At 37.8% G+C, this 57671-nt stretch carries 54 protein-coding genes, 1 pseudogene and 1 CRISPR repeat array (1 of these 56 running past the window's edge); of the genes and pseudogenes, 35 read left to right on the top strand and 20 right to left on the bottom strand.

From position 1 onward, the window contains the following. From AC2JBO_RS07360 to AC2JBO_RS07310, 11 genes are all read left to right on the top strand, one after another. Positions 1-593, top strand: partial view of a hypothetical protein gene (locus AC2JBO_RS07360; protein WP_496952977.1) — the 3' portion only. 949 nt of this gene lie to the left of the window's left edge; 593 of the gene's 1542 nt are visible here — the last part of the coding sequence; its start codon lies beyond the left edge, outside the window; the stop codon is at positions 591-593. Between the two features lie 204 nt (positions 594-797). Continuing rightward, entirely contained in the window at positions 798-2591 is a 1794-nt protein-coding gene (locus tag AC2JBO_RS07355; protein ID WP_496952976.1) for an ABC transporter ATP-binding protein, read from the top strand. A 38-nt stretch (positions 2592-2629) separates the two neighbouring features. Beyond that, on the top strand, positions 2630-3442 hold the full coding sequence (locus tag AC2JBO_RS07350) for an FkbM family methyltransferase (RefSeq protein ID WP_496952975.1): 813 nt from the start codon (positions 2630-2632) through the stop codon (positions 3440-3442). Positions 3443-3476: 34 nt separating this feature from the next. Then, positions 3477-4409: a glycosyltransferase gene (locus AC2JBO_RS07345; RefSeq protein ID WP_496952974.1), complete on the top strand. Its 933-nt coding sequence runs from the start codon at positions 3477-3479 to the stop codon at positions 4407-4409. Next, on the top strand, positions 4409-5596 hold the full coding sequence (locus AC2JBO_RS07340) for a glycosyltransferase family 4 protein (RefSeq protein ID WP_496952973.1): 1188 nt from the start codon (positions 4409-4411) through the stop codon (positions 5594-5596). Before AC2JBO_RS07345 ends, AC2JBO_RS07340 begins: the two co-directional genes overlap by 1 nt. A gap of 41 nt (positions 5597-5637) precedes the next feature. Then, positions 5638-6762 (top strand): glycosyltransferase, encoded by a 1125-nt coding sequence (locus AC2JBO_RS07335; RefSeq protein WP_496952972.1) that lies wholly within the window; start codon positions 5638-5640, stop codon positions 6760-6762. Positions 6763-6786: 24 nt separating this feature from the next. Further along, complete coding sequence (locus AC2JBO_RS07330; protein ID WP_496952971.1) at positions 6787-7992, top strand: glycosyltransferase family 4 protein; 1206 nt, start codon at positions 6787-6789, stop codon at positions 7990-7992. A gap of 17 nt (positions 7993-8009) precedes the next feature. Next, positions 8010-9293: a hypothetical protein gene (locus AC2JBO_RS07325; protein ID WP_496952970.1), complete on the top strand. Its 1284-nt coding sequence runs from the start codon at positions 8010-8012 to the stop codon at positions 9291-9293. A gap of 6 nt (positions 9294-9299) precedes the next feature. Next, positions 9300-10457 carry a glycosyltransferase gene (locus AC2JBO_RS07320; protein ID WP_496952969.1) on the top strand — a complete coding sequence of 386 codons (1158 nt, stop codon included), beginning with the start codon at positions 9300-9302 and terminating at the stop codon, positions 10455-10457. Positions 10458-10492: 35 nt separating this feature from the next. After that, entirely contained in the window at positions 10493-11680 is a 1188-nt protein-coding gene (locus AC2JBO_RS07315) for a glycosyltransferase (protein WP_496952968.1), read from the top strand. A 3-nt stretch (positions 11681-11683) separates the two neighbouring features. Beyond that, the gene (locus AC2JBO_RS07310) at positions 11684-12451 is read left to right on the top strand and encodes a glycosyltransferase family 2 protein (RefSeq protein WP_496952967.1); all 768 of its coding nucleotides are present in this window, start codon (positions 11684-11686) and stop codon (positions 12449-12451) included. Positions 12452-12479: 28 nt separating this feature from the next. Here the strand turns inward: AC2JBO_RS07310 and AC2JBO_RS07305 are convergent, their stop codons facing one another. Beyond that, on the bottom strand, positions 12480-13376 hold the full coding sequence (locus AC2JBO_RS07305; protein WP_496952966.1) for a class I SAM-dependent methyltransferase: 897 nt from the start codon (positions 13374-13376) through the stop codon (positions 12480-12482). 472 nt (positions 13377-13848) lie between these two features. Between AC2JBO_RS07305 and AC2JBO_RS07300 the strand changes: the two genes are divergently transcribed. From AC2JBO_RS07300 to AC2JBO_RS07235, 14 genes are all read left to right on the top strand, one after another. Continuing rightward, positions 13849-14679, top strand: coding sequence for a 2OG-Fe(II) oxygenase (locus AC2JBO_RS07300; RefSeq protein ID WP_496952965.1), 831 nt, complete (start codon positions 13849-13851; stop codon positions 14677-14679). Beyond that, positions 14676-15242 carry a YdcF family protein gene (locus AC2JBO_RS07295; RefSeq protein ID WP_496952964.1) on the top strand — a complete coding sequence of 189 codons (567 nt, stop codon included), beginning with the start codon at positions 14676-14678 and terminating at the stop codon, positions 15240-15242. The genes AC2JBO_RS07300 and AC2JBO_RS07295 overlap by 4 nt, the downstream gene beginning before the upstream one ends. Before the next feature lie 23 nt (positions 15243-15265). Beyond that, complete coding sequence (locus tag AC2JBO_RS07290) at positions 15266-15838, top strand: WcaF family extracellular polysaccharide biosynthesis acetyltransferase (protein WP_496952963.1); 573 nt, start codon at positions 15266-15268, stop codon at positions 15836-15838. Positions 15839-16164: 326 nt separating this feature from the next. After that, the gene (locus AC2JBO_RS07285; RefSeq protein WP_496952962.1) at positions 16165-16605 is read left to right on the top strand and encodes a hypothetical protein; all 441 of its coding nucleotides are present in this window, start codon (positions 16165-16167) and stop codon (positions 16603-16605) included. Next, on the top strand, positions 16605-16973 hold the full coding sequence (locus tag AC2JBO_RS07280; protein WP_496952961.1) for a hypothetical protein: 369 nt from the start codon (positions 16605-16607) through the stop codon (positions 16971-16973). Before AC2JBO_RS07285 ends, AC2JBO_RS07280 begins: the two co-directional genes overlap by 1 nt. After that, on the top strand, positions 16927-19668 hold the full coding sequence (locus AC2JBO_RS07275) for a putative type IV secretion/conjugal transfer ATPase (RefSeq protein ID WP_496952960.1): 2742 nt from the start codon (positions 16927-16929) through the stop codon (positions 19666-19668). Before AC2JBO_RS07280 ends, AC2JBO_RS07275 begins: the two co-directional genes overlap by 47 nt. Positions 19669-19754: 86 nt before the next feature. Continuing rightward, positions 19755-20549, top strand: coding sequence for a hypothetical protein (locus AC2JBO_RS07270; protein WP_496952959.1), 795 nt, complete (start codon positions 19755-19757; stop codon positions 20547-20549). Positions 20550-20556: 7 nt separating this feature from the next. Next, positions 20557-21588, top strand: coding sequence for a hypothetical protein (locus tag AC2JBO_RS07265; protein WP_496952986.1), 1032 nt, complete (start codon positions 20557-20559; stop codon positions 21586-21588). Between the two features lie 14 nt (positions 21589-21602). Continuing rightward, complete coding sequence (locus tag AC2JBO_RS07260; RefSeq protein WP_496952958.1) at positions 21603-22412, top strand: hypothetical protein; 810 nt, start codon at positions 21603-21605, stop codon at positions 22410-22412. 47 nt (positions 22413-22459) lie between these two features. After that, positions 22460-23116 (top strand): hypothetical protein, encoded by a 657-nt coding sequence (locus tag AC2JBO_RS07255; RefSeq protein ID WP_496952985.1) that lies wholly within the window; start codon positions 22460-22462, stop codon positions 23114-23116. 117 nt (positions 23117-23233) lie between these two features. Then, a complete protein-coding gene (locus AC2JBO_RS07250; RefSeq protein ID WP_496952957.1) occupies positions 23234-24793 on the top strand; it encodes a TrbI/VirB10 family protein in 1560 nt (519 codons plus the stop codon). Positions 24794-25282: 489 nt separating this feature from the next. Continuing rightward, the gene (locus AC2JBO_RS07245) at positions 25283-27421 is read left to right on the top strand and encodes a GumC family protein (protein ID WP_496952956.1); all 2139 of its coding nucleotides are present in this window, start codon (positions 25283-25285) and stop codon (positions 27419-27421) included. Positions 27422-27737: 316 nt separating this feature from the next. Then, complete coding sequence (locus AC2JBO_RS07240; protein ID WP_496952984.1) at positions 27738-28145, top strand: TMEM165/GDT1 family protein; 408 nt, start codon at positions 27738-27740, stop codon at positions 28143-28145. A gap of 24 nt (positions 28146-28169) precedes the next feature. Further along, on the top strand, positions 28170-28475 hold the full coding sequence (locus tag AC2JBO_RS07235) for a TMEM165/GDT1 family protein (RefSeq protein WP_496952955.1): 306 nt from the start codon (positions 28170-28172) through the stop codon (positions 28473-28475). 12 nt (positions 28476-28487) lie between these two features. On the opposite strand, the gene AC2JBO_RS07230 is transcribed toward AC2JBO_RS07235, so the two are convergent. The 10 genes from AC2JBO_RS07230 to ureE form a co-directional block, all read right to left on the bottom strand. Further along, a complete protein-coding gene (locus AC2JBO_RS07230) occupies positions 28488-28688 on the bottom strand; it encodes a hypothetical protein (protein WP_496952954.1) in 201 nt (66 codons plus the stop codon). Between the two features lie 244 nt (positions 28689-28932). Next, entirely contained in the window at positions 28933-29430 is a 498-nt protein-coding gene (locus tag AC2JBO_RS07225) for a hypothetical protein (protein ID WP_496952953.1), read from the bottom strand. 367 nt (positions 29431-29797) lie between these two features. Further along, the gene (locus tag AC2JBO_RS07220; RefSeq protein WP_496952952.1) at positions 29798-30937 is read right to left on the bottom strand and encodes a BMP family ABC transporter substrate-binding protein; all 1140 of its coding nucleotides are present in this window, start codon (positions 30935-30937) and stop codon (positions 29798-29800) included. Between the two features lie 60 nt (positions 30938-30997). After that, a complete protein-coding gene (locus AC2JBO_RS07215) occupies positions 30998-31774 on the bottom strand; it encodes a sulfite exporter TauE/SafE family protein (RefSeq protein WP_496952951.1) in 777 nt (258 codons plus the stop codon). A 21-nt stretch (positions 31775-31795) separates the two neighbouring features. Beyond that, the gene (locus AC2JBO_RS07210; protein WP_496952950.1) at positions 31796-32758 is read right to left on the bottom strand and encodes an acetamidase/formamidase family protein; all 963 of its coding nucleotides are present in this window, start codon (positions 32756-32758) and stop codon (positions 31796-31798) included. Between the two features lie 149 nt (positions 32759-32907). Next, positions 32908-33534 carry a DUF5678 domain-containing protein gene (locus AC2JBO_RS07205; RefSeq protein ID WP_496952949.1) on the bottom strand — a complete coding sequence of 209 codons (627 nt, stop codon included), beginning with the start codon at positions 33532-33534 and terminating at the stop codon, positions 32908-32910. Between the two features lie 95 nt (positions 33535-33629). Beyond that, the gene (locus AC2JBO_RS07200; RefSeq protein ID WP_496952948.1) at positions 33630-33752 is read right to left on the bottom strand and encodes a hypothetical protein; all 123 of its coding nucleotides are present in this window, start codon (positions 33750-33752) and stop codon (positions 33630-33632) included. A gap of 167 nt (positions 33753-33919) precedes the next feature. Further along, positions 33920-34522, bottom strand: a complete 603-nt coding sequence (ureG, locus tag AC2JBO_RS07195) for an urease accessory protein UreG (protein ID WP_496952947.1) — start codon at positions 34520-34522, stop codon at positions 33920-33922. 6 nt (positions 34523-34528) lie between these two features. Then, positions 34529-35215 (bottom strand): urease accessory protein UreF, encoded by a 687-nt coding sequence (locus AC2JBO_RS07190; RefSeq protein ID WP_496952946.1) that lies wholly within the window; start codon positions 35213-35215, stop codon positions 34529-34531. Next, entirely contained in the window at positions 35193-35636 is a 444-nt protein-coding gene (ureE, locus tag AC2JBO_RS07185) for an urease accessory protein UreE (RefSeq protein ID WP_496952945.1), read from the bottom strand. The genes AC2JBO_RS07190 and ureE overlap by 23 nt, the downstream gene beginning before the upstream one ends. 27 nt (positions 35637-35663) lie before the next feature. Here ureE and AC2JBO_RS07180 point away from each other — a divergent pair, with 27 nt between their 5' ends. Together AC2JBO_RS07180 and AC2JBO_RS07175 are read left to right on the top strand one after the other, a co-directional pair. Then, positions 35664-36458: a DUF3598 family protein gene (locus AC2JBO_RS07180; RefSeq protein WP_496952944.1), complete on the top strand. Its 795-nt coding sequence runs from the start codon at positions 35664-35666 to the stop codon at positions 36456-36458. Positions 36459-36744: 286 nt separating this feature from the next. Then, entirely contained in the window at positions 36745-37842 is a 1098-nt protein-coding gene (locus AC2JBO_RS07175; protein ID WP_496952943.1) for an FAD-dependent monooxygenase, read from the top strand. A 5-nt stretch (positions 37843-37847) separates the two neighbouring features. Here the strand turns inward: AC2JBO_RS07175 and AC2JBO_RS07170 are convergent. Beyond that, a pseudogene (locus AC2JBO_RS07170) lies at positions 37848-38099 on the bottom strand (GNAT family N-acetyltransferase); the annotation flags it as partial. A 15-nt stretch (positions 38100-38114) separates the two neighbouring features. Then, entirely contained in the window at positions 38115-38405 is a 291-nt protein-coding gene (locus AC2JBO_RS07165; RefSeq protein WP_496952942.1) for a hypothetical protein, read from the bottom strand. A gap of 291 nt (positions 38406-38696) precedes the next feature. Here AC2JBO_RS07165 and AC2JBO_RS07160 point away from each other — a divergent pair, with 291 nt between their 5' ends. The 3 genes from AC2JBO_RS07160 to AC2JBO_RS07150 all read left to right on the top strand — a co-directional run bounded on the left by AC2JBO_RS07160 (position 38697) and on the right by AC2JBO_RS07150 (position 41549). Next, complete coding sequence (locus AC2JBO_RS07160; protein ID WP_496952941.1) at positions 38697-38834, top strand: hypothetical protein; 138 nt, start codon at positions 38697-38699, stop codon at positions 38832-38834. Between the two features lie 544 nt (positions 38835-39378). Further along, on the top strand, positions 39379-39822 hold the full coding sequence (locus AC2JBO_RS07155) for a tellurite resistance TerB family protein (protein WP_496952940.1): 444 nt from the start codon (positions 39379-39381) through the stop codon (positions 39820-39822). Positions 39823-40193: 371 nt separating this feature from the next. Next, entirely contained in the window at positions 40194-41549 is a 1356-nt protein-coding gene (locus tag AC2JBO_RS07150) for a UDP-N-acetylmuramoyl-tripeptide--D-alanyl-D-alanine ligase (RefSeq protein WP_496952939.1), read from the top strand. 464 nt (positions 41550-42013) lie between these two features. On the opposite strand, the gene AC2JBO_RS07145 is transcribed toward AC2JBO_RS07150, so the two are convergent. After that, on the bottom strand, positions 42014-42298 hold the full coding sequence (locus tag AC2JBO_RS07145; protein ID WP_496952938.1) for an aspartyl protease: 285 nt from the start codon (positions 42296-42298) through the stop codon (positions 42014-42016). 98 nt (positions 42299-42396) lie between these two features. Here AC2JBO_RS07145 and AC2JBO_RS07140 point away from each other — a divergent pair, with 98 nt between their 5' ends. Beyond that, entirely contained in the window at positions 42397-43452 is a 1056-nt protein-coding gene (locus AC2JBO_RS07140) for an IS630 family transposase (RefSeq protein WP_496952937.1), read from the top strand. Here the strand turns inward: AC2JBO_RS07140 and AC2JBO_RS07135 are convergent. After that, the gene (locus tag AC2JBO_RS07135; RefSeq protein ID WP_496952936.1) at positions 43449-43769 is read right to left on the bottom strand and encodes a hypothetical protein; all 321 of its coding nucleotides are present in this window, start codon (positions 43767-43769) and stop codon (positions 43449-43451) included. The genes AC2JBO_RS07140 and AC2JBO_RS07135 overlap by 4 nt on opposite strands. A gap of 291 nt (positions 43770-44060) precedes the next feature. On the opposite strand from AC2JBO_RS07135, the gene AC2JBO_RS07130 reads away from it, so the two are divergent. The 4 genes from AC2JBO_RS07130 (at position 44061) to AC2JBO_RS07115 (ending at position 49084) form a co-directional block, all read left to right on the top strand. After that, positions 44061-44204: a hypothetical protein gene (locus AC2JBO_RS07130; protein WP_496952935.1), complete on the top strand. Its 144-nt coding sequence runs from the start codon at positions 44061-44063 to the stop codon at positions 44202-44204. Between the two features lie 179 nt (positions 44205-44383). Beyond that, positions 44384-46531, top strand: coding sequence for a glycine--tRNA ligase subunit beta (glyS, locus tag AC2JBO_RS07125; protein ID WP_496952934.1), 2148 nt, complete (start codon positions 44384-44386; stop codon positions 46529-46531). 81 nt (positions 46532-46612) lie between these two features. Beyond that, a complete protein-coding gene (gene murD / locus AC2JBO_RS07120; RefSeq protein ID WP_496952933.1) occupies positions 46613-47989 on the top strand; it encodes a UDP-N-acetylmuramoyl-L-alanine--D-glutamate ligase in 1377 nt (458 codons plus the stop codon). 654 nt (positions 47990-48643) lie between these two features. Further along, positions 48644-49084 carry a DUF5615 family PIN-like protein gene (locus AC2JBO_RS07115; RefSeq protein WP_496952932.1) on the top strand — a complete coding sequence of 147 codons (441 nt, stop codon included), beginning with the start codon at positions 48644-48646 and terminating at the stop codon, positions 49082-49084. Positions 49085-49324: 240 nt separating this feature from the next. Here AC2JBO_RS07115 and cas5 read toward each other — a convergent pair whose 3' ends face one another. The 5 genes from cas5 to cas6 form a co-directional block, all read right to left on the bottom strand. Further along, positions 49325-49921, bottom strand: coding sequence for a type I-MYXAN CRISPR-associated protein Cas5/Cmx5/DevS (cas5, locus tag AC2JBO_RS07110; protein WP_496952931.1), 597 nt, complete (start codon positions 49919-49921; stop codon positions 49325-49327). 70 nt (positions 49922-49991) lie between these two features. After that, positions 49992-50927 carry a type I-B CRISPR-associated protein Cas7/Cst2/DevR gene (gene cas7i / locus AC2JBO_RS07105; protein ID WP_496952930.1) on the bottom strand — a complete coding sequence of 312 codons (936 nt, stop codon included), beginning with the start codon at positions 50925-50927 and terminating at the stop codon, positions 49992-49994. Between the two features lie 3 nt (positions 50928-50930). Continuing rightward, positions 50931-52619 carry a type I-MYXAN CRISPR-associated Cas8a1/Cmx1 gene (cas8a1, locus tag AC2JBO_RS07100; protein ID WP_496952929.1) on the bottom strand — a complete coding sequence of 563 codons (1689 nt, stop codon included), beginning with the start codon at positions 52617-52619 and terminating at the stop codon, positions 50931-50933. Further along, positions 52603-55038, bottom strand: coding sequence for a CRISPR-associated helicase Cas3' (gene cas3 / locus AC2JBO_RS07095; protein ID WP_496952928.1), 2436 nt, complete (start codon positions 55036-55038; stop codon positions 52603-52605). Before cas3 ends, cas8a1 begins: the two co-directional genes overlap by 17 nt. Positions 55039-55099: 61 nt before the next feature. Continuing rightward, positions 55100-55750 carry a type I-MYXAN CRISPR-associated protein Cas6/Cmx6 gene (gene cas6, locus AC2JBO_RS07090; protein ID WP_496952927.1) on the bottom strand — a complete coding sequence of 217 codons (651 nt, stop codon included), beginning with the start codon at positions 55748-55750 and terminating at the stop codon, positions 55100-55102. A gap of 434 nt (positions 55751-56184) precedes the next feature. Beyond that, positions 56185-57660: direct repeats of the CRISPR family, unit length 36 nt; unit sequence GTGTTTTTAACCTCTGACTCCATAGGAGTTGTACAC. Positions 57661-57671: the final 11 nt, after the last annotated feature.

Raw genomic sequence — 57671 nt, 5'->3', positions numbered from 1 at the left:
TACAATTATCCACGACTAAGTTAGACTATAAATTACTTTTCTATATCGTTGGTTTATTGCTTGGAGCTTCTTTTATATACGCGCTTGCTGGCGGATATACAATAGATACTCGTAAAAAGTATGCTTTAATTCCACTGATGTTATTAATGTTTGGTTGGATTTGGCGTAATTTTTTTGAGCCTCGATTTCAAATTTCGCGAAGATTTATAGCAATCTTAATGACTTTAGCTTTGTTTGGTATTAGCACTACTTGGTTAGTAGTAGGGGTATATCGTTATGAGGTGATGCGTCAAGATGCTTTAGCCACATTTTTAGCTGCAAACAATATTAGTGGTAGCATTAAAATAGACTTTAACCCTGATATTAGGTCAGCTTGGCCTACAATGCCAGCGACATTAGGGTTTGATATGTGGGAGGACTGGTCTCTTACTAATTCCTTAAAAGCTAAGAGTGGTAGGTTGTGTTGTAAAATATTAATTAATTTTAATTGGCTTCGACAAGATCCCTATGCCGTTTACCCCACCAACAATCCTGATGCTCTGAAATTACGTTTTGAACCAAATGACTTTCATTGGCAAATTGTGCGTCTTTAGGTTATTAGTGTCATTGGTTTGTAGAACGATAAACTATTTGCTAATATAAATTTGTTTCGACATGAATGTAAGCGATTTGTCAATGTTACTCAAAAAACAAACGCCATCTAATTACACTTCAAATCTAATAAATCGTATTGGAAATTTACAAAAAAATAGCGCATGATAAAAAGTATTATAACAAATGTTCTAAGAAGTATATTTTTGTCTCACAGTAGTACCTTTTTATCGCTATATGAATTTGTTAAACCTCATCAGTATTTAGCAATAATATCTTTGGTTCTAGCTACTATTTTGTCTGTTTTAGAGGTTCTTAGCACTGCGCTCATATTACCTCTAACTCAGGCATTAAGCGGAAATCAAAATCATAGCAGTATTGAATCTAGCTTTTTAAAACCGATACTGACTTTTCATACTAACTTTCCTCATAAGTGGCAATTGTTGGCTATTGTCATAGCATTATTATGCTTAACAATCACCAAAAATATATTTGCCTACTTATCGAGCATCAGTATATATGACTTTATGCTCCGTAGCGGCACATTGCTACGAAGAAAGTGCGTTGTCCGTATCTTAGAGTTAGAAATACCATTTTATACCAGAAAAAACTTAGGTGAGTTATTAAGCCACATTAACGAACAGTCACAACGCAGTGAGCTACTATTTTCTCTATATCTAGAAGTGATTCGTAATGTATTAATCATTGGTTTTTTGTTATGTTTTTTAATTGTCCTTTCCCCGTTTCTAACTATTTTTGCCCTAGTTACTTTATCGATAGTTTTCCTTCCACTACGAGCATTAAACCGAAATTTACAAGTTTATAGTCGTAAAGCTGCGATTGCAATCGAAGCTTTCTCGACGTTAGTTACTGAGATAATAACTGGGATTCGAGTCGTAAAATCATTTCATGCAGAAGCGCGCGAGTTAAAGCGTGCAGAAGAGTCGTTACAAAATAGATATGATGCTGATTTAAAAGGATTAAAGTATTATAGTGCTAGCGCTCCTGTAACGGAGACAATCGGAATATCAATTTTACTTATAATAATATTAATTGGTGCAAACTTGCTTTTAACCCCTACAAATTCAACTTTGCCAATATTATTAACTTTTACAGTAACTTTAATGCGAATTCTACCAAAAGTTACGGTTTTAAATAGTTTACGCTCACAAATATATTTGTTTAAAGGTTACTATGAAGCAATTCAAGGTTTTTTATATAATACCGAGAATTTAAAATTGCCCGATGGTCAAAAGCGTTACCAAAAATTAAACTCACAGCTAGCCTTTCAAAGTGTAACATTTACTTACCCAAATCAAGCTGAAGCGACTCTGCATAATATTAACTTTGAAATAGTTAAAGGTAAAACAACTGCGATTGTTGGGTCATCAGGAAGTGGCAAATCAACATTAGTTGATTTAATCATGCGGTTTTATGATCCCCAAAATGGAAGTATTTGCGTTGACGAAATTAATATAAGAGATTTACAAATAGGTTCTTTCAGAAGTGCAATTGCAATGGTGAGTCAAGACACATTTTTATTCGATGTCTCAGTTCGTGAGAATATTGCATATGGTTGTCCTGATGCAACAGATGCAGAAATTATTGCAGCAGCAAAACAAGCGTATGCTTACGAGTTTATTCAAGATTTACCTCAAGGGTTTAACACGATAGTTGGCAATCGTGGGACAAGACTTTCAGGTGGTCAACGACAGCGTATTGCAATAGCAAGGGCAATTTTATGCAATCCTGATATCTTAATTCTTGATGAAGCAACAAGTGCATTAGACTCTAATTCCGAAAGAATAGTGCAACAGGCAATCGAAGCTGTTAGTAGAGATCGTACTGTAATTGTTATAGCTCATCGTCTCTCAACAATTGAAAAAGCTGATAAAATTGTGGTTATTAAAGATGGTAAATTAGTAGAGCAAGGTACACATCAAGAACTTATGGCAATTCAAGGAATGTATTATTCCTTATATAAATATAAATATCAATAACTTTTAGATATTTCATTTCAGTAGTTTCACAATTCACTATGATTTACCCTTCTTTTCTTCCTCCACTTTATAATTTTTTACTAACGTTGACGCAAAGACATGGAACTCAAACTTTATCTCGTTTAGATAGCAAACTATTTCCCTATAATCGTTCTATTCATATTAGCTCAGATGTTGTGATGGATATTTCATTCGACCCTCATCTGTTTGGCTATCTTCTTCAGTCTCATGAAATGCATATTAAAAATTGGATTATTGCGAATGCTCCGTCAAGTAAAAGCTTTGTAGATATCGGCGCCAATATTGGTTATTTTTCAGGAATTGCCATAGCTTATTTACCACCAGATTCATCTTTATTATTAATCGAACCAGACCCAACAAATTTTCAATCTTCTTCATGGACTGAAGAAGCATCTATAAAGCGTAATATCAATTTAAAGAGACTAAACTATGCAGTCAGCGAAAATCCCAAAAAAATATTTTTAAATCGACATCCTAAGTATTGTACATATCATACTGTGAGTAACCATCCTCAAAGTGATGATGATTTAATAGTAGAGTCTATTACATTAGCTGAAATTGCAGCTTTAACGGACACAGGAGAGATAGATTGTTTAAAAATTGATGTTGAAGGTCATGAAGAGGAGGTACTTCGTGGAGGTCTTAATTTATTTGAGCAAAGAAGAGTTAGAACTTCTATCATAGAAATTTCTCCCAAATCTGCCGAAATGGTCTTTGAAGTAGCACAAATGGGAAATTACAAAAAATATGTATGGAAAGATAACATCTGGCAAGAATGGGCATTACCTAATGATATTAATGACCGTGCAGATGTTTTATTAGTTAGATAAAGAACACATAGGTACTTATTTCAAATATTAATTTATGAAGCAAATTTCAGTTTTGCTGAAAACACTCCAAACTGGACAGTTTTGGTATTTGTTTCCACACTACTACTATTCATGGAGACGTGCTATAGATATTGAGAAAACAGCACCAGTTATTACAGCAAGCTACGGTACAACTGATGTCATTGAGGTTCACATGCTCACGGGAGCAAAACACTATGTAGATTTATTATATGCAGCTAAATCGTTTACTTATAATTACCAAGCCCCTATTAGTTTGATTATTCACGCTGATACGAGCGTCACAGACGATGTAATTCAAAAAATGCACAAGCACTTACCCCAAGCTAAAATATTTACCAGGCAACAACGTGATGAAATAGTGGTGCCTAAATTAGAAGCGCTATCCTTAAAATACTGTCAGCAATTTAGGGAAATTAATGTATTTGGCGCCAAGCTTATTGATGCTTTTTTACTTTCACACTCGCAAAAAGTCATTCTACTTGATACTGACTGTCTAGCTTTAAAAACACTACACAGTTTACGCACGTTAGTAGATAGCAACGAGTCTGTAAATGTTTTTGCAAAAGACCCGCAACCTTATCCTTATAGTATTTCCAAAGAACAAATTAAACAATATTTTGGAGTCGATATTTTACCATATTTCTGTGCTGGCTTTTGTGTAATTAACCATCAAACAATGGATTTGAATACTATAGAAAAATGGCTTTCTACACCAGCTTATCCTAGTTATTGCCATTATGCCGAACAAACTATTACAGCAGCATTGGTTAGTCGAGGTGCTACAGTAATGTTACCGGACAACGAATATAACACAGGACGCCTTTATAATGAAGATACGTGTAGTTTTATACACTACTGTGGGCATTATTTAAGTCCAACAAGAATTGCAATGCGGAAAATAGGACAATCATTAGTATTACAAAAATTACGAACATTACAAAAATAATGAGACTTTGTTGGCTATTACCAAGTGATAATAGTGGTGGGATATCCCCTGTTGCTTTATCTTGTTGTCGTCAAGCTGCACAAGCTGGATATGAAACAACAATGCTTATGCTTCTACCACCTTCTTGGATAAGTGATAATTATGATTTTCAAGTTATATCTCTAAATTTGTATAGTTCGGCACCTAAAACGCCTAAAGTATTATTGCAATGGCTGGAAGAAAATCCGCAGGATGTGCTTTTTTTTAATGCCTGTGAAGAATTCGACCCGATTATTCCTTATCTACCTTCAAGTATAAAAGCTGTTTACGTAGTTCACGATACAGCCCCTGGTTACTGGCGCCAAGCTGTGGAAAACTCAGATAATTTAGAAGCTATTGTTGCCGTCTCTGAAACTGTAGCGAGTAAATTCCGAGATCAACTCAAACAATCCCATAAACTGCATGTAATTTGTAATGGTTGTGTTTTCCCGCAAATACCAAGTTTAGATATTATTAGGCAAGATGAGCTAATATTTCTTGGTGGTGACAACCCGACAAAGGGAGCTTTTGACGTTCTAAAGTTATGGAAACAGCTAGTTAAATTAGATTTTGGGGGTAAACTTCACTGGTTTGGGAATGTGGCACCCGATTTTAGAAATAAAATCAAGGAGTTACCCAATTCACAGCAAATTTACGTATATGGGTACGTTAAACGTGAAATAATTTTTACAACTGCAGCCAAAGCCAAAGTTTTATTAATGCTGAGTCGCGTTGAACCATTCGGGATGGCAACAATTGAAGCAATGAGTATGGGATGTGTACCAGTTGCATGGAATGTTGATACAGGTACAAAAGAAATAGTCACAGCACAAACAGGATTCTTTGCACCACTGGGTAATATCGAAACCCTTGCAAAACAAGTATTGAACGCTTGTGATAATTATCAGGCTTATGCCAGTGCTGTCATGAAGCGTGCGCGATATGACTTTGACGAAAGTGTAATGTGGAATAATTATGAGGCTTTAGTTGATGAAATTTCTAAGGCTAAATCAATTCAAAGAAACAAGCATGGACAAGAGCCTGTAAATTTTCAAGTCCCATTACGTCGCTTTCAGCTTTTACCGAGTAGTATTCGTTCTCTAATTCGACAATTTATTGGCAAATCACCTTTTCTTGGTTACTGGTTGCGAGATATGCGTGGTTGGTAAAGTTGGCATAAAATTGGTAAAAAGTTGGTGAAAATTAATTTATGGGGAAGAGTTTTTTATTTTTAGGCGCCAATAGTCCTTGGGTTTATGGTTTGGCAGAAGCACTCGGGCAACATTATCATACTCACGCGGTCGAATTTTATGATTGGCGAACTCATGAGCTATTGCGTCCAACTTGGTCAATTAGAACTGCTCCAGCACTTTTACAGCAAACGTTCCGAGTTATGCCAACTGGCTATGCAGGAAAATTAGAAATACTATTTAGATTTTATTTACAACAGTTAATTAAATATTGGTGTCAGCAACTTGAAAGACTTTCTGGTGAACAACCTTGGGTTATTGCTTCTTATCCATATCTTGCTCCTTGGCTGCGTCAAGTATCTTCAGAAAGATTAATTTATTATAACTTTGATGATTACCTGCTTTATCGACCAGAACGGCAGCAGCAAATCCAACAGCAGGAAACTGAACTAATTGAACGTGCTGCAATAACTTTGTGCGCTTCTCAGTTCCAAACCTTGACATTTCAGAAGCGCTATGCCCATATGGCTGATGTTATCCATCATTTTCCACATGGTTTTGTTGATACTTATCTTAATCAGCAACCAGAGAAACCTCCGCAACCAATGACTGTAGGTTATGTTGGGAATTTAGGTAATCGCTTAGATTGGAAATTAATTTATCAGGTTGCTCAAGCTTGTCCCGATATCACATTTGTATTTGTAGGTGGTAGAGATGGAACCACAGATGAAAAAGGTTGGTTGCAACAACGCGAAGCTGTACTGGCATTAGCGAATGTTCGTCATGTTGGCAAAGTTCTAGCCGATCAAGTAGCTCAGTATTACTGGTCTTTTGCTGTAAATTGGATACCTTATTTAGTAGAGCATCCCTTTAACCAAGCGGCCTGTCCCACCAAGATTATGGATGGAATTGCTAGCGGGCGCCCAGTATTAAGTACAAATATTCCAGAGTGTCGCTTATATCCAGAATGGATTCAGACTTTTAGCACTGTAGAAAATGCAATTGCCCAGATTAGAAAGTTAGTTTTTTTGGAAGAAGCATTAGCTTATGAGAAAAGCTTAAAGCAATTAGAATTTGCTCTAGGACACATTTGGCAAGTCCGCGCTCAGACTCTGGAGAATCTGCTATTGAAATTATGTAATTAACTTAAATAAAGAGCATTAATTAATATGAATTCATATGTTTGTGCATTTCGAGGGCGCCGAGATAATTATCAAGTACCACTAGCATTGGCTGAGAAAGGTTTACTAGATTTATTTATTACTGATTTTTATGCAGTTCCTATTATTCAGAAATTATCTAAATATTTGCCGATGAAATGGCAAAATAAAATAGATTTTCGTTTAGAAACTGGCATTCCGACAAAGAAAGTAAAATGTCTATGGGACACAACTTTACTTGAACATACTCGACATACTCTAAAGTATTCTACTGCTGCTACTTTTGGCTTATTGGATTCAAACTTTGCTCATGCCGCTGCATTACAAGCAAGGAAAAACAAAAGTAATTTACTTCTTTATTCTCCTTATGCTTGGGAAGCATTTAACTCAACATATCAACATAACCCTCGAAAAATATTATTCCAATTTCATCCGCATTCAGAAGCGGAAAATAAAATATTGACAAATGACCTACAAAAATTTCCAATGGTACAGAAATCTTATGAAGAAGAAACTGGAAACAAACTACCATCTCACTTACAAAAAAGAGTTAGAGACTGTTGGAAACAGGCAGATTTAATTTTGTGTGCGAGTAGTTTCACACGGAAAACTTTATTAGAAGTAGGAGGAGAACCTAGTTATTGTAAGGTAATTCCTTATGGTATTGACTTACCTACAAAGCCACTCGAAAACCATAATATAGATAGTTTTCAAGCCCTTTTTGTCGGCTCTGGAATTCAGCGCAAAGGTTTACATCACTTGCTTTATGCATGGCGCCAAGCTAATTTACCTCAACACAGCCAGCTAATACTGGTTTGCAGAAAAGTAGACCCAGGTATTGAGTCTCTCATACGTGAGACACCTCAAGTTAGTCTAATTCGAGGCACAAATGCACAAAACTTACAAAAATTATATGAAACTAGTTCTCTTTTTGTGATGCCTTCCTTAGTAGAAGGGTTTGGTCAAGTTTTTTTGGAAGCTCTCAGTTATGGTTGTCCTGTACTCGGTACAGCCAATACTTGCCTACCTGACTTGGGTGGTGAGGAAGATGGTATTTTCCTTACGGAAGTTGCTAATATTGAAGAACTGACCTACAAGCTAGAGCATTTAGCATATAAACTTTCTGCATATCCTGAAATACGTAAAAAAGCTAGGCACTGCGCTGAAGGTTTTTCATGGAAAAATTTCCGAGATAAACTTATATTTTTCCTATAGAAGTAATTGTTATAGTAATGATTGAATTATATAAAGATTTGTTAATTATAATTTGTTTAGGTTTGCTAATCTGGGGAGTAATTAAGGTAGAACGAATTTATCAGTACCCATTTTTTATGGGTATTATGTTTATTTCATTTGTTTTACCTCAAGTATTTTCATTAATTGATAAACCAGGACAAGTTAGTCCAGAAGCATTAGAGCGGCTATTATTTATATCATGTCTTTGTGCTACTACCTGTTGGATAGGTTATCAATTTAAACCACAAAAAAAATGGTTATATAAGCTGAATATTTATATTGATGAACGTAAGTTATTTAGAGCAGGTGTTGCTCTAATGGCTCAAGGTTACTTCTTTAATTTTCTACTTTCTCGTATAACTGTCCAAACATCAGCAACAAATGGTAATTGGACAGGTCCAGCTACTATATTTCTCTTTTTTGCTCAAGTTATTAATATTGCTTTTGCTATCTTTTTTTTACAAACTCTCAAACGCCCTACAATTCCTAGTGTTATTTGTACGGTTATCTCCAGCTTGCCAATATTATCCATCGTTATGGTAGGGCGCCGACAAGTCACGATGACATTTATAATTATTGTTGGTCTTTCATTATTCTTAGTTCGTCGTTATATACCTCCTAGATGGATAGTTGTCGCAGGTCTACTATCAGTTACTTTTCTAATTCCTTTATTTGGTTTGTTACGAGGTGGTTTTTGGAATTTAGTTTTTAGTGGCAACTGGCAAGAATTATTGTCTTTAGCTCAACAAGCATTTAACTCACAACAAAAAGGAGATATTTTAGAACTAAGAAATGCAGCACTATTAATAGATGTGGTTTCTCAAACAAATAAATATGGGTTTGGGACTGGATGGTGGGATGCGATTATATTTCAATATGTACCAGGGCAAATTGTAGGCTATGAATTTAAAGAATCTCTCCAATTTAAAGTTTTAAATTTTGATCTACTCAGTAGCTTATACGGTTATAAGATGCCTCAAGGCACGACAATTACTGGAATAGGAGATTCTTTTATGGAGTTTGGTTACTGGGGATGCTTATGTTTTTTCCTAATAGGATACATATTTAAAAATCTTTGGATATCATCGTTTTATATCAAGAGTACTATTAGTAGGTTACTTTATATGGGGCTAGTTAGTCCAGCAATGTTAGCTTTAACACATGGCATCGGAAGATTTTTTCAAGAAGCTATATTTCAAGTTTTTTTTGTAAGTTTGGTTGCTTACTACTCTCAAGTTAAATATCAAAGAACAACTAATAAAATTAATAATTTTATATAATAGTCAATGGATATTAGTATTGGAATCTTATTTTCTAGCTATGGTCCTTATCATATTGCTAGAGTTGAAGGATTATTAAAAAATCCACACATACTTCCCGAACAGATTACTGCTATCGAATTAGCACGCTCTCAAGAAGAATATCCTTGGACAACAAAAATTAATGAGTTGGGTTGTCCGGTGATTTCCTTAATTCAAGATAAAACCTTAGAGAAAACAAGTCTTATTAGATTACTATTTAGAGTATATCAGACTCTCAATCAAGTCAATCCCAGCGCCGTTGCAATTGCTGGTTATTTTCAACCACCAATGTTAATAGCTCTTGCTTGGTGTCTTTGGCACAATAAAGCACCTATTCTTCTTTCGGAAACTACAGAAGATGATACTCCGCGCGTTTGGTGGCGAGAAATTATCAAAGGTTGGATTGTCAGAAAATATAAATCAGCTTTGGTTGGAGGAAAACCACACAAGCGGTATTTAATGAAATTAGGTATGCCTTCTGAATCAATTTTTTTAGGCTATGATGTAGTTGGAAATGATACGTTTAGTCCCAACAAAATTAAATATCTCACAAAACTTTCTAACAAACCGTATTTCCTAGCCATAAATAGGTTTATTCCAAAGAAAAATTTATTATTTTTAATTGATTCTTATGCAAATTATAGACTTTTAGCCGATGATAGTAGTGAGAAGATTTGGGATTTAGTTGTTTGTGGTGATGGAGAACTACATTCCCAAATTGAACAGCATATTAGCAACCTTGGGTTAAAAAATAACGTTCATCTTCCAGGTTTTCTTCAGCAAGATGAACTTCTACCTTATTTTGCTCACGCAGGTTGTTTTATTCACGCAAGTACTCAGGAACAATGGGGATTAGTAGTAAATGAAGCAATGGCAGCAGGATTACCAGTCATTGTTTCTAAGCGCTGTGGTTGTTTTGAAGATTTAGTGATTGAAGGTGTCAATGGTTTTGGTTTTGACCCTACTAATCGCCAAGAATTAACAGATTTAATGCTTAAAGTCTGCTCCCAAGAAATAAATTTAGAAAAGCTTGGACAAGCATCACTAAAACATATCCAAACAATGTCGCCTGATTATTTTGCAAATAGTTTGATACAAGCTACAAAATATGCATTAAAAACTACACATTCAGATTGTATGTAATACTCCTTGATTTAGATTTAAAACTAACTATTACTATGAAAATTTTACTTGTTATTCCTGGCATTGGCTCTATTTATGGAGGTACTTCTAAAATAGCAATTGAATTAGCTCAAGCTTTAGGGCAGCTAGGAAATTTTATTGATATTGTAACTACGAATGCTAATGGTCTGGACGATTTAGATGTGCCACTTCAAACTTGGCTTGATGATGAAAAAAGTTATCGTCTTCAATACTTTCCACGCTGGCATATTGGGGATTATAAATTAAGTATGTCATTAACAAAATGGCTATTTAATAATGTTGCTAGCTATGACTTAGTACACACAATTGCAGTTTTTTCTTACCCTGTTTCTATTACTCATCTAGCTTGTAAAATCCACCACATTCCTTACATTAATAACCCTCAAGGAATGTTAGAGCCTTGGGCACTTAATTATAAATCTTGGAAGAAAAAAATCTACTATAACGTAATAGAAAAAGCTGCTCTTAATAATGCTAGTGCTATTCAGATGTTAAACTCGGCAGAAGCACAAAACGTTAAACCTCTTCAATTAAAAGCTCCTTTGGTTACAGTACCTAATGGTATTAATTACCAAGAGTTTGAACAGCTACATAACCCTGAAACTTTCTATCAACAATTTCCTCATACGCGCGACAAAACCTTAATTCTATTTTTAGCTCGTATAGACCCAAAGAAAGGACTTGACTTACTGGCGCCAGCATTTGCCAAAGCGTTAGCTAAATTTCCCAATACTCATTTAATTGTTGCAGGTTCCGATAGTATTGGATTTTTGCCAACAGTTAAAGATTACTTTGCTGCATCGGGTTGCCTCAATGCTGTCACCTTTACAGGGATGTTGACAGGTGCAATGAAATATGCAGCACTTGCTGCCGCTAGTATTTATGTCGCACCTTCCTATTCAGAAGGGTTTAGTATGTCTGTTTTAGAAGGAATGGCTTCAGGTTTACCTTGTATAATCACCAAAGGTTGTAATTTTCCTGAAGCTGCTCTCAATCAAGCTGCTCTTGTTGTTGACATTGAAAGCGATGCTATTGCCAATGCTTTAATTGATTGTTTAAGCAATCCAGAACAAGCCAAAGTCATGGGTGAGCGCGCGCGTCAATTGGTCTTTGATAAATATACCTGGGACAAAGTAGCTTGCCAAATGCAAAAAGTTTACTCTTGTCTACTCCAGCGTCAGCCAATTATGGCTATAAATTAAATTATGTTAGAAAAAATAACTCCTGTTATCCTCACTTACAATGAGGCGCCCAACATCAACCGTACTCTCGAAAAATTGTTTTGGGCAAAGCAAATTATTGTGATTGACAGTTATAGTACTGATGAAACTCTAGATATTCTAAAATTATACCCACAAGTTAAAATATTTCAACGTGCATTTGATACTCATGCAATGCAGTGGAATTACGGATTACAACAGGTAGCTTCTGAGTGGGTACTTTCTTTAGATGCTGATTATACAGTTTCACAGGAGCTAATTCACGAAATTCAAGCATTACCTGAAGATACACCAATAGATGGGTATTTTAGTAAATTTAAATATTGCGTATTTGGAAAACCCTTGCGGGGGACAATACTTCCTCCAAGACAAGTCCTTTTCCGTAAAGACAAATCTATTTATATAGATGATGGACATACACAGCTTTTACAAGTCAAAGGTAAATCTGGAATACTTTCAAGTTATATCTACCACGATGACCGTAAACCTTTAAGTCGTTGGTTATGGGCACAAGACCGTTATTTAGTTATCGAAGCTAAAAAATTACAACAAACACCGATTAGGCAACTTAGTTTGAGCGATACTATCCGTAAACAGAAGATAGTGGCACCTTTTGTTATCTTATTTTACTGTCTAATTCTTAAAGGTGGTATTTTCGATGGTTGGGGAGGTTGGTATTATGCATTTCAACGTGTTTTGGCTGAAATAATTCTCGCTATTCGCCTAATTGAAATCGAGAGACGTTACATGTAACGTCTCTACATTTTTACATTTTTTTAAATTACGAATGGCGCCTAGCAACACACATTAACGACAGCGCTGCTTCTGGTGTATCTGGGTCGATATACGATAGTCGTTGAGCTAAACGACATTTGTCAAAAGATTTACCATAATCCCCTTGTAAAGCTTTTTCACCTACCATATGGCTATGGGGATATATTTGAACTTCAAATCCAAGCGGTTCGAGTATATCACGGTAAAACTCTGGTGTTGTACCATCACCCGGTTTATGGTGTACTTCTGTACCTGTACTCCAAAATTGCTCGCTAGGTGTCGAATGTCCACCTCGTTTAATAAAACGATAAAACGGTAAACGCATTTGCCACAGTAATAAACCCAAACCCCGAAACTGATAAGCAGTTAGTTGCGGGTCGTGGTCGGTTATTAACAGTCCACCAGGACGAACTAAACGCGAAGCTTCTGCTAAAACTTTCCCCATATCATCACAATGATGTAGGCAAGCATTAAGCATCACAATATCGGCAAATTCGGAAATTAAGGGTAAATGATGTGCATCTGCTAAAACAGGAGTGTAACCTATTTGTTGAGCTATCCTTAAGGCGCCAAGCGATATATCTACACCAATTAATAAGCTTGGTTTTCCACAATATTTTTTTAAAGAAGCATAAATATTACCTGGACCACACCCAATGTCAACAACTATCTTACCATCCCAATACTTAATGACTGCCTGCCAAAGTTCTATAAACTTCTCATCTCGATGACAAGCGTCAAAATAATTCTTTGCCCACTCTGGATGCCCAAAGTAATAACTATTCGCTTCCATTGCTGGTGTCATGCGGGGAATTTTACAAATTAAAATGTCTTCTTCCCATGCTTCAACTTCATTTTGGCTAGACAAATAACTTAATATCTTCTGTGATGATTGATTTAACATACTATTCCACTATATATTGCTGAATAAATCTATTCTTCAAAAGATATATGGTCATCTTGATTTGCAAAGATATGATGTAAATATTCTGGTATTTTACACTATTGTCTTCAAAAATCAAACAAATTGACGATATTACATAAAATTAAATTTTTACAGAATATTTTGTTGTTCATATTGCCATTTTTTAATCAATGTGCAATATTTAAGTATATAGATGCTGTTTTTTAAGTTTTTAGTATCCTGACTTTGTGAAAAAAATTAGGTAGTGCGTATTTTTAAGAATATAACTTATATCAAATTATTATATTTATTTTATATATCAAATAATGTATATCATAATTCTTTTAGCAGAAGTTTATCTAAAAATGTAAAGAACTATACATGGGTTTACAAAAAATAAATTTATAACTTTTCGGATTCTAGAAGGCGAAATAGAAAAGATTATCAAGTAGCAAAACTAAATTTTAAAAAGATGGCAACGAATAATTCTTATTTAGTAGAAAGAAAAAAATTGGCTGAAGTGATTGCCAGTAAATTGGAAGCTGCAAAAGACACTATTTGCAAAGAATTTAATACTCAAAACAGAATTAATAGTTGTTACATTGATAATTTACTAGATGAGGCTGATGTAAAGTTTATATATGAAGCTTTTCCCCAAAAGCAAGATATGTTACTTCTAAAAGATTTACGAGAATACAAATATGTAGGAATTCAAATAAATAAGTTTAATCCGATTATATCAGAAATTGTTTATGCTTTCCAACATCCCAAAGTAGTAAAAATTGTTTCTGAAATTACTAAAATTGAGCAGTTATTTCCCGATGAGTATCTTTATGCAGGTGGTATTAGCTTGATGGATAATGGTTGTTTTTTAAATCCCCATCTCGATAATTCTCATGACAAAGACCGGGATAAATACCGTGTTTTAAATCTTTTGTATTACGTCTCTCCCCACTGGCAAGAGGAATACGGGGGAAATTTAGAACTTTGGGATAATGGGTTAAAAGACAAATGTCGTACAATTCATAGTAAGTTTAACCGATTAGTGATTATGGCGACAAACAAAAAATCCTTACATTCGGTTAGTAAAATTAATCATCAAGGTCAACGCTGCTGTGTATCTAATTATTATTTTTCCAATCAACCCGTCGAAAATAATGAATACTTTCATATTACCTCTTTTCGCGGGCGCCCGGAGCAAAAGTTTAGAGATTTGATATTACAAGGAGATGCTATCCTACGTAATGGTATTCGTAAAGTGTTTAAACATGGAATCAAAAAGTCTCATTATTATCGAAAATGATACATGCTTATCACTTATTCAAGAGATACTGGCGCCTATTTATAATTTCTTTAATTCTCACCCTTATACTCATCATTCCAGTTAAAATAACAATCGCAATGCACCAAGCACCGCACCCTCAAGCTTTCTTAGTTCTGGGTGGTGAACCGAAACGCGAAGAAGTAACTGCTGAAATCGCACGTTGGTTTCCGAATTTTCATATTTGGGTGTCTTCTGGTCCCAATCCTTTAGAAACTAAAAAAATATTTCAAACTGCGGGTGTTCACTTAACTCAATTACATATCGATCAACGCGCGGTTGATACTGTGACTAATTTTACGACTTTAGTAAATGACTTCCAACAAGCTAAAATTCAACATCTATATTTAATTACCAGTGATTATCACATGAAGAGAGCTTCTTGTATTGGTACTTTTGTGCTTGGAAGTCGAGGTATTGTTTTTACTCCTGTTTCCGTTCATTCAAATTTACCTCTTTTTCCAGAGTCCAAGCTTCGTACTGTTCGAGATATTTTTCGGTCGATACTGTGGATTGTTACTGGACAAACCGGAGCAAGCTATTAAATGTTTTAATATAAATTAATTTTATGCGTTTAGACCAATATACTATCGGTACTTATACACCTGGGGCGCCTTTATGGAAGCAAATTTTATGGTACTTGGTCGGTTCTCCTTTGGTGGAATGCCATTGGTTGCCAATATCTAATATTAAGGTTGGGATACTTCGATTATTTGGAGCGCAAATTGGACAACTAGTTCGGATTAAACCTGGAGTCAAAGTCAAGTTCCCTTGGCGCCTAACTGTTGGCAATTATGTTTGGATTGGTGAAGATTGCTGGATTGATAATCTTGCTCACGTGCAGATCGAAAATAATGTTTGTTTGTCTCAAGGTGTGTACTTATGTACTGGAAACCACGATTGGAGCGACGCTGACTTTAAATTATCTGTAGCTCCTATTTATATTCAAGAAAGTAGTTGGATTGCCGCTAAATCGATGGTTGGTCCAGGTGTGACTATTGGTAAGGGTGCTGTGTTGACTTTGGGTAGCGTTACAACTCATTCCCTAGAATCAATGACTATATATTCTGGCAATCCCGCACAACCTGTTAAACAACGAAAATGTAGGGTGCGTGAAAGCTATTACAATCAATCAATGTAACGTAATATTAAAGTGCTTTCACGCACCGACCCACGTAATAAGCAGGTGCGTGACGTTACACGTCTTGTTATTACGCTCTATTTTTTCGTAGCGTCACACACCCTACAAATAATACAAAATTTTGATAGTGTCTTGACGAAGAAAATTGATGTATAATCATACAAGAATTTACATAGCTAATTGTAAAAAATAATTATACTAAAATTTTTCTGATTGTCAATAGTTATAATAGGTTACTGAAATCTTGGTGTTTAATGATGCTTGAATCTATACCTTTTTTTCTTGCCTGCGCGGTATTATTGAGCGTCCTATGCTTGAAAAGCCCTGTGCTGCTGTTTTGTTTGCTCGCAGGTAGCTTAATTTCAGTAATTTTGCATCAAATTGGGTGTTCCTGCAATTTACCCAGGCGCCAAGTTATATTTTTACAGGTTGTTGCAGTGAGTGTAATTTTGGTTTGCTTTTGGTTAGACTATTTCGCAGACCCCGCTCAAGCTCAGTTCTTTAAACGCGCGGAGGATTTTTTCAGAAATAACTTAACACAAAGTAACACAAGCACTACTAATGTCGCTGGTACGCAGGCGGCAATTAGTTTGATTTTTAACGTGATTCGCGCGTTATATTTACTGTATATAGCAATATCTCTAATTGGTGTAATTAACGCTGTTCGTAGGGATGATGACTGGCAAAATGTAGCTAGAACACCCTTACTGGTTGTAATAGCTGTGACAATTGCGGATGTACTTACAGGTTTTGTAATTGGTAGTTAATGAGTCAAGATAAAGATAAGGATTTTCGTCCAGTTAATAGAATACTCGGTAGTCAACCTTCATTAGGTCCCATACCTGCCGACCAGGTTCTTCCTTGGACGATTATTGCTTTAGCTTCTTATTTTATTGTCAACGGCATTTTTGGAGGTTTATTCCAAGATGAATTTCAAAAATGGTTATGGACGGCATTAATTACTACATGGGGTGTTGCTACTTGGTGGATACTCACAGGTGGTCGAAGTTGGCGCTTTTTGAGTAAATTTATCGGTGTTCCGACTTGGACGAGAGGATTTGCACGTTATCAAAGCATCCTAAGACATCATGAAGGAAAAAATCGGAAAGCAAAGCGTCGAAGGAACAGGAAGTGAAAGATTAACTCCGTTTGAGGATGCGCTCTCTTTGGCTACAATGTTGCGTGTTTCACTAGGTGGACGTGACATTGGCGCCTATATTTTGACGCAAGGTACTCAAAAGGATAGATTATGCTTTGTTTTTGGTTTTGAGTGTCGTGGTGTTCACACGACTTTGAGAACGGAACAAATCGACCAAATCATGAGTAATATTGAAGCTGGTTTAAAGGATATCCCTGTAAACGAGCAAATTACTTTTCACCTTGGTTCGTTTAGTTCAGATGCTCAACGACAGCAAGAACTCGCGTCTCTAATTAAAAATGTACCCTCAAAAGATATAAAATATTTACTGCTCGCAGAACGCGCGCGCATTCAGGAACTAACGACTCAGGGTGTTCGCAAGCCAAAATTCTTGCGAATTTACGTTACTTATACAGTTGAAAGTAATTCCACTAATACAAATGATTGGATAGAACGGATTTTAGCCAAAGCTGAATTATTCTGGCTGAAATTCAAGGGAGAAGTCGCAGAAGTTGAAAATCAAAGACTTGAGACCATTATTAACGACGCTTTCCAAGGTTTTTGTCGCTGGGAGCAAGTATTAGCCAACAAAATGACACTCGATGTTCAACCTTTAAACACCGAGCAACTTTGGAGTGAAATTTGGCGCCGTTTTAATAATCATCCACCCATCCCCATCCCTCAGTTGCTTACATTCGATGAAAATGGACTCCACGAAGAAGCTTATTCCGATTTAGTAAGTACTAAGTTACTATTAGACAACCTTCATAGTACAACACTATTAATAAAGTCAAGTATACCCTGTGCAGACCGTCGTTGGATTAATGTAAAAGATAATTATGTAGGCGCCTTGACGTTTTTAGAGAAACCGGGTAGCTGGCAAAATAAAACCGCGCAGTTACGGTATTTGTGGGAATTATTAGCGCGCGAGACGGTTGTAGACACAGAAGTATTTTGCCAACTAACTGCGGCAAACCCTGCTTTGGTCAAAACAACTTTACAGCGAGTCTTGAAGCAGTCGAATATGACAGCTTTAATGGCTCAAGAAAAAAGTAAAACGATTGACGTTAATGCTCAGTTAAAGTTAAGGAAATCAGTAGCAGCACAAGAACAATTATACGAAGGCGCCGTACCAATTTACGCAGGAGTCGTTATTTTTGTTCATCGTCCTACTGTTGAACAGCTAGACGAAGCGACGAGATATATAGAAAATTGCTTTCAACGTCCAGCGGAGGTAATTCGAGAAACTCAGTACACTTGGAAAATATGGTTACAAAGTTTACCTATAGTATGGGAAAAACTATTAGCAAAACCTTTTAATCGGCGCCAATTATATTTAACCAGCGAAGTCCCTGGTTTGATGCCCTTAGTACTAACCAAACCTAGTGACAAGTACGGGTTTGAGTTGATAGCAGAAGAAGGTGGCACACCGATACATTTAGACTTATTTAACGAGCATAAGAATTTAGCTTTATTTGCCACAACGCGCGCGGGTAAATCAGTATTAGTATCAGGGATATTAACACAGGCATTAGCACATAATATACCAGTAGTTGCGTTAGACTTTCCTAAACCAGATGGAACATCAACGTTTACCGACTATACACAGTTTATAGAAGGAGGCGCCTATTTTGACATATCCAAGCAATCGAATAACTTATTTGAACAGCCAGACCTGCGGTCGTTATCCCCAGAAGAACAACGCGACCGTCAGCTAGATTATACAGCTTTCCTCGAATCAGCACTCATGACAATGGTATTAGGCGCCGAAACCCATAACCCATTGCTATCACAAACAGTGCGTTCGTTATTAAATATTGCATTAACAGCATTCTTTGCCGACGAGGGGATCAAACAAAGATATAAAACAGCAATGGAAGGAGGGTTTGGGAGTATAGCTTGGCAAAAAACTCCAACCTTGCAAGATTTTCTATACTTTTGTTCCCCTGAACATTTACAACTAGACGCAATGAGTCAGCGAGTAGAAGATGCACTTAGTCAAATTCGTTTGCGTTTGCGGTTTTGGTTATCGAGTCGAGTCGGACAAGCAATATCAGCACCATCCAGTTTCCCTACCGATGCTCAACTTTTAGTATTTGCTTTAAGAAATTTATCAGATAGTGAAGACGCGGCAATATTATCATTGAGTGCATACTCAGCAGCATTACGTCGTGCGCTTAGTAACCCAGCATCGATATTTTTCATCGACGAGGCGCCAATCTTGTTTGAATTCGAGCAAATCGCGAACCTTGTTGGTAGAATATGTGCTAACGGCGCCAAAGCTGGGATACGTGTAATTTTATCGGCACAAGACCCTGATACCATCGCCAAATCAAAAGCTGCATCTAAGATATTACAAAATTTAACAACAAGACTGGTTGGACGTATTCAACCCGTTGCTATAGATAGTTTTGTAGATATATTAAAATATCCGCGCGAAATTATCTCACGCAACGCATCAGAAAGCTTTTTTCCAAGAAAAGAAGGAGTATATAGCCAATGGTTACTAGATAATAACGGTATTTATACCTTTTGCCGTTACTACCCAGGATACGAACAACTCGCTGTAGTGGCAAATAATCCTAATGAGCAAAACGCGCGGAACATTATTATGAAGAAATATCCTGATAAATACGAAGCTATATCTAAATTTGCTCATCAATTAATTACGTCCTTACGTAAAACTTCTTAACACCTTTGCGACCTTCGCGTGCTTTGCGGTTTAATTAATCGAACCGCAAAGTACGCAAAGTACGCAAAGAAAAAAATGATTATTATATGAAAAAATTCTTTATCTTTGTTACTTTTGTATCTTGTCTCGCCATTTTACCAGCAACTGCACAACTGGGAAAAGTATGGACGGACTTTCAATCTTACTCAACAGACTTACAAAACCATCTTAGAAATAACTTAGATGAGCTAAAACCGTTACAAATTTCAGGACAAAGTGCAATAACTGGCGCCACAGGAGAACTCAATATCCCTAACCCAATAGGCGCCGGAGAAATTCTTAGTAACGATATCAATATAAACTTATTGTCGAGTAGCTATGAAACAAACCCGTTAATCAACTCAAGAATTTTTGGCAATGAAATGAACCGTTTAATATTTCGCAGTTCTGCCGCTGGGGTATTAGGAAACAACGGACAAATACGAACAAAAATCAAACTCCAAGACATCGAAACAGAATTAAAAAATCTTGACGCATTTACCCAAGAAGCAGACGAAAATAACCAAAATTTTATCAACGATATTAATAGCCGAATTAATCAAATTACTGGTAATACTTTTAACGATATTTCACTTTTCGGAACCTTACGAAATCTCATTAACCAATCTAACTTAATGCTACAGCAAATTAGAATACAGCGTTACCAGTCAGAAATCATCGCCGAAACACTCGCACAAACAGTTCATGAAAATCAGCTTTTACAATACTCCAACTTAAACCTTGCTAGTATTGCCCAAGAGATGGAAGACACAAACCGCGCGCGTCGGGTAGACAACTCAACTGAAGCAGCGCGACTTTTGCGTACTACTTCTCAAACTGACTTATTCGGTCGCAAACCTTGATGATATGATGATTTTTATTGCCCAAATCGGTGTAGATAATGTAATTGGTAGCGGCGCCACTACATCAAAAAGTATCGCCGATGCATGGGATAAGCAGTGGTTAGATTTATTACAAAGTAGTACTGGTAGTTTTTACGGAGCATTAACAAATTTAGGTATATTTTTTGCAGTAGGAACATTATTATTTTTTATGTTCCAATGGCTCAAAGATTTGATATATAGTGATTATTCGCGACCTATATCAGCTTTGATATGGCCGTTTATTATCGTATTATTACTGACGAATACGGGAAATGGGAGTCCGTTATCTAACTTGACGTTAAGTGTAAGGAATTTACTCAACACAGTTAACCAGCAAATTATTACAACAGCAGACGCGAATAAAGTATATCAGCAAGCTTTGAACATGAGTACTGCTGAAGAAATAGCGGGTTCTTTGCTACGTCCATGTGGGTCACTTCTGGGAGAACAACAAAGTCAATGCTTAGTCAAAGCAAGTGAAAAAGCTAGCTTACTGTGGCAAGAATATCGGAATTTATACGGTAATCAAATTTGGATAGACCGTTTGGAAACAAAGGTAACTCAAATTGCTTATAATACAGGCAGTGTATCAGAAAGTACCTTTAATGCATTACTTGGTTCGACAGTGCAAACGATTATTAAAAACTTTTTTGTTTCGTTACAGTATGCGTTTCAGAATCTTATCGAAGCTACGATGTTGTTAGTAGCTGCTTTAGGCCCACTCGCAGTCGGAGGTTCTTTATTGCCAATTGCTGGGAAACCAATCTACGCATGGTTAACGGGGTTTTTATGTTTAGGGATTTCTAAAATATCTTTTAATATAATCGCCATATTAACAGCCGCAGTTATTGTCAATGGCCCCGGACAAGATGCAAGTACTGACCCTGACTTGATGTGGTTTATGATTTTTCTTGGCTTATTGGCGCCTATCGTTTCTTTAGTTATAGCAGGTGCAGGAGGGTTTGCGATATTTAACGCCATTAGCTATACGGGTGCATTAGTTCGAGATAGAGTTTAGCAAAGGTGTGAAACATGGTTCGTTTACTCGAAAAGAAAAAAGCTAAAACAAGTGTTCTAACCATTTTTGCGTTTACGACTTTTGGGTTACACCTATTAGCTTTGTTTGTACTAGTGTTACAAGGTCTGAATATTCATCAGATGAGTTTACACAAACCTCCCAACTTTGTGCAAATGATAGACGGGAAGACAGTGGATATAAACAAGTCTAACTTAGAACCGGAACCTGAGACAATACGTCAGTTTGTGAACAAAAGCATGACGCTAATGTTTAACTGGTCGGGGAAGTTACCACCACTGTCTATCGATGAAGCAACACAACCGAAACCAGACGGGGGTATATTAGTACCAACAGGAAAGGGGAGTCAAAAAATTAGTACAACTAGTTGGGTTGCAGGGTTTGCGTTATCTGAAGATTTTCGTAAGGGGTTTTTGGCAACAATAGCTTCCATGACACCACCCGAAGTTTTTTTGAATAATTCTAATCAAATTTCATCACAGTTAGCTGTAAAAAGGATATATCCTCCAAAAAAGATTGCTCCTGGTAAGTGGAAAGTTGGGATGGTGGCAGATTTAATTCAAAAAAAACAATCAAATAACCGTAGTATTATAACTCCGTTTAATAAAGATTTTTTAGTGCGTTCGGTAGATTCTTTTGGGTATCCGCAAAGTATGAAAACGGATTTACAAAAAGCTATTTATAATGTGCGCGCGGATAAGTTGGAGATTTATGAAATTAGAAATTTATGTTTGGTGGATGAGTATAGTGGTTTGAGTCAAGGTAATTGCGGTAATTTGAGAAATGACCAGAGGTTTATTAAATAGATTAAACCACAAAGGACACAAAGTACACAAAGGAAGAGTTAGAGGTGATGAAAGCTGAGAGTAAGAGAAGTAGTTTTTTGCCGTTGTTTACTGTAGCGACGTTTGGGTTACATTTGTTTACGTTTTTGGTGTTGACGTTTCACTGGTCGATGTTGCAGCAGTTACAGAAACGCTTAACTCCTCAAAGTTTGGTGCAGTTAATAGATGGACGCGCGATAAGTGTAGACCCAAAACCTGATATGGAGAGATATCCGGAGACGATAAGACGGTTTGTGGGTGAAACGATGACTTTAATGCTTACTTGGTCGCAGCAACAACAACCACGCACGGTTTGGGAAACTAGTTCTGTTTTAGTCACTGATAATTTAAAGCCAAAGTTAGAATCAATAATTAGTCCCACACAAACTTTGAGTCAAGGAACCGAAAACGTCTTAGTTATTCAAACCATTAGTCAACCTACTAAAATCAGTGAGGGTAGATGGAAAGTTGAAATAGTCGCAAACCAAATAATTTTTACAAACTCTGATAAATTAGGAAAAACAGTACCCTTTAATAAACAAATTCTAGTACAAGCAGTAGAGGCGCCTAACTTTGCCTCACTACCAAACTTACCAGTTCCCTTAAATATAGCAGTATCCCGTCTTGGAGAAGCAAGACTCCAAATATATAACGTTTGTGACATTAAAGATAAAAACTGCTCGTGAGGTGCGTCAAAGCAGATCAATTTTTCTTTTTATTGAAGATTGTAATAGCTTTGACGCACCCTACCCTCTCTCTGCCCCCTGCGCCTCTGTGGTAAAGTAAAAAAGGTATTAAATTATATGAATAAACTACCAACTACCCCCGATACCGAAGACTGGGAAAAACGAATGGCAAAGTTAGTAGGACTAGAAACAACGCATCCTACCAACAACCAACCACAAAACATCAGTACTCCAGAACCCCAAGAAGTACAAACCAAACAACCATTATCCTCAAGTCCCTTTGCAAAACTGGGTTTAGTCGGCGCCGCGACGTTTGCTATAGTTTTAGTAGCGGGTGTATTTCTATCACAATTAATGAATCCTGGCAATCAAAAACAGAAAGTAAATACCATCACCGCACAACCGCAACCGACACTTCAACCATCTCCATCAACCGACTCAGAAATTGAAAACCTAAAAACAAAACTAGCATTAACCGAACAAGCACAAGCAGTCAGAGCAGCACAACAGCAACTCAGAAACCCCATACCAGTATCTCCTAAATCCACACCTCAAACAATAGTAAGAACACAAATAAGAACACAACCACCCGTCACCAACCGAGTCCGGGTAGCATATTCAGATACACCTCGAACAAATAACTATACTCCACCCTTCATACAACCACGACCACAATTACGACCACAACCACAACCAGAACGTGTACGCATTGTTACAGTAACAGTACCTGCAAAACCCCAACCAATAGTAAAACCAACTACAGCAACTATTCAACCAACACCGCAAATAACAGCAAACTCATTAGAAGATTTAGTTAAGCTAGCTGAGTTAAACGATTACTACAAAAAAGATTCAGTTGCTAGTAATACTCCTGTTATTCAACCTACACCTACATTACCAGTGATACCAGTTACTCCCACTCCAACCCCGAAACCAGCAATAATATCCACTCCTGCACCAATTATTGCATCACCACCTATACCAACGCCCACACCAACACCCACACCAAAGGCGCCGTCAGTAGCGGTAGGTAGTTCAGCAAAAGCAGTATTTGCAACTGCCTTATTTGGAGAAAGCACCCGTAGTAGTAGTAACAACAACAGCGCAAACGAAACAGGAAAACCAGTATTTGTAGTGCGCTTAAAAGAACCACTCAAATCTACAGACGGAAAAATAGCTTTACCAGTTAACACAGAACTATTAGCAGAAATTCGTTCAATTAACGAACAAGGTTTAGTTCAACTTAACGTCACCAAACTAGTAACTCGTAATAGTAATAGCTTATCAGAAAAAACTTTACCCGAAAATGCAATGATGATTCGCGCGCGTGAAGGTAAACCACTTATAGCAAACCAATATTCTACCAAAGGAGGGTCAGTAGCTTGGATGGACACACAACTATTTGTATTAGGAGGTATTGGCAAAGCAGCAGAATTAATTAACCGTAATGAATCTCAAATTAGCGTAAGCGCTGGTAGTACTACAGTTACGAATAATGGCAATAAACGCAATATATTAGCAGGTGTCGCCGAAGGGGGTATAACTACAATAGTTCCTCAATTAGCCCAACGCAACAACCAAGCGATTTCACAAATGATGAATCAACGCACTAATATATGGTTTTTACCTGCTGGAAAAGAAGTTGAAGTGTACATAAATCAAACTATGCAATTTTAATATATGTTTTTTCTACAAACCTAAACAATAGCAGCAATTTGGGAATTAATGCAGAGCATACCGTTATTGATTTGGGAGCAGGTACAGGAAACTTTGCATAGTACTTTTACATGGATTATTGAAGGAATGTTAACGAGAGCAGATTTTGAAATTGTGGAGGCAAATTGTAATGCAGCAACTTATGCTGAGTATTTGTGCATTAAAACAGCTTGCTGATTGTAATTTTGTGTATATCTATTTACCACAGAGACACAGAGAACACACAGGAAAGATTTGTTAATGAACACTATTTTGGGTTAAGTGATTGCTTTGCTTGTTTTGTAATGGTTTAATATTATTATCCCCATAATTAATAATTTTCACCTATAATTAGTTCTAAGGTATTTATGAGACACGTAGATGTAGAGACGCGAGAAACATCGCGTCTCTACAACGCATGATTGGAGAAACAGTTTACAAAGTTTAAATTGTAACTAAGTATTTAAAAAAATGGGGAATTTCTCTAAGTTTTCTTCTGACCGTGACCACAGCAAGAACTCTGAAAAATATAGCGAACCTGTAGCTTTACCTTGGTCTGAAGAGGCTGGTGATGATTGGAGTTTTCGCGACTTTCTAGGTATTATACGGCGCCGTTTACTAGTTGTGGTTGGGGTGGGAACGATTGTCATGGGGATAACCGTTAACTCAACGGTAAACCAGAAAAAAGAGTATGAAAGTAGTTTTAGGTTGTTAGTGGAATCAGTAGACGATAGCAAGGTGCTTGATATTACTAAAGACCAAAGTTCAACTTCTAAAACGAGTTTAGATTACGAAAGTCAAATACAGGTTCTTAAAAGTCCTGATTTATTGAGTGATGTGGTTCAGAAATTACGAAAGTCTTATCCAGAAATTGACTATCTAACGTTGATTAACTCCCTAACAGTCGTTCGTTTGGGTGAAACTAAGATTATTGAAGTACGGTATCGAGGTGAAAATCCGGCAAAAGTTCATGATGTTGCCAAGACTATTTCTCAAGATTACTTGAAGTATAGTTTGCAGAAACGACAAACGAAACTGCGTCAGGGAATTACCTTTGTTGAAAGAGAACTTCCTTCTGCACAAAGACGAGTCGATGCAATTCAACGAGATTTACAGTTTTTTAAACAAAGAAACAATTTTATAGACCCAGAAACTCAAGCGCAGCAAATTACAACTCAGCTTAGTTCCTTATCGCAACAGCGACTCACTGTTAATCAACAGTTAGCACAAGCGCGCGCAAGTGCATCTGAATTAACTGGGAATAACGGTCAGTTAGCTGCGTTGAACGATGCAACTGTTTACCAGCAGTTGCTTGTGCAAGTGCGTCAGTTGGAAGCACAAATAGCTGCGGAACTCGCGCGTTTGCAAGAAGATAGTCCGACTATTCGCACGTTGAGAGAGAAAAGGGATAATTTATTACCTTTATTAAATAGAGAAGCACAGCGGATTACAGATGTAAAGGTTGCACAAGCAGCTACGCAACTGCAAACGTTACAGATGCAGAGCGAAGAACTTGCTAAAGCTGAAAAAAAACTCGAAGAACAGCGTAACCAGTTACCTGTACTCGCGCGACAGTATACCGAATTGCAGCGAAAATTACAGGTTGCTACCGATAGTTTAAATCGTTTTCTGACGACCCGCGAAACTTTACAAATCCAAATCGCACAGACTGAGTTACCTTGGCAGTTAATTCAACCAGCAAGTCAACCAGAGTCTCCAGCATCAGATACGAAGCGTGCTTTAATTATGGGGTTGCTTGGTAGTATCGCAGCAGGAGCCGGCGCCGCAATATTATTAGACAAGCTCGACAATACATATCATACAGTGGCATCGCTCAAGGAAGCAGTCAAGCTACCCTTGGTAGGTACTATTCCATTCGAGAGACAACTCTTTAGCGAACAAAATCGTACAAATAAACAAACAAGTTCAACAATCCAAACAATAAACTCACAGCATCCGAGTATTCCAGAATTAAACATCGCGCGCGTATCAGATTATGGTAACTATTCCGAAAAGTTTTTAGAAGCTTTACGAGTACTATATACAAACATTCAGTTTCTTGGTTCCGACCGTCCTATTCGTTCGATAGTAGTAAGTTCCGCAATGTCTTCTGATGGTAAATCAGTAATTGCCTTTCATCTTGCCAAAATTGCCGCAGCAATGGGTCAAAGTGTACTGCTAGTCGATGCAAATCTACGTCAACCTACTATTCATACGCTTTCTAACCTCAATAATTTATGGGGACTAACTAACCTTATTTCAACCAACTCCCCTATCAAAGAAGTAATTCGACCCTACCCGCAAATCAAAGAACTATCTATTATTACCTCTGGCCCAACACCCCCAGACCCCATCAAACTACTATCTTCCGAAAAGATGAAGCGACTCATGGCAGAGTTTCAAGAACTGTTCGACATAGTAATTTATGACACGCCTCACTTAGATGAACTTGCTGATGCTAGTTTGTTGGCGCCTTCAACAAATGGAATTTTACTTGCCGTGAGAATGGGTAAAACTGAAACATCACAACTAAAACGCGCCTTAGATAACCTCAAACTTTCTCGGATAAACATTCTAGGTGTCGTTAGCAATGCTCAGAAAAGAAGTTAATCTATATACTATTGGTCTGTGTCATTAATTTTGGTGTGTTGCTATAGATTTTGATCCCCCCTAGCCCCCCTTAATAAGGGGGGAATAAGAGCAGTTTTAAGCCCCCCTTATTAAGGGGGGTTGGGGGGATTTGATTCTACAACTCCCCAAAACTATTGACACGGACTACTATGTCGTTAAATTATCTATAGTACTGGATTACTCAGTATTCTTTCCTTTGTTGGTCAATCCTTCTTGAAAGGGTTGCAATTTGTGAATGAAATCTGTAAAAATGAGAAGAATATGAAAAACCTCTAGTAATTTACAAATGGCGCTCGTGAAACTTGACACCCCAACCAGCTTAACTGAACCAATTCTGTCGGAGAACGACTTCGGCGCCGCAACTGGCATTGCCACTATTGAAACACTACAGTCAATCCCAGAAAAGGCGCCTTGTAAGAAGGAGTCATTGTGGGTAACTTTCACTACAACATTTGTAACGATATTTTTAGCTGAGATAGGCGACAAGACTCAGTTATCAACGCTGTTGATGAGCGCTGAGTCCCACTCCCCAGTAGTAGTATTTCTGGGTTCAGCAGCAGCATTAATTACCACAAGCTTATTAGGGGTACTGTTAGGTAGTTGGATGGCAAGCAAGTTTTCACAAAAAACAGTGGAAAAATCAGCAGGAGTAATGTTAATGGTGATTTCCGTGATGTTATTTTGGGATGTTTTCGTAGGTTAATTTACCCCTTACCCGTTACTAATTATGAACTGGCACCTTTTAGGAATAAGCTTTATTACAGTATTTTTATCAGAGTTAGGCGACAAAAGTCAGCTAGCAGCAATTGCACTATCTGGACGTTGCCAATCCCCGCGCGCTGTATTCTTCGGTACTGCTGCTGCACTGCTATTAACTAGTTTACTGGGCGCCTTAGCAGGAGGTGCAGTTGCACAAGTTTTACCAACAAGATTACTCAAAGGTATTGCAGCAGTAGGATTTGCAATTCTTGCAGTGCGTTTATTATTTTTCAATAATGAAGAAGTTGACGAGTCGCAAGAAGAAACAGCTTAAAAAAATGTAACATTATTCATCTAAAAACAAGCTGTAGTCAACGTGGAACATTTTCCCTAGAACTGAAGCTTGTTGTAGATTTATATCTAAATTACCACTGAGAACTTTACCAACAGTTTCAGAGGAACCAAATACGTCTACTAAAGCAACATCTGTTGCATTCTGTGCTTCCATCAAATGAATTAACCGAGAACGTGGTGTAGAACAGTTCAACTGATAATTTTTATCTTCAAAATTTTCAATTAACTTTACAAGTAATTCTAAGAGAGTTTTTTCTCTGGAGTTAAATGTTTACGCGATAACATTTCCTCTACAATCTTTAGAAACTCTTCATTTTCTTGTTCTGTCTTTATAATTCGAGGTTGATACTGTGACATTTCGCGTGAATAATATGATTGTAGAGACTAAACATGTTTAGTCTCTACATAAATGTCGCTATGTCGTTATGATTTCAAACCTACACTAAACCTTTCTGGCGCCAAGACCATCCAAATATCAAGCCAATTGCTGTCAGCTTGAATAATTCAAAACTCCAGTATAAACCATGTAGTAAATTCATGGATGCTGGGACTTCAGATGCTTTGTCAAACAAGTTTAAGTTTATTCCTGTGGCACACATTTGTGGTGTTAAGAAATATGTAAACACAAAGGATATACTTAAGAGGGCAACGGCTAAAGCTGCTACACCACTGTACCAACGTAATTGAGTCTTTGATAAAACCAGAATACCAGTTAGAACTATACCAGCAGATAATAATTCAATGCGGTTGAAACTCCAAAAAATGGAGTAACCTGCAGAAGCGAAATTATCTAGGCTCATCATCCCTGAAAAGTACATACTAGGCATAATTACCCAGTCGAGGAAAAGGCTAGCACTTAGCCAGAAGCCTAGAGTTAATGTTAACACTGTGTGCCAAACAGGGCGTTTGAATTCAACGTTGGAAATAGCACTCATAGGAATAATTGCCTGTATATATATTTATAGTGTGTATTATAAAAAGTAACTTTGACAACAGATGGCAATTATCCTTAACAAATTGGTTGAATTTTACTAAGTATTTACGCTTATTTAGTGTCTATAACCCTTACTATGTAAGTAATTTGCTTTGACTAAGAATTATTAAGCTAATTGCGTGAATTAACACGAATACTTACTATTAAATCATTTTGGTGTACGTGCGCACGCTTAGAGTCATTGGTAAACCATTTTTAGGGCGGGTATTGAAATTGAAGAATAACTGCAATTTATAATCAGAAGGTGCCGTTAAAGGTTTATGAAACTTCTTAGCTTGTTTCTGCAAAACTTGCTGGCAGTGCCGACCCTACGTAATCAATTTTGGAATTGCTCCTTCGATACCTTCAACGTACCAGTTCATTGCTAATTGTGCTTTATCATCGAGGACTTTGCCTTTAGGAACTCGCACAACTCCATTTTGGTCTTTGACTGGACCATCGAAAGGATGTGCAGTTCCTTGAATGATTTCATCACGCTTTTGATTAATTAAGTTTTGTATATCATTTGCAATTACTGGGTTCATCGGTGATAGGTCAACCATTCCTTTTCCAATACCATCCCAAATATCCCCTGGTTTCCATGTTTTGTCTATTACTGCTGTGGCTCTTTCGGTATAATATTTACCCCATTGATTAATCGCCGATGTTAAATGAGCTTTTGGTGCAAACTTACTCATATCGCTGTTGTAACCAAATGCATAAATTCCCTTTTCCTCGGCAAATTGAACTACTGCTGCTGAGTCTGTATGTTGTGCTAATATATCGGCGCCTAAGTTAACTAAAGTTTGTGCAGCTTCCCGTTCTTTTGTTGGGTCGTTCCAAGTATTTACCCACACTACCCGCACTTTGCCTTTAGGGTTTGTTAATCTTAGACCTTGAGTAAATGCACCAATACCGCGTATAACTTCTGGTATCGGAGAGGCGCCAATAAAACCGATGATATTTGATTTAGTCATTTTACCAGCAATCATCCCGGTTAAATATCGCGCTTCTTCAAAGCGACCTAAATAAGTACCGACGTTTGCCGCGCGTTCATATCCGGTACAATTTTCAAAAGCGACTTGAGGAAAATCTTTGGCAACTTGAATTGTTGAATTCATATAGCCAAACGAAGTTGTAAAAATCAACTGATGACCATCAAGCGCTAATTGTCTAATCACCCTAAGAGCTTCCGCATCTTCGTTAACATTATCCACAAAAGTCGTTTTGACCTTATCTTTCAGACTTGCCTCCATCTGTTGACGTCCCAAGTCATGGGAGTAAGTCCATCCCACATCCCCCACAGTTCCAACATAAACAAATCCGACTTTTAACGGTTGATTAGCGACTGGTGAAGCTGATACTGTTGGTTCCGAAGTTATACTTTTACGGGAGCAGCTAGTAAACGTCATCCCAGCACCCGTTAACGCTGTATTTTTGATAAATTTTATAAATTCCCGACGTTCCATATTAGCCAATAAGCAAAAATATAAATGTTTTTGCTTGATTGTAGCTTTTATGATGGTTGTTTACCGTAACGTGTACGCTTGCCATGCTTGCCAGAATATATATATAGATAAAACAGCAAGCAGTGTCCGAAACGCTAAACTAATGATGTGGTCGGGAAGCTTTGGCAGATAACGAGTACCGATTTGGGCGCCTATCAATCCACCAATACCCAATATTAGTCCTTCTATCCACAAAATATTACCTTTAACTGCATGTCCAATTGTCGCAGAAATAGCAGTAATTATAATTACACCCAAACTAGTTTGAACCGCAACCTTAATAGTTTCCCCTAGCAGTATAATTTGTAAAGGCACCATAATTACACCACCACCTACACCAAATAACCCTGCAAGTACTCCTGCTGCCCCTCCGGTAAAGATTATTGCTAAAAATTGGTTAAACTTGGGCTGCGTATTTAATTCATGATTCGCCATTTTTCTACGTAATTCTACTAAATAAATATTTAGTAAAAGTAATATACCAAACGCTATTAGTAAAATATACGATGGAATACGCGCGGCAAGTTCTACACCTAGTTGTGCAGTAATAACAGCAGGTAATCCTATGGATATAACACGCTTGAAGCTTAAATAGCCCATACGCCAATTTTGGATACTTCCAGTTAGGGCAGTAATAACAATAGAAAAACTGCTAGTAGCAATAGCTTGAAGCGGCGTATATCCTAATGCTACTTGCAAAGGTACTAAAACAGTACCGCCGCCAATACCCAAAAATCCAGCTAGAATTCCAGATACTAGACCACCGATAACGAGGAATAACAATTTTGATGTGAGCATAGAATGTGGGATGAAGTATCCTTACAATACATTTTTTGGCAAAATAGATTTTGGAAGCATCCCATGCACACCCTTTTGTGGACTATTCACAACCTGACTAATCCGAAAATTTACAGCCAAACTACACAAGACATACGCATCCTCGGCTGATATACCAACAAAGCGTTCAAGAAAATCAATCATCTTAGTAACAGCATTTTCTAAAGCTTCATCAAGGGTATTTCCAAAACCCATCGTTATGATATCAGTTGGTGTTTCTGCGATTGGCGCCGACAAATGCAAATCTTTACGCAGTTTCAGTGTAATAGTACCATTCATCGAAGTTTCTATTGCCGTGACATTAACTTCCCCATCACCTTGTGCAGAATGACCGTCACCTATCGAAAACAAAGCACCAGGTACAAACACAGGTAAAAAGATGCGGGCGCCAGCTTGAAGTTCTCGAATATCGATATTACCACCATAATATCCAGGTGGTATCGAAGAGCGGTGTTCATCTTGAGTTGCCACACCCAAAATGCCAAAAAAAGGTAAGAGAGGTATTTCAATACCCGACCCCTTCGGAAACTCAGCGATATTATTATCTAAATCTAAATCAATAAATCTTAGCGCAGGTTGTGTAAACTTTTGTGGCAAGGCGCCCCAACCACTGCGAATAGCATTAAAACCAACAGGCAAACGCGGAGAAATAGAGTGTAGTTCAACTTCTAACACATCTCCAGGTTCTGCACCTGTTACATAAATAGGCCCTGTTAGTAAATGTGGACCTTTCTCAATCTTACGCTCAGGCGCCAAATTTTGACAAATATCTAAAAATTCAGGAGTTACAAACGCTGGTGGCGCCTTATCATAGACATAAAACCCACTATAAGTCTCCACTTCCACAACATCACCCGAATCAACCACAAGCGCAGGCGGTAGTGAATGCGAAAAACCACCTAGATGCACAGTTTCCTTTGTAGCCTTTAAAATATGACAGACCATTTGAGAATAAATAATTTTGTATCTATTCTGACATAATAGGCACCCAAAAAATTAATTCTCCATCTTGTGGAGCGGGCATCCCTGCACGCCTTAAAGATTGAACGCCTATATAAGCACCAAATCATTTTCATTAACCAGCCATTATAACCTTACGCCTCTACAGCATGAAATATAATTTTTTCTTCAGACTGACGAAATTCTATATTGAATTTGTCAAATATGACTTCACGACCGAGTAATAGTTGGGCAGCACCTGTATCAGTTTGTAACCATGCTACAGGTGCAACAAATTGTTTTTCATTAATAGTCATTTTTATATCACGCAGAACATAATGGACTTGTCCGCCAATAGTTTCTGCTACTAGTTTAGATTCAGAATCAGCCAAAACATATCCTAACTCTTCACCTGTTTTAAATGGAATTAAGCTAAGTTCGGCGCCGCTATCTACTAACATCATAGCATCTATTACTTTATTACCGTGTTGAAGTTGTACTTGATAATTTGGCTGCCAATCATGACGCACTACCGCACGAAAGCGAATTGGTAGTATTTGAACTGAACCTGTGGAACGAGGAACAAAATAAATAACAAACTTTTGTCCCGAAGCTTCTGCTATGTCTAAAACTTCTCGTAAATGTTCGCTATGGCTAATGATACCGTTTGCGTTATAGGCGATGTACTGATTTTTGTACAAATCTAGTAACATCCGTCGGTTTCTATTTAACCATTTGAGTAATTCTTGAGTTTCTTCTTGCGGCGAAGGTGTTATATTCATACGGATATATCCTCAAATTCGTTTATATTGATTTATATATTTATTTTACTCGCTTCACTAACAAGAAGGAGAAATTCTGCTGCGTTTTGACTTATCTAATCACGCACCTTGTTTTGTGATTCGTATTCTTCGCAAATTCTTAGAGCAGCTTCTAGTAATTTATCTAATAAATACTGCTTGTCTGTATCAAATAGTAATAATTCAACAAAAGTAATCACAACTAAAATAAAGACCTAGGTTGATGTCAAAAGTGTAGGTGGGTTATATCTTAATAATTCTTTCTTTGCGCCCTTTGCGTTCTTTGCGGTTTGTTCCTCTTCTCTCTGTGCGCTCTGTGTCTCTGTGGTAAATAAAATTACATCACTGCACAGGCAAGATGCCTATGCTACAAACCACCGACATGTAATGATACAAACTTAATTACATCATTTAAACCATGTTGAGTTTTTAAATTTGTAAATATAAAAGGTTTATCACCGCGCATTTTCTGAGCATCGCGTTCCATTATGCTCAAGTCGGCGCCAACATAAGGCGCCAAATCAATTTTATTAATTACAAGCAAATCAGACTTAGTAATACCTGGACCACCTTTACGGGGAATTTTATCACCTGCGGCAACGTCGATAACATAAATAGTTAAATCGACTAACTCAGGACTAAAGGTAGCTGCTAAGTTATCTCCACCGCTTTCTAAAAAGACCAAATCTAAATTTGTAAAGCGTGTTTCTAATTGTTCGATAGCAGCTAAATTCATCGAAGCATCTTCACGTATCGCAGTATGAGGACATCCACCAGTTTCCACACCTAAGATACGGTCTTTTGCTAGTGCTTGCGAGCGAACTAAAAACTGTGCGTCTTCTTGTGTATATATATCGTTCGTTACCACAGCTAAATTATACTGGTCACGCATTGCTTTACACAGCGCATCGACTAACGCTGTTTTCCCTGAACCAACTGGCCCTGCAACCCCGACTCGAAAAGTTGTCATATTTTATCAGCTTCTAAATAATCTTGTATATAGTGTCTCATGTTGCATACTAGCTAGGGATACACCCCAACTACAACAACTTAAGTCATCGTCTTCTAACTTTAATACTTCTTCAACCGCACTCGTTAAGACTGGCTGTAAGTTTAGTAATAGCTGCTGTCCTGTAGTTTGTCCCAACGGAATTAATTTGACTCCAGCAGTTACCAAGTTACTTACCCAACTATGTAAATATCCAAGTAATGCTGCTTTCATATCCAGATGCCAATATGCAGTCGCAATACCAAACGCGACTGCATAATTAATAGGGGCGCCAATATCACTAATTATCTTAATATCTGGCTGAAGCTTTTCGAGCAATTGAATCAATGACCGTCCCATCTGCAAACTGCTATTGCGTAACTCTTCGGTTTCTCGCACTGCTGTTAACCACATATTCCAGCGTGTCAATGCTTCAAAGTCTTGATTTTGCAAAGCTTGATATACACGTACTATTACTGCTGCTTCTAAACGGATGGCGCCATATTTTAATTCAGCAGTTAGCCAATGCATGAGAGTATTGTGGGATGTAATGACACTTTGTTCTATAAGCGTTTCTAATCCTTCCGAATAACTATATGCACCTACAGGTAAAGCAGAACTCGCTAGCTGTAAAAGCCAAATAAGATTAGTACTAGTGAGGGTGATGGTGTTCATAAGCACCCGTTTCCGGATGAAATGTTGAGATTTCAGATTTTACGTGTAATCCCAAGTGTTCAAGCATTGATTGTAAAACACTATCGGGCGCCAATCGTAAAAAATGAGGTGTAATTTCAACAGGGATATGGCGATTACCTAAATGATAAGCCGCGCGGAGTAAATCTAATTCATGGTGTGCGGTAACAGTAATTACAGCTTCAGGTTTCGCAACAATTCTGACTCTGATTTCATTTGCTTCATCAATTAAAATATCACCATCCTGTAACACAGTCCCGCGCGGTAAACGTAAAAACACAATCTTACCGTCTTCCGTCTCAAAACGGTGACGACTACGAGTCCGTTCTTCTGCTGTCAGCGCTAGTGTTAGAGTTACTAACACATCTGGGTTCGGTGGTTGGCGCCGGGTAACGGTTAACATTTTTTTACAAATAGGCGAGGTCTAAACATGATTATTACAGATTTGCGAGAGAAAAACTGGGATAATTTTTTTGCGAACCATTTGCAGGATTGGCAGGGTGTTTGCACAAAGTATTCACCTCAAGGTGAAATGTTTGAATATTTTGAAAGTTTGAGAAGTTTTCGCGGTAATCAAGAACAAACTCAGGTAATTCAAAACAACGAGTATAAGTACCCTGACGGTAAAATAGTTGAGAAAAGATGGCAAATCAACAAACAACAAGATAATTTAGCTGATGGTCTATGTCATGCAGCAATTCCAGCAATGCGGACTTTGTTTTTTGATCAAGGCGCCGCTATATGGTTTAAGAAGGAATTTGAAGTAGGGGTTAATTTCGCAGTTGAATTATTGTTGAAAGTAGATAATGGTCGCAATAGTGTAACAACTCATTACGATGGTGAGGGCAATTTAATCAGAACTGTATGTATTAGGGAAGACATTGATGGTTCACACCTTCAACATTGGACAACTGAAATGAATTTATTCCCAGAACGGGATTTTAGCGGTAATTGGCAAGGCACTTCAATAACGATGTCACCAGATTTACAGGTTTCAGATTCTGTAAAAACCCAGTTACACTTTCCCATCGAAGGTAATAAAAACTTCTTCTTTCCTAGTGGGATTTCGGTAAGCTGTCCTGGTCGAATAGCTCTTGGAAACAAATTCACTATCGTTGCCAATATAGTAACAGCATCGCACTTACAACAACTTGCGGTTAACTATGATGAGAATGGCACCTTTATTGATGTGAAGTTGGAATTATTCTCGCAGCAGTCTGTTTAGTTGCCCAATTAACAAATTTTTTCTTTGTGGTTCAAAGAGAAATTTTTTAACCACAAAGGACACAAAGTACACGAAGGTTAGAGCCATTTTATAGAAACATACCCACTTAGACAGGGGTACTTCACCAAAACCAATGTATATAATTTTTTTGTGAGTATAAAAATTATATATCAAATTTTGTCAAGACAATTTAATAAAACGTTGTGGAGTTCAGCTGTTTATTGTGTAGATGAGTTTATCTTTGAACCAGGAATAGCGTTATAAATTTGTAAAGCAGAGTATTTTTATGATTTCAACGCAAACAAAAATTGGAATTGTCGGTGGTGGTACTACTGGACTATATCTAACTATATTATTGAAAAGCCGTGGTTTTGACGTTTCTCTATTTGAACGAGCGCCGAAACCAAGAGTAGATGGGTGTGGTATTTTGATGATTGCCAGTGGATTGCAAGCTTTGTCAGTATATGACAGAGAACTTAGTAACGAAATTATTCAAGCAGGAATAAAAGTTAATACATACGTATTTCGTAACCTCAAAGGTGAAATAGCATTTTCTAACTCAGCAGCAGAAACAGAAGCAGCAACTGGTTTTCCTGCTGTTGTCGTGCATCGAGAAGATATCGCGAAAGCATTACTGCGACGTGTAAATTCCGAAAACTTATATTTTGACCATAGTTTAGAATCTGTAGAGTCAAACGATGGTAAAGTAACAGCGAGATTTCGTAACGGTCAATCCTGGGAAGGAGACTTATTAATTGGTACAGATGGATTGAATTCCAAAGTGCGGAGTTTTGTAGAACCAAACATTCAACCATCTTATCTCGGAGATATTGTATGGCGAGGAATTATGCCGAACAACTATATTTTCTCAGAAGGAGACTTTGTAGTGTATATTCGTGCGCGCGGTGTTTACGCAAACGCATTTAACATCGGTCAAAACCGCTGTCACTGGGGATTTTTTATCGAATGCGAACAACCAGAAGACGAAAAAGGATTACACGCACCAAAAAATACTCAAATGCCTCCTGAAGAATTAGCGAAACTCCCCGACACCATCCGTCAAACCATTGAAATGACACCTCAAGAAAATATAGTTTGCCGCTACTCTTACGACATTAATCCAATGCAGCGAATAGTTGCTGACCGAGTAATAGTATTAGGAGATGCAGCACACGCAAAAAGTCCATCAAGAGCGCAAGGAATGAGTAGCGGACTAGAAGATGCTGTAGTATTTGCAAACTACTTAACATCATCAGCTACAGTTGACGAAGCATTAGCAACATTTGAAAAAGAGCGTTTGCCAATCATACACGAATTGCAGCGAACAAGTCGAGAAATGAGCCAAAAAGCAGGACGCACAAAAAAACTTCAAACAGTTCAATAAGTAAGTTATATATAGGACGGGCAAGGATTAGAGTTCCACAATGGGGGGTCAATTCGGTACTCAACTAAATGTAAAATATTCCCGCTTAAACTTTGTTTGTCATATTCCTTAACAATTTTTCCACCTAAGCGTTCGGGAATTCTGCGACTTGGGTAATTATCTCTATCTACAGGATAAATAAGATAATCAAAATCAAGCTTTTCTTCTGCCCACTCCTTCAACTCGCGAATTGTTTCAATTCCGTAACAATTCCCGTGTGCGGATTTTTTGAGTCAAATTCCGAGTTCCGGTGTTTTCCTATTTACATTGTTAATTCCGGTGCAGCCTAAAAACTCTTGTGTATCTTTTTTTATAATTACAAGCTGAAGGTTTGTCCCTTGGGTTAAACCAACTATAGATTCATTTATAAACGATTCCGTCTCAAATATGTCTTTTGCTGAACATGGGGACATATAAATGGCGATTTCTGCTGTAAATTCTCTAAATATCTGTTTCTTGTACTTTATATCGATTGCTTTGAGTAAAAGTCGGTTTGTATATATTTCTGTTTGTAAAAAGTTCATACTTATATATAACCTGATTAACAGTATATATGTTTACTAGTATTGCTTAGTTGAAAATACTTACAAAAATAGAGAGTTACTTTTTACAACATAAATTTCACCAGTATGAGTACTAACAAAATCTCATAAAAAAGTCATCCTATCTTTAGGATGATTTTTTTGTAATTGCGCTATGATTTATCTAAAGTTTTGTTAAGATACCCCTAAGAGCAAATTTTTAACGGAATTTGGCTTTCAGGGTGTGGAGGAATAAATAACTACTGGCTTATTAACACAATTGAGGATAAAACAATGGACAACTATATTTTCTTCGATGATGCCCTCCGGATTCTTGTCAATGCCTTTTTGGCTTCTGTAACGCTACTTATCGCTGGTTCGGGTATTGGTTTGGCAGTAATTGAATCAATCGAAAAGACAAGCGAACGCTAAGTAATACAAAAGAAAGGGCATTTCTCATCCCCGCTTTTAATTTCCTGTATCTTAACAAAAGTACACAATTAGATGTTTGAGCTTTTGTGTGTGTTGCTTGCTTTGTGTTTGCCTAGCAGAGACACTGGTCATACTAAGTGTGAAAGTTTGATTGGAACGTGCGAAGAGTAAAACCTTTAGGGTAAGCTGTGCGATTTCAACTCACGAACGAAGCAAGCAACGATAGGCTTGTTGATAAAATATTTTTTGGTCTGAGGTCAAGTCCGAGGGCGAAGCTATTCAAACTACGACAATATATAGATAGGGATGTTTGGTAAACTACGTTCGCGCGTTTGCGGTAGTTTATGTGATTATTTTTTCGGTATATATATTTACCCAGGTAAGGAAAACTGTTCAATACTGAACTTGAGGTGTTAGTTTTTACAAAATAAAGGGAATACTGAGATTACAAGAAAAAAGACATTGCACAAGTTATGACGCTTGCCAGCTATATAACGAGTGTAATGTCGCCTCGAAATATTTCCAACCAAAGGATAACACTAAAATGGGTTTATTTGACAAGGTACTCGGTAATAATACGGTAAAAGAGGCAATGACTCCAGCAGAAGCTTTTGCCGCTATTACCGTGTCAGCTATTGCGGCTGATGGATATCTGTCCGAAGAGGAAACGCGCGGTATTTCTGTTGCATTATCAAGAATGAAGTTGTACCGCAGCTACCCAGAGGATGTGATGCAGCGGATGTTCGATAAAATTTTGAGTATTTTACGGCGTGAAGGAATGAATAGTTTGTTCGACACTGCTAAAGATTCCCTACCTTACGACATGCGGGAGTCAGCGTTTGCTGTCGCGACCGATTTGATTTTAGCCGATGGAGTTATCGCAATTGAAGAGCAAGAGTTTTTAAACGATTTGTATCAAGCTTTGAGTTTAGACAGCGAAGTTGCAACTCAAATTGTCGAAGTCATGTTAATCAAAAATCGCGGGTAATGGTGACGGATTAGAACGGATGTAACGGATGAGACAGGTAAATTATCCGTTACATCTGTTGCATCCCTTGCCAATATTTGCTTTTTCTGAAGAATTTGTTTATAACTGTTTTTCAATAAACATTTTTTGTAGGCAAATAGTAAAAATGAACTTCACAGAGATAGAAAGTCAAAAAATTTACATTTATTTTGTATTTATAAGCAATATTTCTCAACAGAAGGCGCCAAACTTTGACAAATTGAGGTAAGAATGTTAACCTCTACACTTCCTGTATTAAGTAAAAAAATATAGGATTTAAGGACTTTTATCCCCGCGTTATTCACTAACGTTGGAATATAAATAAACGAACCTTTGTAACAAATCCAAGCAAGATGTCCTGTTCTGCCACCCTCACTCAATTAATTGAAGCTACTGGCGCCCAGCCTGAGAATGTATCGGATACAGCATTAAATAATATAAGTATAGGTATACAAACAGACACAAGATTAATTAAACCGGGTGAAGTATTTGTAGCTTTACGCGGTGAAAAGTTTGATGGACATAAGTTTGTGTCTATGGCTATTGAAAAAGGCGCCGTAGCTGCAATTGTTGATTTTGATTATGAGAATCACGAATTAACTGTACTCCGAGTAAAAAATACACTCATAGCATACCAAAACATCGCGCGTTGGTGGCGAGATAGTTTGGATATTCCAGTAATAGGTGTAACTGGTTCTGTTGGTAAAACTACTACTAAAGAGTTGATAGCTGCGGTTTTAGCCACACAAGGCAAGGTTCATAAAACACACGCGAACTTTAATAATGAGATTGGTGTACCTAAGACTTTATTAGAAGTTGGCAAGGAAGACGATTTTGCAGTAATTGAAATGGCAATGCGGGGAAGAGGACAAATTGCTGAGTTGACGCATATTGCCCGTCCCACAATAGGAGTAATTACAAACGTCGGAACCGCACATATTGAGTTACTAGGTTCCGAAGAAGCTATTGCTTATGCAAAATGTGAGTTATTAGCCGAAATGCCAGCAGACGGTGTAGCTATACTTAACTACGATAACCCCTTATTAATGGAAGTCGCAGCAAAAATTTGGCAAGGTGAAGTTATCACTTATGGATTATCGGGTGGTGATATCCAAGGCAAACTTATCGATAATCATACTATCGAAGTTGCGGGAATGCGACTACCTTTACCCCTCGCTGGGCGCCATAATGCGACTAATTACTTAGCTGCTTTGGCTGTTGCGAAAGTGCTTGATATAAGCTTTACGTCGTTAGAATTAGGTGTAGAAGTTCATATGCCATCAGGACGTTCGCAGCAATTTACGTTACCCAACGATGTGGTAATCTTGGATGAGACATATAATGCGGCGCCGGAAGCGATGTTAGCAGCGTTAAATTTGCTCGCAGAAACACCAGGTAAGCGTCACATTGCAGTATTGGGTGCAATGAAAGAATTAGGAGAACGTTCACAGCAGTTACATCAGCACGTTGGTGAGATGGTAAAAAATCTCAAATTAGATGCGCTATTAGTTTTAGTTGATGGGCAAGATGCCAAGACTATTGTTGAAAGTGCTGAAGGTGTTCCATCTGAATGTTTTACTTGTCATACAGAAATGGTCGCGCGGTTAAAGTCTTATGTACAGGCAGGTGACCGTTTACTATTCAAAGCAGCACATTCAGTTGGGTTGGAAAAAGTAGTTAACCAGTTACGCGCGGAGTGCAACTGTTAAAATCTTTCCACCGCTATCCCCAAAAGCGATATGCAGTGTTCTTTGCGGTTCGTTAAAAAATAAACCGCAAAGAATATACAGTCCACGAAGTTCGAGACTGCTAGCTTCAAGTTGTCCAAAAACTTGTTCATGTCACACATGTCAGGTATCGCGCTCTTGGTAGCGCGAATAACGCTTCAATTTTACAAATAAATTACAAGTAGTGCGGATGTCATTTAACCCGGTAAAAATTAGTAACACTACCTTACCGAATTCCCCAGCCAACTTCGCCTAATTTTGGATTTATCGCGCAGCATGACCAGCAGCTAGCACAGTTATTAGAATAAAGATAAACCTCTCCCCCAACCCCGGAACCTACGAGCGAGAGGGGAATATATTTTTTATTAACTACCTAGTGTTAAAATTCCTAGTGACATATCAACAACTAATCGACGAGTTTTTAACCACTGTAAACCAATTAAAATTTATGACAAACCTTCACCAACATGAACGGGTCTATCAAATTCTTGACCATCAATTCGTACTTTACCTGCGTATATATCAAAGTTAAAATCACCTCTTGCGGTACGCATCATTTGCCGCTCTAGACGTACCCACTCAAGTCCATCTAAGTCTTGCTTATCCATTGCCAGCCAGTAAGAAAAGCCTGTATCAAGCATGACATTGGCAGCAAAATCTAAACCATCGGATGCAATTAAATCTATTGAGAAAAACAAAGTATCCTCATCACCAAAAAATCCAGAAATCATATATACTGTTAACGGCTGAAAAATAAACTTTTGTGTAGCACCAAGAATAAGTATAATAGCTAAAAAGCGCTAGGGTGTAACCAAAAGGTACAGTAGTTATGCTAAAAATAGATTTTACGCAAGAAGATGTTGATAATTTGCATTACGAGCGATATCATCATCCTCATCCATTAGTGCAGAGAAAGATGGAAGTTCTGTACCTAAAAAGTCAGGGTGTAATGCATAAAGATATATGTCAATTATGTCAAATTACTAAAGCAACATTAGCTAAATATATTAAACAATATCAATTAGGGGGAATAGAAGAGCTTAAAAAATTAGATTATAAAGGGCGCCCAAGTGAGTTAAATCAGCATGGTGATATTTTAAAAGAGCATTTTAAAAAACATCCTCCTTCTACTGTCACAGAAGCGAGCGATGCGATAGAAAAAATAACAGGAATTAAACGTAGCCCTACACAAGTAAGAGATTTTTTAAAAAGAACAGGTTTACGATGCTTAAAGGTGGGTCATGTGCCGGGAAAGTCAGGGGACGAAGGTAAGATTGATGAACAAGAAGAATATAGACTAGAAAAGCTAGAACCTTTATTAAAACAAGCTTGTAACGGCGAAAAGGCTGTTTTCTTCCTCGACGCAGCGCATTTCGTATATAAATCCTACTTAGGGTATTTATGGTGCTTCGTAAGAACATTTATATGTTCACCTTGTGGTCGTAAAAAATTTAATGTTCTTGGTGCGGTAAATGCAGTTACAAAGGAAATAATAATTTTAACAAACGAAACTTATATTAATTCGGAAACAGTTTGTCAAATGTTATTTAAATTGGCATCATTAGGTTTAAATATACCAATAGCGGTTGTTCTTGATAATGCTCGATATCAGAGATGTAGGCTTGTTCAAGACTACGCTGAAGAATTAGGTATTCAGTTATGTTTTTTACCATCTTATTCTCCGCAGTTAAATTTAATAGAACGTTTTTGGAGGTATGTAAAAAAAGAATGTTTGTACTCTAAATACTATGAAAATTTTGCCAACTTTAAGGCTGCTATATCTAACTGTATTGATTTAGCTAATACAGATAAAAAAGAAAAACTGAATAGCTTGTTAAATCTCAAGTTTCAATCTTTTCGTAAAGTTCAAATCTTAACCGTTTAAAGTATACTACCGCAAGTCCCTGTTTCATTAATTCGGAAGACTTGTGGTATTTTACCAGGATGCTTGTCCCGACATTGCGCTGAAGCTACGGATGAATCTTTATCTACAAAATATTCCCCGCTATCTGGTTCAACTGCAATGAACCAGTTGTAATGCGTTTTAATTAATCCTGGCTTAACACGGTTAAAAACAGGTAGAGCGCGTTGGTAAAATTCTTCCTGCTCGGCTCTCCATTTAGCTTTTTGTTCTTCCGTCCATTGAATTTCGGGAAAAATTCTTCCCCGTCGTGCTGTACGAGATGTTTTAGCTTCCGTCATAGCTTTTGATTATCCCACATGGAGCAATGTTTATATTTTATCTTATTTGTAGCGATAAAATCACTGGCACCTATATGTAACGTACTACGTATAGTGACATCATTACCTGCCATTGAGGCGCCGTAACTTTCCCCGCGTAAACCAATACCACCAGAGGAAGTAGAAAGGCGCCGACAACAACGCTCTGAGCCTTGCTTATAGGTGTCGTATTATATTTGAGCGTCAAGCGCTTGATTAAGCTTTATCATAACTGGTATATTGCCATAGACCCTGGCACAGAAGAGTATATTATTGACTAAACTAGCGCAAGCCTTTCGCGGCGCCCTAGTTCCTCAAGACCCCAACGATGCACCCGCATCGGTGTTACTCGAACGCATCCGCGCAGAACGAGAGAAAAATGCTGGTGCCACTTTTAATAGCCAGCAAGTTATTTAAAATCAACTATCCGTTACATCCGTTATATCCGTTGCCAAATTACCTCTGTGCCCTCTGCGTCTCTGTGGTAAATAAAAATACATTAATTCACAGGCAGGGATGCCTGTTCCACAAGAATTTTCATAGTTTTCATAGGCAAGGTAAACTTATGGAATTGAATAAGTGCTAAACATAAACCTATGCCTAGTTTTTTATTAGAAGTTGGTACTGAGGAACTGCCAGCGAGTTTTGTAAGCAGTGCGATGAAGCAGTGGGAGCAGCGTATCCCAAAATCTCTTGATGAAAATAGTTTAGTTTGTGAGGCAGTAAAGATATATGGGACTCCACGACGGTTAGCGGTGTTAATAAAGGGTTTACCTGCACAGCAACCTGATAGGGAAGAGGAAATAAAGGGTCCACCAGCGAAAAGTGCTTTTAACTCAGATGGGGCGCCTACACCTGCTGCGGTGGGGTTTGCAAAAAAGCAAGGGGTGGATATTTCAGCATTTGAGGTGCGACCTACCGATAAGGGTGATTTTATCTTTGTTAAAAAAAATATTCCTGGGCGCCCGGTTGCGGAAATATTTACCGAACTTGTTCCACAATGGATTTTTAGTTTGGAAGGTAAACGGTTGATGCGTTGGGGTGATGGAGACGCGCGCTTTTCTAGACCTATTCGGTGGTTAGTAACATTGTTGGATGATGCAGTGTTACCAATGGAGTTAGATAATGGTTCTGAAAAAGTTATCAGTAACCAAACTTCGCGCGGTCATCGGGTTTTACATCCAGAAAATGTGAGTATTGCCCATGCGAATGATTATACAGAAACTTTGCGGACGGCGTATGTTGTTGTCGATGCTGCTGAACGTGCCAATACAATTAAAGAACAAGTGTATGCTGCTGCCAGTAGTAAGAACGGCGCCACCGAAATGTATCCTGATTTAGTTGAGGAAGTTATAAACCTGGTTGAATATCCTTCGGCAGTAGTTGGTAATTTTGAATCAGAGTTTTTGGAGTTACCGACCGAAGTCATTACAACGGTGATGGTGACACACCAGCGTTATTTCCCAATTTTTAAAGACTCTAATAAAAAAGAGCTATTATCTAACTTTATTACTATATCCAATGGCGACCCGAAAAAGTCAGATATCATTGCGCTAGGTAATGCACGAGTAATTCGCGCGCGTCTTGCTGATGGTCGCTACTTCTACGATAAGGATATTGAGAAAAAGTTAGAAAGCTTTTTGCCAAATTTGGAAACTGTCACTTTCCAAGAAGACTTGGGGTCAGTACGACGTAAGGTAGACCGAATTTGTCAAGTTGCTCAGTATATTTCAACACAGCTACATTTATCAAAGAAGGATAGTCAAGACATCGAAAGAGCTGCATTACTGTGCAAAGCTGATTTGGTAAGTCAGATGGTCTACGAGTTTCCCGAACTACAAGGTGTGATGGGAGAAAAATACGCAGCGGTATCTGGAGAAAACGAAGCGGTATCAAAAGCAATTTTTGAGCATTATTTACCGCGTAATGCTGATGATAGTTTGCCGCAAACCTTAACTGGACAAGTTGTTGGTATAGCTGACCGTCTCGATACTTTGGTAAGTATATTTGGTTTAGGCATGATTCCCACAGGTTCATCTGACCCGTTTGCACTGCGACGCGCGGCAAATGCGATAGTTAATATAACTTGGGCAGGAGATTTAACGATAAATTTGATTGAGCTACTCGAACAGGTAGTAAACGATTTTGCAACTGCATACAATAAAGATGCGGCAAAATTAATTCCCATTTTAAAAGATTTCTTCTTGCAAAGAGTACGGACGTTACTGCAAGAGGAAAAACAAATCGACTACGACTTAGTAAATGCTGTGTTAGGGGAAGACCCAGAGTATACAGAAAGAGCATTACAGGATTTACTAGATGTAAGGAACCGTGCGACGTTCCTACAGCAAATTCGTAACGATGGTCGGTTAAGCGAAATTTACGAAACCGTGAACCGTTCTACTCGGTTAGCTGCACAAGGTGACTTGGACTTTCAGCAGTTAGACCCAACGCAGCTTGTAAGTAAAGATTTATTTCAGAAACCATCCGAAGAAGCATTTTATAACGCGCTGGTAAATTTACTGCCGCAAACTCAAGCAGCACAAAAATCACGTGACTACCAAAAACTTGTAGCAGCGTTACAGGAAATTGCTCCAACAGTAAGTACCTTTTTTGACGGACCAGAAAGTGTTTTAGTGATGGACTCCAATCCGGATATTAAACGCAACAGACTACATACACTTGGGTTGCTGCGAAATCATGCCCGTGTTTTAGCTGATTTTGGTGGTATCGTAAAATCCTAGTAGTGAATGTAAAAAAAAGCTGTGCGGATGTAACAATTTAACGCTATTATAGGAAGGCTTAACCAGGGAATAATACAGTCTATGTCCAAAGCCCATGTAATAGGATTGGGAAAGTCCGGTGTCGCTGCGGCAAGATTGTTGAAAAGGGATGGTTGGGAGGTAGAGTTAGGTGATTCTAAAACCTCCCCCGACCTCCTTAAGCAACAAGAGCTATTAGCAGCCGAACATATAACAGCTAAACTGGGTTATACTTTACAACTCGATAGTGATTTACCTCAGTTAATAGTTGTCAGTCCCGGTGTACCTTGGGATATTCCTGTATTAATTAAAGCGCGCGAAATGGGCATAGAAACCATTGGCGAAATGGAACTCGCATGGCGCCATCTCAATACAGTCCCGTGGGTTGGCATTACTGGAACCAACGGTAAAACAACAACTACAGCATTAACAGCCGCAATATTTCAAGCAGCAGAATTAAAGGCGCCTGCTTGCGGTAACATTGGCTATGCTGCTACAGAAGTTGCCCTAGAGTTTGGTTTAGCTGAGAACGAAACTAAATTAGATTGGGTTATTGGTGAAATTAGTAGTTACCAAGTAGAGTCTTCTTCTACCTTTGCTCCGCGAATAGGTATTTGGACTACTTTCACACCTGACCACTTGGCACGTCACAAAACGCTTGAAAATTATTACAATATTAAAGCTAAGTTACTACATAACTCTGAATTAAAAATATTCAATGGTGATGACCCATATTTACGGAAAGTAGGCGCCAGTGAATGGTCGGATGCTTACTGGACAAGTCTTCACGGTAAAGACCAGCTTATTGGAGAGAAAGGCTTTTATATAGAAGATAGGTGGGTAATAGAGAAAATATCCTCTGAACCATTAAAAATTATAGAAGCGTCAGCACTGCGAATGGTAGGCGCCCATAATTTACAAAACCTACTCATGTCGGTAGCTGCCGCGCGGTTAGCAGGTATAGAACCCGAAGCTATTCATAAAGGTGTTAGTGAGTTCCCAGGTGTTCCACATCGCTTAGAATATATATGTACTTGGCAAGGAATTGATTTTATCAACGATAGTAAAGCGACTAATTACGATGCTGCTGAAGTTGGTTTAGTATCAGTCAAAAGTCCTGCGATATTAATTGCTGGTGGAGAAGCAAAAGAAGGAGATGATACTGCATGGCTAGCAAAAATACAGCAACAAGCAGCCGCAGTTGTTTTAATTGGTAATGCGGCGCCCTATTTTAGTCAGCGTTTACAAGAAGTTGGATATACTAACTTTGAAGATGCACAAACAATAGAAAAAGCAGTACCAAGAGCCGCAGAGTTAGCCAAGCAACATCAAGCTTCAGTAGTATTACTCTCACCTGCATGTGCAAGCTTTGACCAATATCCCAACTTTGAAGTGCGTGGTGACGACTTCCGCAAAGTATGTTTGAACTTTGTAGCATAGGCAAGACGCTTATGCGGTGATTTTTTAACCACAGAGACCATAAGAGAGCAGAGAGGAGAAACGAACCACAAAGAACGCAAACAAAGAGTTGGAAAGAAGGAACCACAAAGGCACAAAGGACACAAAGGAAGAGGTAGGGTGCTGTGAAAGCTATTACAATCTTCACCTGATTGAAAAGTTAATTTGCTTTCACGCACCTTATTATAGGCGCCGATGTCATTAATTTCGGTGCATTTGTAGCATAGGCATTCGGCACCTGTGCTTTAGGGTTTTTTTTACCACATAGACCATGAGAGAGCAGAGAGAGAAGCTTTTTGACTTTGAATGAGGCGCCAGTTCCAAGGGAACAGTTTAATTTTACTTTGATAAACAACATCAGGTGATTTTTTCCGAAATCGTCACTCGTGGGTTTGTAGTGGTAGTTAAGATAAACAACACTATATTTAACTTACTAATTTAAACCTGACGGGGACTTACCCCACAAAAGCCTAGTTATCATAACTGGGCTTTTTGTTTGGAGATATTAGGGTTGTAATTTATATGCAGGCGCCTTATACAAGCTCCAGACACGCACTTAATCGAATATTGCTTTATAATTTAAGCAATACAAATGAATTACTAATATAATAAAATCACATTTGACAAATTTTAACCATGACAGACAATCAATTACTGAAACGAATCGTTATTAATCAAAGTGTATTAGCTGGAAAACCTGTGATACGTGGAACACGTTTAAGTGTTGAGTATATTCTTAACTTACTTGCACATGGCGCCACTATTGAAGAAATACTTGAAGAGTACGAAGGTTTGAGTTCAGAAGATATTCAAGCTTGTTTCTTATTTGCAAGTAAATCATTATCTGATAGTACATTTATTCCGCTACAAATAGAGTTTGCTCCCATGCGTTTTTTAGTTGATGAATGTACAGGCCCTCGTGTTGCACGTTGGTTAGTAGCTCAAGAACATGAAGTTTTTTCTGTTTATAATAATGCGCGCGGTATTAGTGATGATGAAATACTACAAAAAGCATTTGATGAGGATTGGATTTTAATTACTAACGATAAAGACTTTGGTGAAAAAATTTACCGTTAATCACGCCCTCATAAAGGTGTAATATTAATGCGACTTGAAAATGAACGAGCCACAAATAAGATTGAAACGCTTAGACGCTTATTGGAAAACTATGCGGATAGACTAGTAAATCAATATGTTGTTATTAGTGAGAAAAAAGTTAGATTCAGAACAACGTTGCAAAGTGATAGTTAAATTAAATTAATCATCTTGTGGAATAAGCAGGAAAGCTCGGCTCAAACTTAGGGCGTTAAATAAAGTTTAATTGGCTTTAATAGTGCAAAAAGCATCTTGATGGAAATTACCTAAAGTAAAACTTTCCCAACGAGTATTTTCAGAGCCTTGATAATCAACCCATACAGGTAATGGTTCACCTTTGGGATTTTTGACAAGCCAATCAATAGATATAGGTAGCTGCTCAATAATACGTAAATCATTAATTAAATCTCGGCTTTCTCCTAAGCTTAATCCTCCAAATCTGTCAGTTTTTTCTGGGTGATTGAGTGTTTCTAATATTCGGTTTTCTAATAAATTTTTATCTTCACTAGAATCTACGCAAACGATTAAGTCAAGCCCGCACAATACTTCTTGATAATCAGGTCTGGAATTTACAGGTGAATTAATATCTTTATCTTTCCTGCGCTTGAAGGTTCTAAGTAGTACTGTAGATTTAGGTTTTGATAATACTCCAATTGCAATCTTAACACCTAAATGTCGAGTTCGGTCTATTTCTCCAACGAGTGATAACAGTAATCCATAGATAGTTGCTGGAGATGGATACTTAAATGAGGCAGCGTACTCTCTGGAACGCGAGTTTGTAAATGTCGCAAAAGGCGCCGTTATTTGTAGTGAGAGCATAAGTTAATCTACAGTAAGGTGTATACTCCTATGGAGTCGAAGGTAAACAAGATAATTAGAGGTAAAAAGTTTACCCAGCAGTTTTAATCTTGTTAGATTTTATACCTAAATCAAGTTCGATTTTATCTGACAAACTTTTTACCCCTTTACGGATACTTGGTTCTACGTGAACACCCTTTTGTTTTAAAGCTTTTGCTTCTTCTGTAAAAGCGTAACCTCCAAAAATCCAAATTTCCTCGGCAGGAATTTCCTCACATTCTATTAATTGTCTTAATCGTGTGGCTGTTAAAACATCTTCCTCTGGTTGCTCAAAACAGTATAAAAATTGCGGAACAGGATGGTGAGTCCACCGAAAAATTACAGATTCAGGTGAAAAATCAAAGAGAAAACGAGCGTGATTTCCACCTACATTTGCTAACTTTGTGACTGCGTGAAGTACATCTACAACTCGTTCAGGTACAACTAAACGTTGAGGTGTGATTGCTAAACCGTATTGGAACCTAGTTGTAATAGTTTCTGTGGAATAAATAGCAGTTTTTGCTTTTTCTGCTTCAGAGTCTTTGTTTCCTTTTTTACCTTTGCTACCACTTTTTGAGTTGAAGGTAATTTCTATTCGTTCGGCACTTTGTAATGAAATCGCACGGGTTACTTCTAACGCACCTCGGCGTTTAAAAGGTTCACTACCTTTGCCTGGTTTAACATCCATGTAACCCATTACATCATCATCAATAAATTCTTTTGGGTCAAATTTGTCGCCTTTATCATTAGAAACACCTTGCCACTCTACATCTTGCTTATCTTCTTTCCACTCACGATTAACAGGCATTCCCATCATTTGCCAGTAATAACGAATTGCCCAGCGAATTGCTTCTGCGGAAACAGCAACGTGTAATTTGTCTCCCCAAAAAACTTTAGGTAAAGTAGTACGATTTCCTTCTGTTTCGCCTCGATTGTTTGCAGCTACACCACGAGCAGTAATTAAATTTCCAAATAAGTGATAAGTCATTGTTTAGTCCTCGTCTAATAATGGGTTACTTTGTGGCGCCTCATCAATATCGTTATCATCAGAATCATCTGATTGCGGTAAAGATGTATCATTGCCTTCTTCATTCTTTGTGTCGGTTAAATATTTAGGCTTTTTCTTGCCAATAGACTCTAAATACGTTGCTGTTCTGGAAGTTTTCCAAGGGTCTTGATAGCCGACAATTGCTAACGTCATTAAAGCTAGGCAATCTTGCCAATTTTGCTTTGCCCATGAGTAAAAATCACCTATCTCAATTCCTTGTATAAACGGGTTTTTAACGGCTGTTGGACGGCTAAAAACATATGTTTGTAAACGTACAAAATCTGGTTGAGAGCGGCAGTTACGAATCGACATTAGTAAGTCGGTTTCCAGTTTATCGTAATTAGGTGTTCCAGAAGATGTATTGCGCCTTAATTCGCGGCGTTGCTCGTATAATTGCCAGGTAAAGGCATCTCCAAACAAGGTTGCCATTTCCGAGGTCAATTGTTTTGAAATCATTGCTTCTTTCATATCTCTTAGACGTTGTTGTTCAAAATGCAAGCGTCCAAAAACTTCGGTATTGAATTTGAGAACGTCATGAAGACCGCTATACCAAGGTTTTTCTGCAACTAAATTCTCAGTTGCAATCTCTCGACCGAAGCTGACATCAATAAATGTACCGTTTTTACCAACTTTAACTCCTTTTGTTAGTTTACTTTCACATATCTCATACCTCTGTCTAATATGTGGATGAAGAATAACTGTATTATGTTGGGTGATACTTTGTTGTTGTGACCAAGGCACATCTCCAAATGCCCACACTTCACAGCTTGGAGTTTCTTGCAAAGCTATGGTTTGATTACCTGCAAGGGTAAGTAAATAATGGAGAGAAGCATCAGATAACCCAGAAGCAAAGTAATTACCATAGTTGGCTACTTGAAAACCTTCTGTTTGACGAATTTTTGCAAATTCTTCTAAATTACTGATGTTGGGAATAATTAAAGCCCATCTGTACTTATTTGCTTTTAGACGTGAGCGTACTTGATAATAGCTACAGCCAATTGGTGCAAATAGTAAACTAAGAAACCCTTCTGGAGATTCTTGCAACCTAGTTTTGCCACCTGCTATTGCAACATGTTTTTCTGTGGCGCCAGGAATAAGCCATTGTGCAATGCGAATATAAGGAAGAAAGTAATCTTGTTTGTCATATAGTCCTGTTTTGGCGAATGGGTTTAGGTCTTGATGGTTGTAGCGGTTGATAGCTTTATAGTCAACCTCCATTGTTTGGTTTTCATCGAACGAAAGCGTACATTTTTTGATTCCTTCTCCACCTACAGAACTTGGATGCTGTAGAAATGTACTAAGAATACCATTGTGTATGGTGACAGCAGTATCTGTACTAATTTCCCCTAGCGCAGGAATTTTGATTAATCCTTGAACTGAATCATTAAATTGATATGTATGATTTAACAACCAAGTTAAAGCTTCACGGTCAGTACACTTCCAGCGTAGGGTTATTGATTCTGTTGTTAAATCCCAGTCAATTACATTTCCTTTGGATGGTTGTAAGTAATTTAAGCTCATGTACAACCCTGCCAAACCCACACGGTGTAAAGGAGTGTTAAAAGGGCGCCATAATGATAATTGGAAAACTCTCTCGGTTAAAGGTTGGGATGGTTTAGCTTTTGTGACCATAACGCGCTTGCAAAGATTTGTTTAATTTTGGGTCGTAGGCGCCTATTTCAGGGTGGTAATGTACATCTGTAGTTGGAGCTACTCGGTAGAATTTAAAAGTATTTTTGTCCCAACTTTTCGTAGTATCTTGAATTGGTACAGAAACTGCCCATTTTTGTGCTTCTAAATATGGTTTTTCTGTCGAATTATGAATTTTTGCTACGTCATCCTCAAGTATAACTTGAATTGTGTAACCTGCCTCCATAAGTTCACCTTGCTTTGCTTGCCAAGTTTGTAACCACTCACATTTATCCGGAGAGGGTGCTTGAAGAGAAGTTTTACTCATTTCTTCTGCAAGTTGAGTTTGGTTAACTATTTGACCCTCTAAAGTTTTAATCAACGCTGTTCCTGTCTCTAAATCTTCTTTATCATAGGGTTTTTCTTTCTCCCAAGGATAGATTAAAGCTTTACAAATACGATTTGTTTTCAATGTGTAACCTTGTTTTGATTTTTCTACCCAACGATTGAGTCTACCCAGTCGTTGAATTAATGCCCAAATTGGTGCATTAGCAGAGATTAAAAGCGTTGCAGAAATATCTAAACTCATTTCAGCGATTTGAGTTGTTACCGCAAAAGCTGGTAGCTCACCTCGAAACGCTTTAATTAGTTGTTGATGTTGGTTACAGGCATCTTGGTAGCGAAAGCGAGAATGATAAACTAAGGTTTGAACGGCAAAAGATAATGTTTTGAACCTATCTACTGCTTCCGTATATAACCTTTGAGAATCAGCAACTTGGTTAGTTATCCATAAAACTTTTCCCCCCTGTTCTAACTCCTGAATTATTTCATGCCAAACTAAATCTTCTTTCTCAACAGACACTAGTTGATATCGAGGTAACTCTTCAATCTCTTTTGGTCCTCTTACTATTTCTGCTTTATCTTCCGTTTCTGCTAATATACCCTGAATTGCATCAATTTGTTGCTGAGTCATTGAAGCGCTCATTAGCACGATATTAGCTTTACTAAAGACTCGAATGAACTGTAAAAGCGTGCCAAAAAGCTTAGGTGGATAAGCATGTATTTCATCGAATACAAATGCACCTTGAGCAATACCAGGAAATCCATAAATTCCCTTACGATGATTTTTGAACAGACCTAATACAGTATGAGCAGTACAGTAAACTAATTTAGAATGCCACAGTTTTAATGCTTCTACTTTAGTTTGAAACTGAGCAACTTCATCATTATCTTTATTTTCTGTTTCGTCACCTTCCTCATCATAGCTATTGAGTATACCTTTAAGCTTAATTTGTTCATCTACCCAAGAACGACTATGCATGAGTAGGGTATTTTCAATCTTGGTTGGCACTGCATAGTCTATAAATCCTTGAGAAGTTGTTGCGGTCGTCGGGTAACAGAAAAATACTTTTGCTTCTAGATTTTCTTCTGACGCTAGTCGTTTAAAAAAGCAAAATGGAACTATTGACTTACCAGCACCGCATCCAGCAATGACTATTAAAACTCTAGATTTTTTATTTGCTGCATCCTTTTGAAACTTTAATAAAGGTTTACCTTCTAACTTTTGTTCAACAACTAACTGTAGTTCAGATGCTGACATTGTTTGTAAGAGGGCATTTTTTATCCAATCAGTATAATTATGCTTTCCTCTCTCCTGTTCTAACAGTGCTGAAGCTGCCAAATCTGCTGCCATCACTAAAGCTTTCACAACTGCGATTTGTTTAAGCTGGTTTAAATTACCTTTCCATTTTTCATCTAACTGCACAAACCAACTTTTTGTATGTCCACCAAGTTCATAGCATTCAGCTTTAAGCTTACCTTCTGCAAATTCTTGTGGCAGCTTAGGTAAATTAGCACTTAGTTTTAAGTATTTACATCCTAACTCTAATATTTCTTTAAAATATTCTTTGTCTGTATAAACTTTTAAGCTCTCAGAACCTACACCGTCACTAAAATAACTATAATCTTTTACTTTAAGGTGATGACCTAAAACTGCTAAGATTGCTAAAAACAGCTTGACATTCGGCGCCGACTTTAACCATTGGCACACAGAATTATAACGTGTAGCGAAAACAACGCTTAATAGTTCGTGCCTGATTAGGTGCTTTTTTCTGTTTGATTGAACTTTAGTACTAATGCCATACCATTTTTGCAGAAGCTGAGGAGGTGAAGGTTTATGCACCATTGCCTGAAAATCTTCGTTTGCCTTTCCCCAGTCGTGCAGCCAAATAGCTAAAACAACCGTTTGAATTAATTCTTCTGGTGTGAGCGTCAGGTCTAATTTATAACAAATAATTGGGGCAATATCCTGAAAAGCTTGTGCCGCAATAATTCCTAACTCTAAATGTCCAACTAGAGTTAAAGCATCCTTATCCTTTTCATTGCTATCCGCACGGATAGACTTTGCAAGTAATTTTTTCACAGTCCACTAATATATAGAACTGTTGGCAGCACCAAAAGGTGTCAAAGGTCAAATAACGAATTCAATTAAAAAAACCGGCGCCCATCTTTCTCCTACCTCCCAAGCCTAAAATTAACAGCTTAACAGCATCTTCCTCCGACAAGTCTGTTACCTGTACACCATATCCCGGTATATGTTTATTCTTGATTATCAGAACTTTGTTATCTAAGGCGCCGCGACGAAGCAACAATGAAACCTTTCCTCGAACCCCTCTTTCACCTAGTTGTCGAGTCGCAACAGCTAAAAAACGGTCAGGAGAAGGAATATCTTCCCTAGGTGATAAATGAATAATAACAATGCGCGCTTTTAAAGTTGATCTCGTATGTAATGGCGCAATAGTAGGTATTTGCAAAGAAATTTTTCCCTGTCCGACACTCAAAGTTCGACCAGCTAACCCATAAAAAGAGCCAGCTTTTGACAGTGGTGTACGAATTTGCAAACGAGAAAAATCCTGAGTTTCAATCAAACCCTTACCATCTTTGATTCCCGCAATTGAGGAAATCGAGGTAAATGGACAATCACCTAACCACGGCATTTCCCTCTTCAACGCTGAATAAATGCAGTAGCCATGTAGTGAAGATATCTTCGCTCCGCACGCTATGGGAAAATTTACCTCTAAGAGAGGTTCAGACGGTAGCTCAATCCCTGATGAAACTATAGCAGTTCTTAGCATTTTACTAAAATCTAAACTGCCTTGGATAATATTACTTATCACCGAACGGTGTCAATAGGTTAGCCGGAAAATCTGATTGGGATTCTCACTGGCACTATTTATCCAGAATGGCAGTTCTTAGTTGAACAACCACGGGTGTGGTCTAAGGTAAGATATAGTATGATTTTGAAGGCTTTTGCTGATTTTCGCAAGTACCCACGACTGTATTAATTTTGAAACTGAGTGAAAATTCACCAATCAAAAGCAGATTAAGGGTTTTAGTCTATTATTAGGTGCGATTGGTACTTGCATTCTTTCAAAAGTTTGTCTACTATTGTTTTCAGCGATTGGCAAAACGGCACCACAAAGCTTTCTGTGCTGTTTTTGTTTCGAGTGAGCAGTTACTTGCAAATAAGCTGTAGCAAGTTTGCTGTATATTGGTTACAGGCACCGCTGTGTTTTTAACCTCTGACTCCATAGGAGTTGTACACTTAACGGATAGGTTATTTTTTATAACTAGACTTTAATGTGTTTTTAACCTCTGACTCCATAGGAGTTGTACACTGGTAATGCGTCCTTGCTTGAATGATGAAATCAACGTGTTTTTAACCTCTGACTCCATAGGAGTTGTACACTAATAAACATTACTGCAAACACAGTTTCAACTATCAATGTGTTTTTAACCTCTGACTCCATAGGAGTTGTACACAATTTTGAGGAATTACGCCGCCCGCACTTGCTTGAATTGTGTTTTTAACCTCTGACTCCATAGGAGTTGTACACTCTCTCGTTGAAGAGCAAATCGGCGGGCTTAATAAATGTGTTTTTAACCTCTGACTCCATAGGAGTTGTACACGATAGCCCAGGTATTACTTCAAGGCTTGGAACGTAATGTGTTTTTAACCTCTGACTCCATAGGAGTTGTACACTATCGTTTAGTCATGATTAATTCTCCTTATCCAACGTGTTTTTAACCTCTGACTCCATAGGAGTTGTACACAACACAATCGGTAAACTAGCAAATCAACAATTAAAGTGTTTTTAACCTCTGACTCCATAGGAGTTGTACACATTTGCTCTTGTTCTTGAGGCGCCAGTTTAAAAGTAGTGTTTTTAACCTCTGACTCCATAGGAGTTGTACACTCAAGTTCAAATTAGCTTTGGTGGTCGATGGGAAAGCGTGTTTTTAACCTCTGACTCCATAGGAGTTGTACACTAAAGATACTTTTGGATTTATGCCTGCCTTTATAGCTGTGTTTTTAACCTCTGACTCCATAGGAGTTGTACACATATTGCATCTTTTCCAAAGTTAGTGTTAAGGGGATTGTGTTTTTAACCTCTGACTCCATAGGAGTTGTACACTTAATTGCTTACAACATACGCACTTACTAATCATTGTGTTTTTAACCTCTGACTCCATAGGAGTTGTACACGAATACTGCGCCGAACTACTCCCAACTATCAAAGAGTGTTTTTAACCTCTGACTCCATAGGAGTTGTACACTACCAAAAGGAGAAAGACCACTAGAGTATGACATAGTGTTTTTAACCTCTGACTCCATAGGAGTTGTACACTTTAGCATGAGATGTGTGGGAATGTCAACTTAAAATGTGTTTTTAACCTCTGACTCCATAGGAGTTGTACACATGGTTTTTATAAAATAGATTTTATTGGAGAATACCGTGTTTTTAACCTCTGACTCCATAGGAGTTGTACACCACTAGTTGCTTATCAAGAACAGCAAGTTCAAATAGTGTTTTTAACCTCTGACTCCATAGGAGTTGTACACGTGTTAGCCGCTAAAGCGTTACCCGCACGAAACGGTGTTTTTAACCTCTGACTCCATAGGAGTTGTACACAAATAGAAGCAAAGTACGCCACCCGTAACAAAGCTGTGTTTTTAACCTCTGACTCCATAGGAGTTGTACACGAATTGTTACG

The sequence above is a fragment of the Calothrix sp. CBUCES-K 9914 genome (genome assembly GCF_059640475.1).
Note: the sequence above shows the minus strand (reverse complement) of the source record. Positions and strands in the feature narration are given on the sequence as shown.

What these genes read in the sequence shown, in the direction of transcription:
- AC2JBO_RS07325 (WP_496952970.1), top strand. Translation starts at nt 8,010, where the DNA reads ATGATTGAATTATATAAAGATTTGTTAATTATAATTTGTTTAGGTTTG.
- AC2JBO_RS07295 (WP_496952964.1), top strand. Translation starts at nt 14,676, where the DNA reads ATGATACATGCTTATCACTTATTCAAGAGATACTGGCGCCTATTTATA.
- AC2JBO_RS07265 (WP_496952986.1), top strand. Translation starts at nt 20,557, where the DNA reads ATGATTTTTATTGCCCAAATCGGTGTAGATAATGTAATTGGTAGCGGC.
- AC2JBO_RS07140 (WP_496952937.1), top strand. Translation starts at nt 42,397, where the DNA reads ATGCTAAAAATAGATTTTACGCAAGAAGATGTTGATAATTTGCATTAC.
- AC2JBO_RS07180 (WP_496952944.1), top strand. Translation starts at nt 35,664, where the DNA reads ATGATTATTACAGATTTGCGAGAGAAAAACTGGGATAATTTTTTTGCG.
- AC2JBO_RS07175 (WP_496952943.1), top strand. Translation starts at nt 36,745, where the DNA reads ATGATTTCAACGCAAACAAAAATTGGAATTGTCGGTGGTGGTACTACT.
- cas7i (WP_496952930.1), bottom strand. Translation starts at nt 50,927, where the DNA reads ATGACTTATCACTTATTTGGAAATTTAATTACTGCTCGTGGTGTAGCT.
- AC2JBO_RS07350 (WP_496952975.1), top strand. Translation starts at nt 2,630, where the DNA reads ATGATTTACCCTTCTTTTCTTCCTCCACTTTATAATTTTTTACTAACG.
- AC2JBO_RS07225 (WP_496952953.1), bottom strand. Translation starts at nt 29,430, where the DNA reads ATGAGTGCTATTTCCAACGTTGAATTCAAACGCCCTGTTTGGCACACA.
- AC2JBO_RS07160 (WP_496952941.1), top strand. Translation starts at nt 38,697, where the DNA reads ATGGACAACTATATTTTCTTCGATGATGCCCTCCGGATTCTTGTCAAT.
- ureG (WP_496952947.1), bottom strand. Translation starts at nt 34,522, where the DNA reads ATGACAACTTTTCGAGTCGGGGTTGCAGGGCCAGTTGGTTCAGGGAAA.
- AC2JBO_RS07335 (WP_496952972.1), top strand. Translation starts at nt 5,638, where the DNA reads ATGGGGAAGAGTTTTTTATTTTTAGGCGCCAATAGTCCTTGGGTTTAT.
- cas8a1 (WP_496952929.1), bottom strand. Translation starts at nt 52,619, where the DNA reads ATGGTCACAAAAGCTAAACCATCCCAACCTTTAACCGAGAGAGTTTTC.
- AC2JBO_RS07255 (WP_496952985.1), top strand. Translation starts at nt 22,460, where the DNA reads ATGAAAGCTGAGAGTAAGAGAAGTAGTTTTTTGCCGTTGTTTACTGTA.
- glyS (WP_496952934.1), top strand. Translation starts at nt 44,384, where the DNA reads ATGCCTAGTTTTTTATTAGAAGTTGGTACTGAGGAACTGCCAGCGAGT.
- AC2JBO_RS07115 (WP_496952932.1), top strand. Translation starts at nt 48,644, where the DNA reads ATGACAGACAATCAATTACTGAAACGAATCGTTATTAATCAAAGTGTA.
- AC2JBO_RS07260 (WP_496952958.1), top strand. Translation starts at nt 21,603, where the DNA reads ATGGTTCGTTTACTCGAAAAGAAAAAAGCTAAAACAAGTGTTCTAACC.
- AC2JBO_RS07205 (WP_496952949.1), bottom strand. Translation starts at nt 33,534, where the DNA reads ATGAATATAACACCTTCGCCGCAAGAAGAAACTCAAGAATTACTCAAA.
- AC2JBO_RS07275 (WP_496952960.1), top strand. Translation starts at nt 16,927, where the DNA reads ATGAAGGAAAAAATCGGAAAGCAAAGCGTCGAAGGAACAGGAAGTGAA.
- cas5 (WP_496952931.1), bottom strand. Translation starts at nt 49,921, where the DNA reads ATGCTCTCACTACAAATAACGGCGCCTTTTGCGACATTTACAAACTCG.
- ureE (WP_496952945.1), bottom strand. Translation starts at nt 35,636, where the DNA reads ATGTTAACCGTTACCCGGCGCCAACCACCGAACCCAGATGTGTTAGTA.
- AC2JBO_RS07270 (WP_496952959.1), top strand. Translation starts at nt 19,755, where the DNA reads ATGAAAAAATTCTTTATCTTTGTTACTTTTGTATCTTGTCTCGCCATT.
- AC2JBO_RS07165 (WP_496952942.1), bottom strand. Translation starts at nt 38,405, where the DNA reads ATGAACTTTTTACAAACAGAAATATATACAAACCGACTTTTACTCAAA.
- AC2JBO_RS07210 (WP_496952950.1), bottom strand. Translation starts at nt 32,758, where the DNA reads ATGGTCTGTCATATTTTAAAGGCTACAAAGGAAACTGTGCATCTAGGT.
- AC2JBO_RS07330 (WP_496952971.1), top strand. Translation starts at nt 6,787, where the DNA reads ATGAATTCATATGTTTGTGCATTTCGAGGGCGCCGAGATAATTATCAA.
- AC2JBO_RS07340 (WP_496952973.1), top strand. Translation starts at nt 4,409, where the DNA reads ATGAGACTTTGTTGGCTATTACCAAGTGATAATAGTGGTGGGATATCC.
- AC2JBO_RS07145 (WP_496952938.1), bottom strand. Translation starts at nt 42,298, where the DNA reads ATGATTTCTGGATTTTTTGGTGATGAGGATACTTTGTTTTTCTCAATA.
- AC2JBO_RS07215 (WP_496952951.1), bottom strand. Translation starts at nt 31,774, where the DNA reads ATGCTCACATCAAAATTGTTATTCCTCGTTATCGGTGGTCTAGTATCT.
- AC2JBO_RS07220 (WP_496952952.1), bottom strand. Translation starts at nt 30,937, where the DNA reads ATGGAACGTCGGGAATTTATAAAATTTATCAAAAATACAGCGTTAACG.
- AC2JBO_RS07300 (WP_496952965.1), top strand. Translation starts at nt 13,849, where the DNA reads ATGGCAACGAATAATTCTTATTTAGTAGAAAGAAAAAAATTGGCTGAA.
- AC2JBO_RS07305 (WP_496952966.1), bottom strand. Translation starts at nt 13,376, where the DNA reads ATGTTAAATCAATCATCACAGAAGATATTAAGTTATTTGTCTAGCCAA.
- AC2JBO_RS07235 (WP_496952955.1), top strand. Translation starts at nt 28,170, where the DNA reads ATGAACTGGCACCTTTTAGGAATAAGCTTTATTACAGTATTTTTATCA.
- AC2JBO_RS07345 (WP_496952974.1), top strand. Translation starts at nt 3,477, where the DNA reads ATGAAGCAAATTTCAGTTTTGCTGAAAACACTCCAAACTGGACAGTTT.
- AC2JBO_RS07250 (WP_496952957.1), top strand. Translation starts at nt 23,234, where the DNA reads ATGAATAAACTACCAACTACCCCCGATACCGAAGACTGGGAAAAACGA.
- AC2JBO_RS07290 (WP_496952963.1), top strand. Translation starts at nt 15,266, where the DNA reads ATGCGTTTAGACCAATATACTATCGGTACTTATACACCTGGGGCGCCT.
- cas6 (WP_496952927.1), bottom strand. Translation starts at nt 55,750, where the DNA reads ATGCTAAGAACTGCTATAGTTTCATCAGGGATTGAGCTACCGTCTGAA.
- AC2JBO_RS07280 (WP_496952961.1), top strand. Translation starts at nt 16,605, where the DNA reads ATGAGTCAAGATAAAGATAAGGATTTTCGTCCAGTTAATAGAATACTC.
- AC2JBO_RS07190 (WP_496952946.1), bottom strand. Translation starts at nt 35,215, where the DNA reads ATGAACACCATCACCCTCACTAGTACTAATCTTATTTGGCTTTTACAG.
- AC2JBO_RS07310 (WP_496952967.1), top strand. Translation starts at nt 11,684, where the DNA reads ATGTTAGAAAAAATAACTCCTGTTATCCTCACTTACAATGAGGCGCCC.
- AC2JBO_RS07150 (WP_496952939.1), top strand. Translation starts at nt 40,194, where the DNA reads ATGTCCTGTTCTGCCACCCTCACTCAATTAATTGAAGCTACTGGCGCC.
- murD (WP_496952933.1), top strand. Translation starts at nt 46,613, where the DNA reads ATGTCCAAAGCCCATGTAATAGGATTGGGAAAGTCCGGTGTCGCTGCG.
- AC2JBO_RS07245 (WP_496952956.1), top strand. Translation starts at nt 25,283, where the DNA reads ATGGGGAATTTCTCTAAGTTTTCTTCTGACCGTGACCACAGCAAGAAC.
- AC2JBO_RS07315 (WP_496952968.1), top strand. Translation starts at nt 10,493, where the DNA reads ATGAAAATTTTACTTGTTATTCCTGGCATTGGCTCTATTTATGGAGGT.
- AC2JBO_RS07135 (WP_496952936.1), bottom strand. Translation starts at nt 43,769, where the DNA reads ATGACGGAAGCTAAAACATCTCGTACAGCACGACGGGGAAGAATTTTT.
- AC2JBO_RS07320 (WP_496952969.1), top strand. Translation starts at nt 9,300, where the DNA reads ATGGATATTAGTATTGGAATCTTATTTTCTAGCTATGGTCCTTATCAT.
- AC2JBO_RS07155 (WP_496952940.1), top strand. Translation starts at nt 39,379, where the DNA reads ATGGGTTTATTTGACAAGGTACTCGGTAATAATACGGTAAAAGAGGCA.